Genomic DNA, 57,106 nt, shown 5'->3' on the forward strand with positions numbered 1-57,106 from the left:
GCAGCTCGGCGGGAATCGCCGGCAGATCGCCCGGCTTGGTCTTTGGTTTGCGAGGCATAAACCCTCCTTGAGGGCATGTTATGCCTTGAACACGAAATTACTGACAGGCCCAGCTGAATGTCTCGCGACTGCAGGTTGTTCAGCGCATCCACGGCGCGTCGGCCATGGTCGCGTGTTTGCCGTAGCGTGCAGCCGCCTCACGCACCACGGCGTGATCCAGTTCACCGTCGTCGGCGAGCGCCTTCAGTGCGGCGATGACGATGGACGCGCGGTCCACTTCGAAGAACGCACGCAGCGCCCGGCGCGAATCGCTGCGGCCGAAGCCGTCGGTGCCGAGCGTGACGTAGCGGCGCGGCACGTGCGCACGGATCAGCTCCGGCACGGCGCGCACATAGTCGGTGGCCGCGACGACGGGGCCGCGCGATGCGCGCAAGACGGTTTCCACGTACGAAGGCGCGGCTTCCCCGCCCACGCGGGCAACGCGTTCCGCAGCGATGGCCTCGCGGTGCAGCTCGGAAAAGCTCGTCACGCTCCAGGTGGCCGCGTCGATGTTCCAGTCGTCCTGGAGCATCTGCGCGGCGGCCATGACTTCGCCCAGGATGGCGCCGGAGCCGAGCAGCTGCACGCGCGCGGTCGGCAGACTTTGCGGGGCCAGCGGATACATCCCTTTGAGAATGCCATCGCGCACGTCACGATCCGGCATCGACGGCTGCGCGTAGTTCTCGTTCGTCACCGTGAGGTAGTAGAACGTGTCTTCCTGGCGCTCCAGCATCGCGCGCATGCCTTCGTCGAGGATGACGGCCACCTCGTAGGCAAAGGCCGGGTCCCACGCGCGGCAGTTGGGCACGGTGGATGCGGCAAGGTGGCTCGCGCCGTCCTGATGCTGGAGGCCCTCACCGCCGAGCGTTGTCTTGCCCGCCGTGGCGCCGATCAGGAAGCCGCGCGCACGCTGGTCCGCCGCTGCCCAGATGAGATCGCCGATGCGCTGGAAGCCGAACATCGAGTAGTAGATGTAGAACGGCAGCATCGGCAGATCGTGCGTGCTGTAGGCGGTGGCGGCGGCAATCCACGACGAGATGGCGCCGGCTTCCGAGATGCCTTCCTCCAGTATCTGCCCGCCCGTGTCTTCGCGGTAATACAGCATCGAACCCAGATCTTCCGGTTCGTATTGCTGGCCCAGCGGCGAATAGATGCCGACCTGGCGGAACATGCTCGCCATGCCGAACGTGCGCGCCTCGTCCGCCACCACCGGCACCATGCGCGGGCCCAGCGTGTCGTCTTTCAGCAGGTTGCCGAACATGCGCACGATCGCCATCGTGGTCGACATCTCGCGGCCTTCGGCCTGCAGCGCGAATTGTCCCCAGGATGGCAACCCAGGCACGGTCAGCGCCTGTGTTGCCGCCTTCCGCCGTCTGGGCAGATAGCCTCCGAGGGCAGCCCGGCGCGCATGCAGGTATTGCATCTCCGGGCTGTTTGGCGCTGGCTTGTAAAACTTCAATTGCTCGACATCGGTGTCGGACAGCGGCAGGCGGAAGCGGTCGCGAAACGCCTTGAGCTGATCGACATCGAGCTTCTTCTGCTGGTGCGTCGTCATCCGGCCCTGCCCAACGCTGCCCATGCCGAAGCCCTTCATCGTCTTGGCGAGGATCACCGTGGGCTGGCCGGTGTGCTGCAGCGCGCGGGCGTAGGCGGCGTGGAGCTTGCGCACGTCGTGGCCGCCGCGGCGCAGGCGGTCGATGTCTTCGTTGCTGAAATGCGAGACGAGCGCGGCAAGCTCGGGGTTCTGGCCAAAGAAGCGCTCCCGGTTGTAGGCGCCGTCGTTGGCGGAGAAGGTCTGGAACTGGCCGTCGACCGTCTGCGCGAATGCACGCAGCAAGGCGCCCGAATGGTCGCGGGCGAAGAGGGCATCCCAGTCCGAGCCCCACAGCACCTTGATGACGTTCCAGCCCGCACCCGTGAACTGCGCTTCCAGTTCGTCGACGATGCGGCCGTTGCCGCGCACAGGGCCGTCGAGCCGCTGCAGGTTGCAGTTGATGACGAACACGATGTTGTCGAGGCGCTCGCGCGCCGCCAGCGACAGCGCGCCGATCGATTCCGGCTCGTCCATTTCACCGTCGCCAAAGAAGCCCCACACCTTGCGTTCGGTGGTTTGCAGCAGGGCGCGGTTGTGCAGGTAGCGCATGAAGCGCGCCTGGTAGATCGCATTGATTGGCCCGATGCCCATCGACCCGGTCGGGAACTGCCAGAACTCGGGCATCAACCACGGATGCGGATACGAGCACAGCCCGGGTCCCGTGATTTCGCGCCGATAGTGTTCGAGATGTGTCTCGTCGAGAAACCCTTCGAGATACGCGCGTGCGTAGACGCCGGGCGACGCGTGCGGCTGGAAGTAGACGAGATCGCCGCCGTGCGCTGCGTTGTCCGCCCGGAAGAAATGATTGAAGCCGACTTCGAACAGATCGGCCGCCGATGCGTAGCTGGCGATGTGGCCGCCCAGCTCGCCGTAGGCCTGGTTGGCGCGCACGACCATGGCGAGCGCGTTCCAGCGCAGCGCGGCGGCCAGTCGCTCTTCGGTGTCGATATCACCGGGATACGGCGGCTGCGCCTCAACGGGGATCGTGTTGGCGTAGGGCGTAACGCGGGCGAGGGCAGTGCCGACGCCCAGCTTTGCGGCGCGCTCCGCCAGGCGGTCGAACAGGAACTGCGCGCGCGAGGTGCCGGCATGCTGGACGACGGCCTCCAGCGCGTCGAGCCACTCGGCGGTTTCCCCTGGATCGCTGTCTTGGATGCGGTGCGCGAGGGAGCGCATCGACGCGGCGCCGGTCGATAAATCCGTCATGACGGGTCCTGCCTGAAGGAAGGATGGGAAGGCGGGCCGTGATCATGCGATGCACGCCCGCGCCCGGATGCGCCGCCGCAGCGGCGCCGCATCAACCGTTGCGGAAGATGAAGCTGTATGCGTTGAGCGCCGGCACGCCGCCCAGGTGGGCGTAGAGCACGCGCGAGCCTTCGGGAAATTCACCGTTGCGCACCATGTCGATCATGCCGTGCATGGATTTCCCTTCGTACACGGGGTCCGTCAGCATGGCTTCCTGGCGTGCGCACAGGCGAATGGCTTCCAGCGTGCCTTCATTGGGCAAGCCGTATTCCGGGCCGCCGTAGCGCGTGTCGAGCACCACGTCCTTCTCTGTGATGTTTCGGCCGAGGTCGACCAGTTCGGCGGTGTGCTGCGCGATGCGGAGGATCTGCGCGCGCGTCTGTTCCGGCTTGGCGGAGGCATCGATGCCGATCACCTTGTCGGCCCGGCCATCCGCCGCAAAGCCGACGACCATGCCGGCTTGCGTACTTCCCGTGACCGAGCAGACGACGATGTAGTCGAACTTGAAGCCCAGCTGCGCTTCCTGCTGCCGCACTTCTTCGGCAAAACCGACAAAGCCCAAGCCGCCGAGCGGGTGTTCGGAGCAGCCGGCCGGAATCGGGAACGGCTTGCCGCCGCGCTTGCGGACGTCTTCCATGGCCTGTTCCCAGCTGGGCCGGATGCCGATGTCGAAGCCTGCGGCATCGAGGCGCACGTCGGCGCCCATGATGCGCGACATCTCGATATTGCCGACGCGGTCGTACACGGCATCGGAGTAGTTCACCCAGTTTTCCTGCACCAGCACGCACTTGAGGCCAAGGTGCGCGGCCACGGCGGCTACTTGGCGCGTCTGGTTCGACTGAATCCCGCCAATGGACACCAGCGTGTCATATCCGCCTTCCAGCGCTTCCGGGATCAGGTATTCCAGCTTGCGCGTCTTGTTGCCGCCGAAGGCCAGGCCGCTGTTGCAGTCTTCGCGCTTGGCAAACAGCTCCACCTTGCCGCCCAGATGCGCGCTCAATCGTTTCAGCGGTTGGATGGGCGTCGGGCCGAACGTCAGGGGATAACGGGGAAATCGCTGCAGGTTCATGAGGTGGCTCCTTCAGTGCCGCAAATGGCGGGATGTCGGAAACCAATGGTACGCAGAACGCCGCGAAATGAGGTTGCAAAGATCGTCTACTATCCGGAACGTAGCTTGCCGTAAATCAGATGGCGGATCTCTTTATTTCTTGAAAATGAAAAAGAGCGAAACAAAATTGCAGGAAGATTCTGACGCGTCGGCAGCTTCGACGCGCCACGCCTTGGATCGCACCGATCGCGCGATTCTCCGGGCGCTCCAGCGCGATGCGTCCATCTCGAACGTGGCCCTGGCGGCCAAGGTGAACCTCAGCCCGCCGGCCTGCCTGCGCCGCGTGGAACGGCTGAAGGAGCTGGGGCTGATCAAGGGGATTGTTGCGCTGCTCGATCCGCGGGCGCTGGATCTGGGGTCGCTGGTGATGATCGGCGTCGTGCTGGATCGCTCGACGCCGGAATCATTCACGGCTTTCGAGAAGGCGGTGCAGAAGGTGCCCGGTTGCCTGGAGTGCCACGTCGTGACGGGCGAATTCGATTACTTCATGCTCGTGCGCACGAAAGACAACGAAGGCTACAACCGGCTCCACGCCGAACAGCTGCTCTATCTGCCGGGCGTGCGGCAGATCCGGACGTTCATGGTGCTCAAGCAGGTGCTGTCGACGACGGAGCTGCCGGTGGCGTAGCCGGGCGGGGCTGAGGCTCAGCCCTTGCGCTGTTCCATCAGGCGGTCCCACAACATGCCGGCCCGGTTGCCGCTCCTGCAATACGCGAGGATGGGCTTGGGCAGCGTGTCGACCAAGGTGCCGAATGCGGCAACGTCAGCATCGCCAATGCCATTCGGCTCGACGGGCATGTAGCGCGCTTCCAGGCCCAGTTCGCGCGCGGCAGCGGCAATGTCCTCGAAGGCGGGCTGGTCGCTGCTTTCGCCATCGGGGCGGTTGCAGATGACCGAGCGGAAGCCTGCATTGCGGATGGCCTTCAGGTCGGCCGGCATGATTTGCCGCGATGCAGTCAACCCGCTCGATGCCGTGGCGCGGCATTGCTCGATCGCGCGCTGGAAGCATGCAGCGGCAAAGTCGACGTCCTGTTCGGCCGCAAAGCGGCCCAGGCTGATGCGGACGGTGCGGCCTGCGGCATCGGCATCCAGGCCGATGGCCGTCAGCACGTGCGAGGGCGTGCCCGCTGCAGAGTTGCACGCCGATGTGGACGACACGGCAAGGTCGTCGCCAAGCATCATCGGCATGAAGCCGGGAGCGTTGACCGTCAGGCTGAGGGTGTGCGGAATGCGTCGTGCCACATCGGCGTTCTGCACCACGTCGCCGAGGGCGAGCACCGCTGCCTTCAGCCGCTCGCTCAGCGCGGCAATGCGGGCGGTTTCGTGCTCCAGTTCTGCCGCAGCCAACTCGCACGCCACGCCCATCCCGACAATCTGATGCGTCGCCAGCGTGCCCGAGCGCAGACCACGCTCGTGGCCGCCGCCGTGGATTTGCGGCGCAATGCGCGAGGCGATGTCGCGGCGGACATACAACGCGCCGATCCCCTTGGGGCCATAGACCTTGTGGGCGGACATCGAGAGCATGTCGATGCCGAGCGCGCGCACATCGATCGGCGTCTTGCCGAGTGCCTGTGCAGCGTCGACGTGGAACAGCGCGCCGGCGGCATGCACGATCTGCGCGATCGCGCCAACGTCGGTCAGCGTGCCCAGCTCGTTGTTCACCAGCATGAGAGAGACGAGGCCGGTGTCGGGCGTCATCGCAGCGGCGACAGCCTCGGGCGTTATTTCGCCGTCGCGTGTCGGCGAGAGATACGTGATCGAACAGCCGCGCGCCGCCAGGTTCGCCATCGTGTCCAGAATGGCCTTGTGTTCGATGCGGCTGGTGATGAGGTGGCGCTTGCCGGTGGCGGCGTCTGCGTAGCCCTTCAGCGCGAGGTTGTTGGATTCGGTGGCGCCCGACGTCCAGATGATCTCGTCGGCATCGGCGCCGATGAGCGCGGCAACTTGCTCGCGCGCTTGCTCGACCTTGTTCCGCGCGACGCGGCCGGTCGCATGCGAACTCGACGCTGGGTTGCCGAAGGCGCCTTCCATGCCAAGGCAGGCGGTCATGGCTGCAATCACGCGCGGGTCGGCCGGCGTGGTGGCTGCGTAGTCGAGGTAGTGGAGGGTATTGCTGTCGCTCATTTCGTTTCTGTGCTGCGGTGGATGCTGGGAAAATGATACGGCGGACAGCCCAGAAAAATAATTCAAAGTTTCCTGCGAATTCCTCGATATGGCGGGGAATATTCCCTAAAATTAGGCTTCCATAGAAGAAAATTTCTCTACCGAAATGGACGCCATTGACCGCGAACTACTGAGGCTGTTGCAGGCCGATGCGACGCTGCCCATCGCAGAGCTGGCGCAGCGCGTGAATCTCTCGCAAACGCCGTGCTGGAAGCGGGTGCAGCGGCTCAAGGACACGGGCGTCATCCGGGCCCAGGTGGCGCTGTGCGACGCGCGCAAGCTGGGCGTCGGCACCACGGTGTTCGTGGCCGTGCGCACCGATCAACACACCGAGAAATGGGCGCAGCGTTTCACGCAGGTGGTGCGCGATATGCCCGAGGTGGTGGAGGTCTACCGGATGAGCGGCGAGATGGACTATCTGCTGCGCGTTGCGGTGGCCGGCATCGAAGACTACGACCGCGTGTACAAGCACCTCATCAAGTCCGTGCCGCTGTCGGATGTGAGTTCATCGTTCTCGATGGAGCAGATCAAGTATTCGACGGCGCTGCCGGTGCGGGATGGGGGGCAGGGGGAGTGAGGGCTTGGGTGGCGTGCCAGTCGGGTGGTTGTATCGCGGCTGAACGGGGGCTCGTCAGTGCTCCCGCATCCAGCGTTCAACAAGCTCCGCCGGAATCGCCTGAAACACTTCATCAAAGCGCTTGCCGGTCAGCCGTTCGGCTTGCTTGAGCAGAAGCGCCACAGGGCTACTCGGTTCATGCGCCTCAAACCAGATCCGGGCAGCTTGAATGGAGGCGAGGGCGGTATTACGGTCCATGACGGGCTCAGGCGGGTTGTTCTCAAGCGGCGTAACTACCGGGCCCTCGATGGTGATGCCCATCAGGCCTGGTGAGGTGGCCGGCGAGCGTTCCGAGACCGGAAGCGCAATCACAGTAGGTGCGGCCGGTGGTGACGCGCCAGTCACCGTATCCAGCAGTCGCAACAAGGTGCCCAGGTCAGGATAGTCGTCCGGAAGGTGATGTCGCGCCCAAGAGTCGATCGATGACGCAAGGGCTTGGGCCTCGTCCAGCGCGGACAGTGCCGCGTCGCTTTGATTGCGCAGTTCGCGGAGCTGATGCTGCACTGCCTCGGGTGCCAACGCATCTGCTGCGCGTGGAATGCTCAATGATCGCTCGACGTCGCGCACTCGCAGGCGCAGCGCGCCGTTGGTTGAGATCACTAGATCCCGCACGTCCTGCATCAGCCCCTGCGGGTCGGCCAAGGCGGCCAGCGCGTTGGCACGCACGGCCGGGTCGGGCTCACCGTCCACCACCACTTGCGGGTAGATGGCATCCGGCCATGTCTCAAGCAACCGAGACAGAATGCACAGCCCGTCCCGCAATCCAATTGCCTCGTCCAACCGGACCCGGCAGCGCACCAGCAATATGAGGATACGAATATCCCGCGTGCGCAGCAGCAAGCGACGGCAGTCTCGCTCCACTTCCGTCCAGTTGATTGCCTCGGGAGGGCTGACAAAATCACCATACTGAGCATCTTGCTTAGGCGTGACCTTGCCTTGCAGAAGAACGAAATCGGGGTCGTATTCCAGATCGTTTCCGCACGGGTGCGCCTCGGAGATGGGCTCCAACAGCTCGGGGAAGATCAAGGCACGGAGCGCGGGCTGCGCATCTTTGGTTTTCTTGCTGAAGAACATGTGATGGGTGATCGGTGGCTATTGCGCCACCGCCATGTGGTCATTTCGAGGGGCGGAGGGTTGTTGATGGAGCGTCTCAGTGCTTCGCGTACTGCTCCGGCTCGAACACCATGCCGGTAATGGCACGGCTGCGGTCGGGCTCGCCCAGCCAGGTCGACCATCCCAGGCGTTCCGATGAGCCGAGCACGGCTGGCGGAGCGGCGTCAGGCATCACCTGCAACTCAACCTCCCACACGAACTCGTAGCCAACGAACGAGCGCACCCATTCGATCAGCACAGGAAAGTCCCGGCCATTGGGCGTGAAGCACAGATACTGCTGCAGGTTCAACGGCCCGATGACGAGCCGAAATTTGTGCTGTCGATCTGGCACCATCTCGCCGAGCATGGCGCCTTGCCCCATCATGCTGGGCGGGCCCGGGTGCCCTAGCTGAGAAAGCTCATCGGGGTCAACCGCGATCCAATGCAGCACGAACTCATCAAGGCGCACCGGCACGCCAAAGAAGTGTGCCAATGTGGCTGCAATGCCGTCCGGGCTGCGCGATTCGCGCACGTGGTGCGCGCTGGCCGCCAACCGCGCGTGCGGTGGCAGTGGGCTTTCCGCAATCTCGGCTGCATCGGACCCAGCCAGCCACCCAACATAGCGCGAGAACGCTTCGTCATCCGGGCGATCCAGCCCCGCCGTTGACTGTGAATGCGCCCACGCTTGATAGAACTGCGTCAGCGCCCGGTGGTGGAACAGGTCCAGGAAATCCGCCGTGGTGGTGTCGCGATGTGCCTCCGTGCGCTCCCGCACGATTTCTGTGAAGTGAAGCGGCAGGGCACCATTCGGCCCCAGCATGCCCAGCCCGAATAGCTGGATCTTGAGCTTGCCCTGCACTTGCTGCAGCTGTGCGATTTCGCGCGGTGCGAACGTCAGGGAGGCCTGTTGACCAATCCGGAAATGCTCGTCCTGTGGACGGCGTGCTTGACCGATCGGCGGCAAATCGGGGCGATGCGCTGCGAGTTGACGTAACAGGCCCAAGAAACTCAACCGCCAGGGCTCGCTTTGCGCTGCAGGGATCGCTTGTGTGCTCGGTGAACCAGTTGTCGGCGGCGTGCTGTCGTCAAAGCCTCGATACATGGCTACACCGTACTCCGCGTGCCCATGCGCACTGGCCACCGATGCACGCGCCCACGCTGAATCGAATGCAACTCCGTCTCTGTGAACGAGTTGACCGACACATGCCGGGTCAGGAACTGCTCGAGCACCATCCCAAAGAGATACGGGCTGATACCCGAGAACCCCGTCTCGTCCACTGTCAACTGGCACTGCACACCACGGCCGTAGATGATGGGGCCGCTGCCCGGTAGCCGTCGGGTGACCGGTTTGACCTTCGAGCCAATCAGGCTGTCGACCTGGCGCAACTGGGCTGCGTCATCACTGGCCACGAACAGGCGCAGCATGTCGCGCAGGCCCTGTCCGCCTTCGCGGTGATCCAGGTCGGTCAGCGAGAGATAGTTGAATCCCAGCTGGCGGATCAACCGCCAAGCCATTTCGCCTTCAGCAAATGGCGCGCGCGGCGCAGACGGTGGCCGAATCAACCCGACACCTGTCACCGGAATCGAATCCGGCGAGCGCAAATCGTTGAAGCCATTGCGCGGCACCAGATTCGATAAGTCCCGATTGGTGGCCATCGCGGCGACCGAGAGGTATCGCAAATCGTTCGGGTAGGGCGCTTCCCTTTGATCCACGAGAGAAACGAAGACCTCTGTGCCGGTATACGCCGTCCGGGTTCCGTACTTGCGAGCATGGTTAGAGGCCAGCCGCCTCTCGCGCCGCACCGAAAAATATCGCCCGTGGTTGCCTTCATCCCGATTGAGGGTCGCGAAGAGCGGCCGGAATTCGACCGCAGTAGCATGTTCATGCGCTTGCCCCGACAGCGTTTGGACCGAAAAGATCTCGTAGTCCAGCGGGCGACGGCGGCTTGCCACCAAGTGAAATTCCGTGCGCCCGGGCTGAATCTCCATCCGGTCGGTACGCATCGGAAAGAGGTTGACGACGGGGGTGCAGAAGAGCGCAAACTGCCCTGCATCCACTTGGTTGACCAGTGCTTGTGGAGATTTCGAGAGCAGCACAACCAGCTCGGCTTCTCGGCTGTTGATTCTGCGCAAGCCTGGCGCGAGGTCATTGAGCCCGAAGAAATAGAAGCGCTGCGGGCATGCAAAGTACTCGTGCACTACGTTATGGCCGTGGAATTTGTTCCAATCCAGCGGCAATGCACTTTCTTCGGGAGCCATGCCGACACGGCTCACCGCGTTGGTTGTTACGGCATGCAAGCGCTCGCCCATGGCTCCCGGCTTGCCAATCAGTACGGCACAGCCCGCGCTGTGCAGCAGCTCGAACAGGTGGGATGCAATTTGATCATTGCCGCACAGGTGGATTGGCAACGTATCCAACCCATCCAACTGAGAAAACGTGCCTTCGCCATGAAGTCGCAGCCGAAGGCGTAGCGCACCCTGGAGGGTCACATGGGGCGGCACGTAGCGCTCCAGCCCCTGGATGTCGGGCGGAATGCCAGTAAGGCGTGCCTCGGCAATCTCGATGGGCCACAGCGACAGTGGTTGTGTCGTGCGGAATTCGCATTCCGTGGCCTCACCTGCGGGTGCCCGCGCAAGCAGCATTGTGCCGCGCGGCACCGCCATGCCGCGCATCAAGCCGCCTTCCTGATAGCTCGGGTGGAACTGCGCCACGGCAATGGCTGGGGTCGGCGCGACGTAGTTCGGATAGATGACTTCCAACAAACGCTGTGTAAAGCGCGGAAACTCTGCGTCCAGCTTGATCTGCGTGCGTGCGGTCTGAAAGCAGAACGCCTCGATCAGCCGCTCCACATAAGGGTCGGCCACCTCGATGCCATGCATGCCCAGGCGCTTGGCTACCTTGGGGTGCTGCTTGGCGAATTCTCCCGCCAGCTCGCGCATGTAGACGAGCTCGCGGTTGTAGTAATCCAGCAGTTGCGGGTCCATGGCGTCAGTTGGCGTGAATAGAGCGGACGTTTATCCGGCCGGTTTCCAGGTCCAGCGAACTCTGTGCGCTAAATGCCATCGGATACGGGTCCATGTGGATCAGCCCGCTGATCTCGAACACCAGCATGTTGTAGCGCATCGGGGCGTCTTCCTTGCGCAGCGGATTGACCTCCAGCGAGCCCGGAATAAGCCGCGGCTCAAAGTCCAGAATCGCCCGCCGCACAATCTTGACGATGTCGGCCCACTTGTGTCCCGACATGTAGGAGCCTGCAACCGGTGGCACCCCATAGTTGATGGCCGATGCGGCCGCCTCCGGGTATTGAACCCGTTCGATCTCATCTTCGCGATTGGTGGTGTTCAGCAGGTAGGTCAGATCGCGCTGAATGATCTCGCGCATCTGCGTGCGCTTCATGGTGTATTCCTCCGGGCCTTCGGTCTGGCGGGGCGGCGCATCATCACGCAATCGATCAAACAGCGTCGGCAGGAGTTGTGCATTGGGGCGCCGGGGCGCGCGGTACTCACTCATCGGCGTCGCCCAAGATCAGCGTCGACACGTCCAGCAGCCCAGCGTCACCCGCGCTCGTCATCCACGTCTTCTGGCCAAGCGCGATGATGCCGGTCTCGCCGACCTCCGACCAATGTGTCTCGCGCGACAATCGCAGCGCATCGCCACCGCGCTGGGAACCCGGATAGCGCACCGGCGTGAAGCCACGGTGGATAGAACCATCCGGCAGAGTGACCGTTGCTGAGCGCCAGACCAGATCGAGTATGCCTGTCACCGGCCCCATCTCCAGCTTGCGCATCTGCGCAAATGGCAGCCAGGCATAACGCCCGCCCAACACAATTTCGCAGGTCGGGCCATACCGGGTGTCGCTATCGGCAATCCAGTCAAAGGAGGTGCCATTGAAAGCGCCGCCAGAGTCTGACACTTCGGATAACGCTTGCTGCCGGCAATGATCCGCACCGTTCATGTCACCCGCCTCAGCGAGCGCAAGGGCATTGCGCAGCGGCGTCACCCAGTCAGGCGAGGGCAACAACCCCCCCGGCTCACGCTTGCCCTTGACGACATCGACTCGAAGCACCTCGACCCGAATCAAGTCTCGGGAAACATGCGCAGTCTGTGCAAGGTCCGGCATCAACTGCGTTGCCACCTGCAATTGCTTGAGCGCACGCAGCCAATCTTCCATCACGCACAGCCATTGGAATAGCTGCCAACGCTCCGCAAACGCGCCAGGCCGCTGACGCACGCGTACCTCCGCATTCTGCAGCGCCTGGGTAACCGAACCACTGTGCTGCAAAGCCGCTGCCAGACTGGATTTCGAGGCAGGCTCCAAGGGCGGGGTATCAGTCGTCATGGGAATTCGGCTCCTGTGGTTGTGCCGGGGCAGGGTGATAGGCGCTGTCCATCGACACGAGGTGATGCTCGCGCTTTGTCAGCGCCGCCTTGATGCCACGCCGGTCGGGTACAAGGATGTCACCCGCAAAGAGGTGCAGCACGTCCGGCATGGCGGGCGCCGCAAACAAGGGGGCACCGAGCGAATCGGGTCCGCCGATCAGGCTTTCGATGCGTGTTGGACCTGCCAGTAGATCCAACAGGCTCGCGTCCTTGGCGGAGGCGTCTGCTGGCATCGGGTCGTCCGTGTGGCCAGCAGGCTGCACAAGCTCTCCCTTGGGCGAGGCCAGATACCAGTTGACCTTTGCCAGCTCGGGGTTGCGCAGTACGGCGGCGGCTTCACGGCTGAGTACCGCCAGAACATCAGTGGATTCAGCCGCTGCATCCGGCACAGCGGGGAGGGGCGTCGCGCTATTGGTGCGCAAGATCGAGAACGGGTCGTCCACACAGCCCTTCCAAGGGGAAGCCTCACTTGTTGGCACCAAGTCGTCGAGGTTTCCACCCGTTGAAGAATGGCGTTGCTGGTTGCTCATGATATCCGCGCCCACTTTTTCTCAGAAAAACGGCGCCGATCATAGACGCAAACCACCGAATAGAGGAATGCGCCACAAAAAATATGATTTTATGATTTTGAAAATCAGAATTAAATGTAATTGGTCGTTTGGTGTGCTTTTTTTTATTGTATTGGATTGGTTGTTATGAACGTTCCTGATTTAGTCAATGGCCTCGGTATTTGTATCTGTAAAAGCTTGTGCTATTGGTGTCTGTGGGGTGGGGATTAGTCAAATTTTCACGGGCGTTATGGGCTGATGCGACTACCGTTTCCACTGGGTGTGTGGCGAATCATTGATTGTAAATAGTTGTGCCTATTTTTAGAGAATTAATTCGGTTGCTTTATTTTGTTTTCATCCAATAACATAAATAAAGGGAGTGATTTTATCGGCTGCATTGCGATGCGGGCTGGACCTATAAATAAGAAAACATGGACATTTCACGTCAGGCCCTGTTTGGTCGGTTAAATCCGACGCTTTTCAAGGCGATTGAGAGCGCTACCGCTTTCTGCAAGCTGCGCGGCAACCCGTATGTCGAACTCGTACACTGGCTGCATCAGCTGGTGCACGCCCCGGACGGAGACATGCAGCGTTTGTTGCGGCACGCCGGAGCAGACCTCCAGGCACTGGAGTCCGATCTTGCACGCGCACTGTCGGCGTTGCCCGCCGGCGCCACGTCTATCAGCGACTTCTCCTTCCACATCGAATCCGCTGTCGAGCGCGCCTGGGTCTACGCCACTTTGGCGTTCGCAGACGACCGCGTGCGCGGTGCCTATCTGCTGACCGCACTGCTCAAGACCCCAGAACTTCGCCGCACGGTGCTGGGCATCTCGCTCCAGTTTGCGAAAGTGCGTGTGGACGATCTAGTAGGGACCATTCCCGCCCTGGTCGCGCAGTCCCCCGAAAGTACCGAAGCCGCCTACGACCGCAGCGGCCTGGCACCGGCGGTCCCAGGTGAGGCCAACAAAGCCATGTCTCCTGGCACTTCCGGCAAAAGCGCCCTGGCCCAGTACTGCCGAGACCTAACCGAAGACGCTCGCGCAGGCCGTCTCGATCCCGTTATTGGCCGCGAGCACGAAATCCGCACCATGACGGACATCCTGCTGCGCCGCCGTCAGAACAATCCACTGATCACAGGCGAAGCTGGTGTCGGCAAGACCGCCGTGGTCGAGGGCCTGGCGCAAGCCATCGCTTCCGGCGAAGTCCCACCGAGCCTCGCCGATGTGCGCCTGTTGAGTCTGGATGTCGGTGCATTGCTGGCCGGCGCCAGCATGAAGGGCGAATTCGAAGCGCGCCTCAAAGGTGTGCTCGAAGAAGCTGCCAAGTCGCCCAAGTCGATCGTTCTGTTCGTTGACGAAGTGCACACGCTGGTTGGTGCCGGTGGCCAAGCCGGCACGGGCGATGCCGCCAACCTGCTCAAGCCGGCTCTCGCACGCGGCGCGCTACGCACGATCGGGGTCACGACGTGGAGCGAGTACAAGCGCCATATTGAGAAAGATCCCGCCCTCACGCGTCGCTTCCAGGTTCTGCAAGTCATGGAGCCGCAGGAAGCCAGCGCCGTGACCATGGTGCGTGGCCTGGTGGAGACCTTTGAGGCGCACCACGGTGTGCTGATCCGCGATGAAGCCGTGCGCGCCGCCGTCAAGCTCTCGCACCGCTACATCCCCTCGCGCCAGTTGCCGGACAAGGCCATCAGCCTGCTCGACACAGCCTGCGCGCGCGTGGCCCTCTCGTTACACGCACCGCCCGCCGCCGTTCAGCTGCCACGCCAGCGCCTGGCTGCCGTCGAGGCCGAGGCCGCGCTGCTGGCCAAGGAAGCCGCCTTCGGCAGACAGGACAACCGCCGCGTCGCCGACGTGGAGAACACGGTTTGCGAGATCAAGACGGAACTCACCCAAGCCGAAGCACGCTGGCAGCAGGAGGCCGCGCTCGCAACCGGCGTGCTTGCGCAACGTCGGGCCGTTGTCGAATCGACGGAAGCGGGCGCGGAAGCGTCAGCTCGTACAGCGCTGCTGGCGTTGGAATCGGAACTGGCATCCGCGCAAGGCGAAACACCGCTTCTGTATACCGAGGTGGATGAAGCCGTTGTTGCCGCTATCGTGGCCGACTGGACGGGCATCCCCGTCACCCGCATGGTGGCCGACGAAGTCGTGACCGTGATGGCGCTGCCGCAGACGCTGGGGGCCCGCGTTATTGGCCAGGATCACGCCTTGGTCCAACTGGGCGAACGCATCCAGACCGCCCGCGCCCAATTGACTGACCCGAACAAACCAGTGGGTGTGTTCCTGCTGGTCGGGCCCTCTGGTGTCGGCAAGACCGAGACTGCGCTGGCACTGGCCGATGCGCTCTACGGTGGCGAGCAGAACCTCATCACCATCAACCTCTCCGAATTCCAGGAGTCGCACACGGTCTCCACGCTCAAGGGCGCGCCGCCGGGCTACGTGGGCTACGGCGAGGGCGGTGTGCTGACGGAAGCAGTGCGCCGCCGCCCCTACAGCGTCGTGCTGCTCGATGAGGTCGAGAAAGCCCACCCCGACGTGCACGAAGTCTTCTACCAAGTCTTCGACAAGGGCTATATGGAAGACGGGGAAGGGCGCCACATCGACTTCAAGAACACCATCCTGCTGCTGACGAGCAATGCCGGTTCGGACCTGCTGAGCAGCCTCTTCGATGACGCAACGTTGATGCCCGAGCCCGCCGCGCTGCGCGATGCGTTGATGCCCGAGCTGCGCAAGGTGTTTCCGGCAGCGTTTTTGGGCCGCCTGGTGGTGGTGCCGTATCTGCCGCTTGCGGCAGAGAACCTCGGCCGGATCGTACGCCTGCACCTCGACCGCGTGGTCACCCGCATGCGTGAGCAGCACGATATTGCGCTCACTTATGGCGACGCCGTGGTGTCACACATCGTCGAGCGCTGCCCGGTAGGGGAGACCGGTGCCCGCCAGCTCATCAGCTTCATCGAGCAAGTCATTCAGCCGCAACTGGCCAAGCTCTGGCTGGGGGCGCTCGCCGAGAAGCGCCAACTGCTGGCCATCGACATCCACTTAGCCGAGGGTGACAGCGCTGAATTGCTCTACCACCCCGAATACCTTCCCGGCCGTACCACCACGCCGGCGATTCCCGCAGCCGAACCGGCCTGAGGCCGTGCGGCACCTCAACCCTTCCATGTAACCCACTGGGGAGAATCATGTCTGTTGTGAACAGCTCGCAGAAATTCATCGCACGTAACCGCGCGCCGCGTGTGCAGATCGAGTACGACGTCGAAGTGTATGGCTCGGAAAAGCGCATCGAGTTGCCCTTCGTCATGGGCGTGCTGGCCGACCTCTCGGGCAAGCCCGCCGAGCCGTTGCCGCCGGTGGCCGACCGCAAGTTCCTCGAAATCGACATTGACAACTTCGACGAGCGCATGAAGGCCATGAAGCCGCGTGTGGCGTTTGCCGTGAACAACACGCTCACGGGCGAAGGCCAACTGATGGTCGACATGACCTTCGAGAGCATCGAAGACTTCTCGCCCGCTGCCGTGGCCGGCAAGGTCGATGCGCTCAAGCAACTGCTCGAGGCCCGCACGCAACTGGCGAACCTGCAGACCTACATGGATGGAAAGTCCGGCGCCGAGTCGCTCATCAACCAACTTCTGCAAGACCCGGCCCTGCTGCAAGCGCTGGCCAAGGCGCCGAAGTCCGAACCAGCCCAAGTCCCAGCGGGCGCTGACTCGGCCGAGTCCTGAATTACGCGGTTTCGCGCCTTCCTGAATTCCACCTTTGAGCGAACAATCCATGGCTTCCGCACAACAACGTCAACAACAGACCGTCGCAACGGTTGATCAGTCGGACTTCGCGTCGCTAATCAACCGCGAGTTCTCCCCAAAGACCGACCAGGCACGCGAGGCTGTCGACCTGGCCGTCCGCACGCTGGCCGAGCAGGCACTGGCCAGCACCTTTACGATGAGCGACGATGCCTACAAGAGCATCGAAGCCATCATCGGCGCGATCGATAAGAAGCTCTCCGAGCAGATCAACCTGATCCTGAACCATGAAGACTTCCAGAAGCTGGAATCCGCTTGGCGTGGCCTGCATCACCTGGTGTCGAACACCGAGACGGATGAGAAGCTGCGCATCCGCGTGATGGACGTGTCCAAGGAAGAACTGCGCCGCACGCTGCGCCGCTACAAGGGCATCGGTTGGGACCAAAGCCCGCTCTTCAAGCGCCTCTACGAAGAAGAATACGGTCAGCTGGGCGGCGAGCCCTACGGCTGCCTAGTCGCCGATTACTACTTCGACCACACCCCGCCCGATGTGGAACTGCTGAGCTCGATGGCCAAGATCTCGGCTGCAGCGCACGCGCCGTTCATCGCAGGCGCATCGCCTTCCGTGCTGCAGATGAATTCGTGGCAAGAGCTGGCCAACCCGCGCGATCTGTCCAAGATCTTCCAGAACTTGGAATACGCACCGTGGAACGCGCTGCGCAACTCGGAAGACGCCCGCTACGTCGGCCTGGCCATGCCGCGCTTCCTGTCGCGCCTGCCGTATGGCATCAACACCAACCCGGTCGATGCCTTCGACTTTGAAGAAGACACGGATGGCGCTGACCACCGCAAGTACGTGTGGAGCAACGCGGCCTACGCCATGGCGGTCAACATCAACCGCTCGTTCAAGCAATATGGCTGGTGCACGCTGATCCGCGGCGTGGAGAGCGGCGGCGTGGTTGAGAACCTGCCCTGCCATACCTTCCCGACGGACGACGGCGGCATCGACATGAAGTGCCCGACCGAGATCGCCATCTCGGACCGCCGTGAGGCCGAACTGTCGAAGAACGGTTTCATCTCGCTGGTGCATCGCAAGAACACCAACTACGCCGCGTTCATCGGTGCGCAGTCGCTGCAAAAGCCGGCCGAGTACTACGACGCCGATGCCACGGCCAACGCCAACCTGTCGGCACGCCTGCCGTATCTGTTCGCTTGCTCGCGGTTCGCGCACTACCTGAAGTGCATCGTGCGCGACAAGATCGGCGCGTTCAAGGAGCGCGAAGACATGCAGCGCTGGTTGAATGAATGGATCATGAACTACGTGGATGCCGATCCGGCCAACTCCTCGCAAGACACCAAGGCCCGCCGCCCGCTGGCTGCCGCTGAAGTGGTGGTGGAAGAGCAGGAAGGCAACCCGGGCTTCTACAGCGCCAAGTTCTTCCTGCGTCCGCACTTCCAACTGGAAGGCTTGACCGTCTCGCTGCGCCTGGTGGCGCGCCTGCCATCGGTCAAGGAAGCTGCGTAAGCCAAGACCCCCTCAATTTCAACCAAAACCGTATCTCTCTGGCCTGTATCCGCAGGCCCGTGGGGGACTGTTTCGGCTTTTTGCTGTACCGCTAACAATCAAGGAGCTTTGCAATGGCACAGGACATCTTCCTGAAGATCAATGGCATCGATGGCGAATCGCAAGACGCGTCGCACAAGAACGAAGTGGAAGTGCTCAACTGGAGCTGGAAGATCGAGCAGCTCTCGACCATGCACTCGGGCAGTGGCGGCGGCGCTGGTAAGGCCACCGTGTCGGATCTCACCTTCGAGCATCACATCGACCGCGCCTCGCCCAACCTGATGAAGTACTGCCTGACCGGCAAGCACATCGACCAAGCCACGCTAGTGGTGCGCGAGGCTGGCGGCAACCCGCTGGAGTTCCTGAAGATCACGATGAGCGATGTGCTCGTAACACAAGTGGCGCCGGGTGGCTCCACTGACGACAAGGTGCGTTCACGCGAAATCGTGTCGCTGTCGTTTGCCAAGGTCAAGCAAGAGTACGTCGTGCAGAACGCCCAAGGTGGCAGCGGCGGCGCTGTGACGGCTGGGTACGACATCAAGGGTAATAAGGAAGCTTGATGAACCTCGCCCGTCTGTCGTCATCGATGGATGGGCGATCCAAACGCAGCAGAAAACCACCGCACGTCAATGTGCTGTTGATGTGTTCGAAAGAGGGTAGGAAACAATGGGTGCAGCAGAGCAAGTCGCCAACCTGATGGGCAGCCACCGCACAGTCAAAGCCACGAGCGCCGCAATCCCCGAGTTGCTGGGACAGCCGCAACTGGAGTTCGTGCGCGTGAGTGGCCGCGAAGCCCTGAGCGAGTTGTTCACCTACACGGTCGACCTGCGCCCAGTCTCCCTGGCGGCCGAGCAAGCCATGCTCGAAGCCGACCTCGACGACGCCATTGGCCTGGAGATGACGCTGACGATTGAGTTGGACGGCATCGGCACTGGCTTGATGGGCGGCGTGGGCTCGGGCGAGCGCCAAATCACCGGCCTCATCACCGCCGTCGAACAAATCGGTGGTGTGGCCGACAACCGCCTCTACCGGTTCACCCTGCGCCCCTGGCTCTGGCTCGCCACCCAAACCGCCGACTACAAAGCCTTCCAGAACAAAAGCGTCATCGACATCCTCGACGAAGTCCTGGCCGACTACACCTTCAGCGTCGACAAACGCCTGGACGAGAGCGCCTTCCCCAAACTCGAATGGGAAGTCCAGCACGGCGAAACGGATTTCGCCTTCCTCCAACGCCTCACCGAAGAATGGGGCATCACCTACTTCTTCGAACATGACGGCGCTCACCACCGGCTCGTCCTCGTCTCCGAATCCGGCGCCTGGCGCAAATTCCCCAGCGCCGCATACCACACCCTGCCGATCTACCCGCAAGGCTTCAAGGTTGACGAAGAACACCTCACACGCTTCGAACCCATCAACCGCCTGCGCACCGGCAAGATCACCCTCAAAGACTACGACCCGCGCCAACCCAAGGCCGATCTCACCACCGGCGACAGCCTCCCGCGCGACACACGGTTCTCCGAGTTTGAACGCTACGAATACGAACCCGGCAGCTACACGAACCGAGACCTCGGCAACCAGCGCGCCCGCATCCGCATGGAAGAGCGCCGCGCCAAAGGCCGTCGCGTGCGTGGAGCAGGCGCCCTGCGCGGCATCGCAGCCGGCTGCACCTACCAGATCGCCAACCACGACAAGGACGACCTCAACCGGGAAATCCTCATCGTCAGCACCGAATTCCAACTCGAAGACGTCGCCATCCAATCTGGCAGCACCCAGCGCTACGCCTGCCACGTCCGCTTTGAAGCCCACCCCACGGATGAAGTCTTCCGTCCACCGCTGACCACCGCCAAACCGCGCGTCAGGGGCATCCAGCGTGCCGTCGTCACCGGCCCCGAGAACCAAGAGGTCTGGACCAACGACTTCGGTTGCGTCAAAGTTCAGTTCGAGTGGGACCGCTACGGCCAGTACAACGAAAACTCTTCCCCCTGGATCCGAGTCGCCAACGGTTGGTCAGGCGACCAGTTCGGTGCAATGCACGTGCCGCGTATCGGGCAGGAAGTGCTTGTGGATTACCTCAACGGTGATCCGAACACGCCCATCATCATCGGGCGGGTGCCGAACCAGTTGAACCTGCCCCCATGGGCACTGCCCGGCCAGCACGCCCTCAGTGGCATCGCCAGCAAGGAACTGTTTGGCAAACGGCGCAATCATCTGGTGATGGATGACACCCAAGGCCAGATTCAGGCCCAACTGTCGTCTGACCACCAGACCAGCCAACTCAACCTCGGCTATCTGACGGGCGTACCCGGCAACCCGGGGCGCAAAGACCCACGTGGTGAAGGCTTTGACCTGCGCACCGATGGGCAGGGTGCTATCCGTGGTGCCAAGGGCTTGTTCCTCACCACGGAAGGGCAGGTTGCAGCGGTGGGCGGTCACCTCGACCGGCAAGAGTTCATCCGCTGCATGGAGGCCGCGCTTGAAGCCGCCAAATCCCTGGGCGACTACAGCAGCCAGCACGAGGCCCTGAAAACCGACGCAGACCCGCAATCCACTCTCACGAAAGCCATTGAGGAATGGGATGCGGGGGCAAACAACCATCAGGACAAGCCAGGCCAAGGTGGCCAGCCCGTGCTAGGCGCCTACGCGCCGGCCGGTATCGCCTTGGCTACACCCAAAAGCTTGACTAGCTATGCAGGCCAGCACATCGACACCGTATCCAAGCTGAACCAGCAACAGACTGCAGGGCAGCAATACCTCGTCAACGCCGGCACTGGCATTAGCTTGTTTGCGCATAGCGGTGAGTGGAAGGGGATTGCCCATCAAGGGCAACTCGTGCTGCAAGCCCAGCAGAAGAGCATCACCGCCAATGCCAGGCAGGACGTGGTGGTTACCGCCACGGACGGTTCCATTCTGCTCAACAGCAAGACCGGCATCACGCTCATGAGCGGCAACGCGGGGATTCGGATTGCGGATGGAAAGGTTGAGGCCTTTGGGCCCACGCTGATCCACCTACATACGGGGAACTTTGATGTGCCAGGGCCGGAGGGCGTCAATGGGGCGCTGCCGCAGTTTGATTCGGCCAAGGCCGAACGTGGTTTCGAACTGGTTCGGGCACACGACAAACAGCCCATTCCTAACGCTCCCTACACCCTGGCCAAAGCGGACGGTGGCGTCGAACAGGGCATCGCTTCCAACGGGACGACAGAGCAATCTGTGACGCAGACCATTGAACAAATGACGGCGGCATTTAATGCGCCCAAACTGTACTAAGGCAAGACCCCATGAGCGAAACCAGCTTCCACAATCCTGAAGCCAGCGTCATTGCTCGGGCCACCGACATCACGCTGCCCAGCGGCGGCGTTCGCAAGGTGCCCTGCATACCGCTGCCCGGCATCATCATCTTCGTGCACGGCGTGAACTCGATGGGCGAATGGTTCAACGCGGCAGAGGAAGGCCTGTGCGATGGACTGAACGAGCGCCTGAACCGAAAAGAGTTTGGCAAACCAGTAGACGACACGATCGAGGGCTTGTTGCGCGCCGCGCAATACAGCCCCGAGTTGACACCCTCGGGCTATCTCGTGCGTACCAAGTCTGAGAACGCTGTTGAGGGCCAGGACTTCGTACAGGGCGCCGAGGCCAGCCCCATCATCCGCTTCCGTTGGGGTTACGTCGCCAACAAGGAAGACTTGGCTGTCGTCGGCCCGAACATCTTGCTCGACGAAGACAATGCCTGGGGCGGTGGCCCGTTTGCCAACGGCTGCACGGCGCTGCCTGATTTGTGGAGCAACGGCACTGTGACGGACTTGTTTCTGGGCCTGCAAGTCGAATACATGAACACCGAGACGAGTCGTCTCGTCTACAACTGCCCGGCTCGACACTACGGCGCGCATGCCGCGTGGCGGCTTGCTGCGCTTGTTGCGCAGGCGCGCGAGCGGCATCAGAAGCACTATGGCAAGGAATGCCCGGTCACCATCGTCTGCCACAGCCAGGGCAACATGGTGGGCTTGGCCTCCGCGTTCATCGGTGACAAGAAGTTTGGAGGCAAAGGTGTGGCGGATACCTACATTCTTGCCAATCCGCCTTACTCGGTACTGCCCAACTTTGCTGACAACTTTGTGCAGTACGACAGCGTCAACGATCTCGGCCGAGTCACTACGCTTTCGCGGCGCAAAACGCTGGATGCCTTCTTCGGCATCGTCAAGAACCGCAATGATGATCTTGCTAGCGACGATTGCGTGAATGCGTGGATCGGCAATCAGCGCAAGCCATGGGAACGAGGGAGTGACCAGGAAACGTATCCCTCGCACAAACGCGTCTTCCTGTATGCCAACCCGCATGATCAGGTGATCGCTGTTTCCACCGTCATGGGCATGGGCTGGATGGGGCTGCCGCAGAATGTGCTGGCAGGCCGTGACGACGACATGAAGAGCGCCAAACAACCCTATGCCTTCAAGAACGCGGACGGCGTGCTGTACCAACGTATCTGGGCACAGGGTAACCCCGCGAAATACAGCAAAGACACCCCATTCATGGTGGGTGTCGCGCCGGGCAAAGCCTTTGTGTACTACGACAAGAGCAATCCCGCCAATGCAGATGGCATTCAGGGGGGGAAGGGTCAGTTCTGGCTGCGCAAGCCGCTGGAATTGCGTTTCCACTTCCGGCGCGTTTGGGAAGACGAGAGAAAGGGGCTTGGTGGAAAGGTCGGCGCCACCATGCTCGGTGGGCTCTACGAGATCGCCATTGGCCTTGTCCGGATTGTGACTTTGGACAAAGTGCAGCCCTACCCTCCAGTCAATGCCACGCCTCCAGATGGCTGGACCATTCATGTCAACGCTCACAAGGTGCCCAATCCGATTGAGCCGGTGTCGATCCACTTGTATCACCCGCAAACCGACAAGACGGGGCAACAGCCCAAGGATGACGGGCAGCAGCGGCTCGATGGCAAGGGCGGCGCACCCGTGGGCAAGGTCAGTGGCGTCTTCAACCAGGGGCCGCAATCGCACACCGATGAGTTGAACCCTAGCGGCGGGAAAACGGGCGACATCTATGACAAGTACCGCGCGAAAGGGCAGGGCAGCGCCGACGATGAGGCCGCGCTGCGCTACGAGCACAACGCTAGCGTGCGGCAATTGGCTCGACGTAAGGAAGGTGATCCCTATCGGGACGCCGTTGATCTGATGAGCGAGAAGGGCCGCGGCGCGCTGTCAGGGGATGAATACAAGGACTTCCTCGCATTCGATCAGGAAAAGCGCGAGTACTTCCTCAGGAAGGCCGTCGACCTTAACGCAACCAATCACTCGACGATTCTGACCAACCCGGCACACAGCCGGCAGGTCATGGCGTACGACGTGAACGTGGGGCTGAATATTCTGCCGTTTGATCAGATGCAGTGGCTGCGCAAGTTTGCGGATTGGAGGTATCAGGACGAAAAAGATCCAGTCATGCAGCGATGGCGTGAGTACTACATGGAAGGCCGGTTTCGTGGTGGTGTGAGGTTGGACGAATATGAGGACTATCAACCAGAGGTTCCAGAGCAACTCGGGATCGACACCGAACGCAGCAACAGTGGGGTGTTCTCCCAAACACACCGAGAACTGCCGCTCGATCCAGTTCAACGTCGAGAGTTGTCTGCCTGGGAGCAGCAGCGAGAAGACTGGCGCGTACAGCAACCACAGTACCGCCGACCAACTGACACCGATGATGTTCTTGGAGGAGGCCCCAATGGCTGAGTTCTTCCCTCAACACCGCGAACGATCGCATGGACTTGCCCGCCTTGTTACCGCAGCCGTTTTGACCATTGCCTGTACCGGAACTGCCATGTCTCAGCCCCAATATTCTCGCAAGCCGACACCGTATCCGTTGGCTGCTCAAACTCCGGCTGCGGCCGGTCCGAATGCTCCCGCTGCCTACGTAATGGGTGTCGTCTGGCGCAGTCCGCTGATGTGGATCGACTACCCAACGCAGTGGAACCTGCTGTGGACACAGGGCATGGCGGATCGTAATCCGAGCGATACAGATAGTCCTGACCTCAAGCTGGGCGATGCGACAGGAAAGCTGGTGAGTCCAGTACGAGTTGTTTGGCCGGATGACAACCCGAACCCAGTCTATTGGCACCCCCTACGCACGCTGATTCGCGATCCACTGTATTCGATGGGGTATCACTATGCCGTGGACAAGGACTACTTCTATTCCGTCAGCAACGGCACGAATCGTCCGGATTTCGGAGACATTCGTGTGTTTGCCGGTATGCCGCGCGAATGGATCAATACACCGACCTACATCGAAGAGAAATGGCGGTACATGAATGGTGGTGACGACTTGGCTGAACATATTCGCCTCGGTATGCCAGCTCCATCCTTCTTGGCCGAAAACGAAGATCACGCCGAAGCACGCATGCCTTGGCTGTTCACGAAGATGTACGACAACCGAGGCAGGCCACAGCGTGGTTTGGGCCGCATCACAGAAATGGTCATTGGCCTGCCCACCTTGACCTTGAAGGCTGTCCGTCGCCTGTTCACCAGCGAGATTTACGGTGAAGCTGAGGCGATGAGCTTGAAGCTCTACCCGCAAACTAAGGTGCCTGACGTCACGGTGATGGCGGGCACCGAAACCGTAGGCTTCTATGACCTAAAAGAAGCCATTGCCTACCTGAATGCAAATCCACGCAAGACTGTGTGGGTCTACACGATGGACGCCCCCGGCTACCCCAAGGGTGGCCGCACGGACGAAAACTCAGTTTTGCTGATTCTCAGCCATCCCAGCGCAGATTGGGGTTACACCCCGCTGTCAGCCATCTACTTGCCTCAACAGCACGAAGGCGGGATCGGCAACAAAGCCGCCAATCCGGGCGGTGCCTGGAGCGGGCTCCTGCAGACCATGCAAACGCAGGCGCCGCAGGAGCATCCGGTCGGCCGCGTCTATCACGACGTGTTTAAGCACGACCCCAACGTCAACAAGTTGATGCAGCCGCTGCGCGCCGCTGTACACCAACAGTGGCCCGACTTGGACCAGATCAAGGATGTGCAAAGCGTTGCGGAGCACGCCATCGGCGGGCTGCGTGCTGCAAGTGCTGGCCTGAACATCGCTCGCGCTACGGCCTACGTAGACCAGACCGGCAACAGCGCTGTAGTCACCAGCGCTGCCAATCCGAATGATGCGTGGAGCGTATTGATTGCGCCGCCACCCGGCTGGGTCAAGCAAGAGCCGCGCAAGGTCTGGCCGCGCGCAGCAGGTCGGACCAATGCGTATTTGCCATGGTTTGGCAAGCAGACCAGCGGAAAGTAACCGGGGTGGGTGATAGCGTGATGCGCGGATTGTCAATTTCGGAGTGTTGTGCGGCAGCGTGGCGGAAATTCGCCGTGCTGGCGGTTGCCTGCACGCTGGTCTCTGCTGGCTCCGGAACTGCCATGTCTCAGCCCCAATATTCTCGCAAGCCGACACCGTATCCGTTGGCTGCTCAAACTCCGGCTGCGGCCGGTCCGAACGCCCCTGCCGCCTATGTGATGGGTGTCGTCTGGCGCAGTCCGCTGATGTGGATCGATTACCCGACGCATTGGAACCTGCTGTGGACCCAAGGCATGGCGGATCGCAATCCGAGTGACACCGATAGTCCTGACCTCAAGCTGGGCGATGCGACAGGAAAGCTGGTGAGTCCAGTGCGAGTGGTTTGGCCGGATGACAACCCGAATCCGGTGTATTGGCATCCTCTTGAAACGCTGATTCGCGATCCGTTGTATTCAATGGGGTATCACTACGCAGTGGATAAGGACTATTTCTATTCGGTTAGCAACGGCACTAACCGTCCCGATTTTGGGGACATCCGTGTGTTTGCTGGAATGCCGCAGGAGTGGATCAATACGCCAACTTACATTCAAGAAAAATGGCGCTATCTAAATGGGGGGGATGCATTGAGAGAGCACTTTAGGCAAGGCATGCCAGCGCCATCCATTCTTGCTGAGAACGAAGACCATGCGGAGGCTCGCATGTCGTGGCTGTATACGAGAATGTACACGGATGAGAATGGCAAGCCATACCGAGGCTTGGGACACTCGACTTGGATGGTCATCGGCCTGCCAACCTTCACTTTGAAGGCGGCTCGCCGCTTGTTCACCAGCGAAATCTACGGAGAGGCTGAGGGGCGGAGCCTGAAGTTCTACCCTCAAACCAAGGTGCCCGACGTCACTGTCATGGCCGGAACGGAAACCGTAGGCTTCTATGACCTAAAAGAAGCCATCGCCTACCTGAACGCCAACCCACGCAAGACTGTTTGGGTCTACACGATGGACGCCCCTGGCTACCCCAAGGGCGGTCGCACGGACGAAAACTCAGTTCTGCTGATCCTCGCTCACCCTAGCGCAGATTGGGGCTACGCCCCGCTGTCATCCATCTACTTGCCTCAACAGCACGAAGGCGGGATCGGCAACAAAGCCGCCAATCCGGGCGGTGCCTGGAGCGGGCTCCTGCAGACCATGCAAACACAGGCACCGCAGGAGCATCCGGTCGGCCGCGTCTATCACGACGTGTTCAAGCACGATCCCAACGTCAACAAATTGACGCAGCCGCTGCGTGCGGCCATCCACCAGCAATGGCCTGATCTCGACCAAGTCAAGGACGTACAAAGTGTGGCAGAGCACGCCATCGGCGGCCTGCGTGCCGCGAGTGCTGGCCTGAACATCGCTCGCGCTACGGCCTACGTAGACCAGACAGGCAACAGCGCTGTAGTCACCAGCGTTGCCAATCCGAATGATGCGTGGAGCGTATTGATTGCTCCGCCGCCGGGCTGGGTCCAGCAAGAGCCGCGCAAGGTGTGGCCGCGTGCGGCTGGACGGACCAACGCGTACTTGCCATGGTTTGGCAAGCAGACCAGCGGAAAGTAACGCCAGATGCGAGAGAGAAATTTATGCGAAGTGAATTACCTAGTCGAGGCTGGCAAGGGTGGCGAGCCATGGCGGCGTGCTCCCTGGTTGGATTGCTTGTCACCGGCTGCGCGAGCGACGGGCGCTCCTCCGGAGGACAACCGGGTTGCAAGTTCCAAATCGTCAGAGGATTCGACCAAGTGCCGATTCCGAACGTGCCCTACGACATCGTCGACAAGAACGGTGTTGTTGTGATGAGCGGCGTGTCTAACGCTCAAGGTGAAACGGTTTCGAAACAAGCTTTCTGCTCTGTCGACTTGCGGGCTATTCCCAAGCCCAAGCTTTATTGATCATGCCGATACCGCTCTGCGGCACTGAATTGCATAAAGAGGATTTGATATGTCCGCACCAATCATCACCGTAGGCGACGTAGGCGCCCACGGCTCCGTTGTCACCACGGGCTCGCCCACCAGCAAAATCCGCGGCCGTCCCATCGCCCGCCTCGGCGACCTCGTCACCTGCCCAATCCACGGCGTCAACCGCATCGTCAACGTGAGCGGCAGCGCCAAAGTCGGCGGCGAAGTCATGGCCCGTGCAGGTGACGGCACGGAGTGCGGCGACATCCTGATCGGCAGTCAGCCAGGCAAAGCATGATTTTCCGTTTGCTGATGCCGTGGGCGCTGTCGCTGGCGCTCGCAGCCTGCTCCACCGCCCCCGCCCAACCTGAGCAACTGAAGCTCGACCTGGCCATCCAGGCTGGCGACTCCCTCAACCCTGACGACAAGGGCAGGGCGTCCCCTGTACTGGTGCGCCTGTACGAGCTCAAGACCTCCAGCACCTTCGAGCAAGCCGATTACTACTCGCTCGAATCCACCGACCGCACTGTGCTGATGCAGGACTTGCTCGCCCGCGACGAGTTCATCCTGCGCCCTGGCGAGTTCCAGGACATCGAGCGCAAGCTCAACCCGGACGCGCAAGCGCTCGGCATCCTCGTCGGCTACCGCGATTTGGGCAAAGCCACCTGGCGCACCGTCTACAAGCTGCCACCTGCGCCCGCAGCCGCGTGGTACCGCGCCGCCATCCCAGCCCGCAAGGTCAAACTGCAGATCGCGCTCGATCAGCAAGCCATCACCGTATCCAAACCTGATTGAAGTCATGAGCTGGTACAACAAAGTCGTCTGGAGGGAAGGGCTCTTCTTGCGCCCTCAGCTTTTCCAGCAGCAGGAACGCTACTTGGAGCACTTTGCTCACAAGCGCGCCGCTGCCTTGAGCCCATTCTTTTGGGGCTTCCACCACTTCGTGATCGATACTGAATCGCTTGCGCTCGGCAAACTGGTCGTCTCCGGCGCCGCCGGTATTTTTCAGGACGGCACACCGTTCGAAGCGCCGGCCCACGCCAAGCTGCCGGCGCCGCTGGCATTGCGTCACGAGCACCTGAACCAGACCATCTACCTGGCCGTCCCCATTCGCACGCCGAACACCGAAGAAACCACCTTCGATCAGGATGCCCAGGATTCGCTGGCCCGCTATCGCAGCTTCGAGCAGGACTTGCTGGACGCTAACTCCATCGGCCAAGGTCCCAAGCTTGTCCAACTGGGCGATCTGCGCCTACGTCTGTTGCCCGAGAAGGAATTGACTGAGTCCTGGCTCGGCATGCCGCTGGCCAAGGTCACGGAAATCCGGGCCGACGGCAGCGCCCGCTTGGACCCGGCGCTCGTCCCGCCCGTCAACGTCTACACCGCGAGCGCCTTGCTGCACACGTGGCTTGCTGAGGTGCATGGCCTGCTGCGTCTGCGCGCTTGCGCGATGGCCGAACGCCTGACCGCCTCCAGCACGCGCGGCGGAGATGCCGCAGAAATCTCCGAATACCTCATCCTGCAACTGTTCAACCGCGTTGAGCCGGTGCTCACCCATATGCTCAACGCCAAGAGCGCCTCGCCCGAAGCGCTCTATGTGGAGCTGACCGCGTTCGCCGGAGAACTCTCCACCTTCGTGCGTGCCGCAACCCGCCGGCCGGTGGAATATGACGCCTATCGGCACGACGAGCCGCACACCTGCATCAAGCCCGTCGTGGATGACTTGCGTGTCCTGCTCAACGTCGTCCTGGAGCGCAGCGCGCAGCGGATCGAACTGCGCAACCAAGGCAACGGCATACAACTGGCCGTGTTGGAGCCGTCCGAGTTCGACCGCTTCAGCACCTTTGTGCTGGCCGTGGGTGCGCAATTGCCGTCAGACACGCTGCAACAGCAATTCCCTGCCCAAGCCAAGGTCGGCCCGGCCGAGCGCTTGGCCGAACTCGTTCGCTCGCACTTGCCGGGGTTGCCCCTGCAAGCCATGCCAGTGCCACCGCGCCAGATTCCATTCAACGCAGGTCAGGTGTATTTCGAGTTGGACCAGGATCACCCGCTTTGGGCGCAGGTCCAGCGCTATGGTGGGCTCGCCCTGCACGTCGCCGGCCAGTTCCCGGAATTGCGGCTTGAATTGTGGGGGGTACGGCAATGAATAGTCCCGCAACAATTGGCGGCATCAATCCGCACGTCCCAGCGCCCGACGTGGCCCAACAGGGCGGCAAGGCACACGATACGGCCGCACAAGCCGCCAACGAGCCGCGCCAAAGCAAGCGCAAACCAATCGAGCAACGCGTCGAGAAAGCACTGAATCAGGTCAATCCATTGCTCTCGGCTGCTCGCCCCTTGCTGCGTGCACTGGCGGACATGCCCGCCGAATTGCGCGTTGATCAGGCCGACCTGCTGAAGAAGGTCCTGGTGCAGGAGTTGCACGACTTTCAGACCGTCTGCGAACGTGCTGGCATCCGCACAGAACACATCCTGGCGGCACGCTATAGCCTGTGTACAGCGCTGGACGAGGCTGCCCTCAGCGCTCCGTGGGGTAGCCGGAGTAACTGGGCGAGTGAGAGCCTGCTGATCAAACTGCATGGTGAGCACGAAGGCGGCGAGAAAGTCTTCCACGTGCTGGGCCGGCTGGTGAACAACCCGGAAGAACATATCGACGTCATCGAGGTGATCTACTACCTGCTCGCATTGGGCTTCCAAGGCCGCTACGGCAACATGACCGATGGCGACCGCCAGCATCTGGCCATCCGCCAGCGCCTCTACGATTTGATCCGCAAGCATCGTGGCGCTGTCCCCAGAGAGCTTGCCGCGAACCTGAACGTTGCGCCCGCCGGGCGGTTCTCCATGGTCCGCACCATCCCCATTTGGCTGAGTGCCACCGTGCTGGGACTGGCCGCATTTGGCCTATTCGCCTGGTACAAGTACCAGCTCGCACTGCGTACGCACGATCTGGAGCAGCAGATCCAGGCCATCGGCCAGATCACGCCTCCACCGCCGCCCAAGGCCGCACCATTGCGCCTGGCCGAGTTGCTCAAAGACGAGATTGCCCGTGGCGTGGTGACGGTCAACGAAGACGCCAAACACAGCGCCGTCATTTTCCGTGGCGACGACATGTTTGCCGCTGGCCATGCCGACGTCAACGCCAAAGTTCAGCCGTTGCTGGACAAGGTGGCCGCCGAGATCGCCAAGGTGCCGGGCAAGGTCACTGTCACTGGCCATAGTGACAACCAACCTATCCGCACCGCCCGATTCCCCTCGAACCAAGTGCTGTCGGAAGAACGTGCTGCGCACGTCTCGGAATACCTCGCCAGCAAGGGCGTCGCGCAGGGGCGGTTGGAAGCCATCGGCAAGGGCGATACCGAACCTGTCGCAGATAACACCACGTCGGACGGCCGGGCAAAGAATCGCCGGGTCGAGATCGACGTCACGCAGCAGTGAGATTGCAGACATGAAATTTCTGAAACAGGTGGGCACCGCCATGGTGTCCTGGCAGGTGCTGGCCCTCACGGCGATCGTGCTGCTTTCTACCGCTGTCTGGTGGATTGGCCCGCTACTGAGTTTCGATGGCATGGTGCCGCTAGCCGGTGTTGGCACGCGCGTCGCTGTCATAGCATTGCTGCTGGCGCTGTACTTCTTCCTGGTGTTCGGGCTGCCGCTGTTCTTTGTCGCGGCCACCGCGTTGTGCCTGCTTATTTGGCATGCCGGTCCGTTGCTGGCATTCAATGGGCAGCACCCGCTGCAGGATACGAGGCCGCGTCTGCTGCTGATTGCCGTCATTGCACTCGTATCGGCGGCCTATCTCGTTTACCTGCTGTGGCACCGCTTCCGGACGGACGAGGGATTTCGCAACTGGGTGATAGGTACGCAGACCAAGAATGATGAACCCGTCGCAGGCGCGGACACTAAGGCCGTCGCAGCCAGCGTGGAAGCTGCCATGCGCGAGCTGAAGGCGCTGCGCACCGGGAGCGGCTTGTCGAAACTGCTCGATGGCCGCCGCTATCTATACGAGTTGCCGTGGTACCTCACCCTGGGTCCAGCCAACGCGGGCAAGACCAGTATGCTGACCAACGCGGGCCTGGGTTTTCCGCTCACCGGTGGCGTCGGTTCGCCATCGCAAGCCAATGAGGATCGCAAAGCCCCGATATGGCGATTCACCAATGAGGCCGTCTTGATCGACACCGTTGGTAATTTCACCAGCCAGAACAATGCATCGGACGCCCTGCGGGCAGAATGGGAGAAGTTCCTAAGCCTGCTACGCAAGTACCGAGGGCGAGCCCCCGTCAACGGCGTGGTGGTCACCGTCAGTGTGCGGGATCTCGTTGGGCGAACTGCGCAACAACGTTCGGACGAGGCACAGAAGATCCGCACACGCTTGGCGGAACTGCGGCAGGAGCTGCGCATCCAGTTCCCCGTCTATGTCGTGGTGACCAAGCTCGATCTGTTGAGCGGTTTCGCGCAGTACTTCCAATACCTGGGTAGTGAAGGGCGTGCGCAGCCGTGGGGCTTTGGCCTGCCCACCGATCGGAAGGCCAAACGCAACCAAGTTCTGCCGCCGTTGAGCGAGCTCTGCCGCACCGAGATGGCTGCGCTGGAAAAACGTCTGGTCGCTGGCGAAGCCGATCGCTTCAACGAAGAATTCGACGCCGGCCGGCGCAAGGTCCTGCTCGGCCTGGTTGAGGAGTTCGATGGCCTGACCGAACCCCTTGCGGACCTCGTCGAGCACATCTTTGCCGATTCGCGCTACGACAACACGCAGAACAAGGCGATGCTCCGTGGCGTGTACTTCACCAGTGCCGCACAGACCGGCGAGTCGGTGGTCGCTGCCAGTGACACGGTGGCCTCGCAAGTCCTGGATGGCAAGACACCGTCTGAAGCGCAGTCAGCCCGTTCCACGGTGGGCTCCGACAGCTACTTCCTGTCGGACCTGTTCAAGCGCGGTATCTTTGCCGAATCACACCTAGTGCGGCCCAATCTGCGTTGGGAATTCCGCTTCCGCTTGATGCGGCTGCTGGCCCATACCGCAGTGCTGGCATTCGTTCTGTGGTTGGTGCTTGGGTTCTATACGAGTTTTGGCTACAACACCAACTACCTCGACGTGGTTCAGGAGAAGGCCAAGGCCCTGACCGTCAAGGTGACTCGCTTCTATAAGAAGCCCGAAGCCGACGGTGTGCCGGACCTGCTGGCCGCGGCGCATGACCTGCCAGAATTCACGAACCTGAACCTGCTGGACCCGTCACTGAGCTGGCGCTACGGGCTGTATGTCGTAGCGCCCGTGCTCGCAGTGTCCACGGCCACCCACGTCAAACTGCAGGACAACCTTTTGGTGCCGTATCTGGTCCGTCGCGTGGAAGCGGTGCTCTCCGCCGCCATCGTCGACAAGGGTGCCAAGCTGACCTACGACACCCTGCGCGTCTACCTCATGCTGTACGACAAGGAGCAGTTCCGTGCTTCCGACGTACGGAGTTGGGTGCAAAACGATTGGGCAACGGGTGGCGCGGATGCCTTTGGCGGCCGGATCACTGTGGTCGAGCAGCTCGACAGCCTGCTCGATGGCAGGCGAGCGATCCAATCGCCCTATGCCAAGAATGAGGCGTTGATTCGCTCCGCACGAGACTTCCTGGACGGCAACACCTCCACGGAACGCCTATACGAGCGTGCCAAAGCCGCCATGATGGAAGAGGCCCCGGCCGATTTCACGCTTGTGCGTGCGATCGGCCCGCAGGCCGGTACGGTCTTCTCGCGCGCCAGTGGGGAGCCGTTGGAGCGCGGTATTCCCGGCCTGTTCACCTACGCGGGTTATCACAATCTGTTCAATGCCCGCCTGCCGGAGTTTGTCAACAAGGCCCAGGCGATTGACGTTTGGGTGATGGGGCGTGCAGGCGGCGCTCAAAAAAAAACGCTTGAGAGCGCCGCTGGCAAGCTGACCGGCGACGACCCCGTCACGCGAGAAATCCGCCGCCTGTACCTGACGGAATACGCGCAGAGGTGGACGGAATTCTTGCGCGATATTCGCGCGCTCACCGGCAACAACCTCACCTTCGACCTAGAGGTGCTGCGCAACTTCGCTGCCCCGGACTCGCCGCTCGCGCGTCTAGGGCGTGTCGTCGTCAAGGAAACGACCCTCAGCCAACCGGCAGAACAAGAGGACAAGTCCCTGGCCGACAAGGCGCTCGCCGCTCTGGACAACAAAGCCGACAAAATCACGGGGTTCGCATCCCGCGCCGAAGCTCGCCAAGAGCGTGCGTTGGTCGACAACCGCTTCGCCGCGCTGCGCGAAATTGTCACAGGACAGGCCGACGTTATCGCCCCCAACGCGCAAGCCGCCAACAACAAGCCGCGATTGGATGCCATTGCCGGTATGGTCAACGCGTACTACACCTCGTTGATGGTCGCCAGCAACGCGTTGGAGACGCGCAATTTGCCACCGCCTTCCGAAGCCGGTGCACAGTTGCGCATGGAAGCCGCCAAGCTGCCGGCGCCGCTCAAGGAGGTGCTGGCAGATTTGGTGATCCAGGGCACGCGTGACGTCAACAAGGGAATCGGCGACATCCTGATCGCGCAGATGAACGCAGTCATCGGCGAGAGCTGCCGCAGCGCTATCGACGGCAAGTACCCCTTCACGCCGACATCCAAGCAGGACGTGGATACGGAAGACTTTGCGCGGGTTTTCGCCAGCGGCGGTGTGCTGGATGACTTCTTTCAGAAAGTCCTGGCGCCACATGTGGACACGACGATTTCGCCATGGCGCTACAAGCTGGCTGCCCCGGATGTACCACCGGTTGCCGGCCCCAGTCTTGTTCCGTTCCAGCGGGCCAGAGAAATCCGCGAAGTGTTCTTTCGCGACCCTGGTGCCAAGAAGATAGCCTGGAAAGTCGACTTGAAGGTGGTAGAACTGGACCCGGAAATCGTTGAGCTGACGATGGACTTCGATGGCCAGAGCCAGCGCTACGTCCACGGGCCGGTGATTCCGCTCAAGGTGACGTGGCCTGGGCCGCGTGGCGGGCAGGGCGCGGAAATCACGGCCAACCCGCGTGTTCGGCCCGAGACGTCCTCGCTCATCGCCAACGGCCCCTGGGCCATGATGCGCGTGATTGCCAAGGGCAAGCTGGACAACTCGGCGTCGCCCAGCCATTTTGTGGCTGAGTACGATTTCGACGGACGTAAGGCGAAACTCGATGTCAACACCGGCAGTCAGGCCAATCCGTGGACGACTGGGTTGCTGCAGGGCTTTCAGTGTCCGGGGAGGTCGGGTTGATGGATCACCGGTCACAGTCGAAGAACCACATCCTTCGCCTCGCCCAACCGCTGTTCTGGTTGCTGGCTGAGCTGTCGCCAGAGCTGGAGTCGGCGGCGCGGCTCGATACCCTCCGATCGGAGGCCCGCACACGGTTGAGGACCTTCAAGAAGGCCTCCCTGGCAGCCGCACTCAATGCCGACAGCATCGAGGCGGTGCATTACTGCTTCTGCGCCGCCATCGACCAGGCGGGGAGCCAAGTGCGCGGACGTGCGAACAGCCTGCGTGGCGTCTGGCTCCAACATGGGTTGCTCGCGGAGTTCTACTACGAAAACGCCTGCGGTCAACGCTGCCGTGGATGGATCGAAAAACTCCAGCAAACACCGAACGCCAGCGCAAACGCGCTGGAAGTGATCGCAGAACTGACCGCGCGCGGCCTTCGTGACGAGCGTGGTTTGCCATTGCCGAACATCGCACTGCCAGCGCGCCAGCAACTCGCATCCACGACGGCGAGCATTCCCCACATCCCCCATGAACGTTGGATACCGGAGTGGCTCGGGCCGGTCAACAAGCCTCCACCGGAAGTGGTACTTCTGCGGGAAGCCCCTGCGGAACGGTCTTGGCTGCCCATCGTTGTCGTCACCGGGCTCATCGTGACAGGGATCGTGCTCGGTATGACGTTCATGCTCCGCCGTCAGCATCAGGACAATCAAGCGCTGGTTGCGAAGGTGGAGGCACTGTCCGCGCAATTGGCCCAGCAGCGTGAATCGTTAGCGGATCGCATTGCGCGCGGGCTGGCGTCCGAAGCCGGCGCGGCCCCAGTCGGCATCAGCACAAAAGACGATCGAGTTTATCTCGCCTTCAATAGCGACGAGGGTTTCGCCTCCGGGCGGGCCGACCTTATGCCGATGCTCGCGCGCCAGCTCGATCGACTTGCCACCGTGCTTGCCGACACGCACGGCAAGGTCATCGTTCTTGGGCATACCGACGATGCCCCTGGCCCGCGAGATCGCATGGAGTCGAACCTCGCGCTGTCAACCGCACGTGCCACGGCGGTCGCGCGGCATCTGCAAGAGCGCGGGATCGCTTCGGACCGCTTGTCCATCATCGGTCGCGGCGTGAAAGATCCCGTTGGAGATAACCGCACCGCCGCGGGCAGGGCGTTGAACCGACGCGTCGAGGTCGTTCTTGAAAGCGTGCCAAATTCACAGCCAACAGGCCTTCAGCGATAGTGGGGCAACGAGGCAAACTTGCGTGGCGAGTGAAGGGGAAGCAGTGGCGTTGACGGCCAGTCGAGACCAAGCGATACGTCCCCAGGATGAGATCTGGTCACACTTTCCCGCGCTCACTTGTTAAACCGTCGCAGTGACGCTTAACGCAGGTGCTTGATCCACAAAGGTTTTTTTGGCCTGCCCAGAGGGATTCGAACCCCCGACCGTCGGCTTAGAAGGCCGATGCTCTATCCAACTGAGCTATGGGCAGATATGCAGATGTGCAGGCTGCCCAGGCATACCAAAAACGCGCGGCCTCCGGGTGCCTGGGAGGCCGCGATTCTAACAGATGGGATGTTGCGCCGCGCTAATGCTGGGGCGGGATTTCCGGCGGTAGCTCCCCGGGTGGCAGTTCGATTGGGGGCGTTTGTGGTTCGGGGTCGTGCACCGGGTCGTGGGCCGGTTCATCGGGCGGCGGCCATTCCGGCGGCGGGTGCGGGGGCTGTTCGGGCGGCTGCGGCGGCGTGATATGGGCGCGCTTGGTCAGATCGGGCGAAGCGGGCATGGACTGCCTCCATACATGGGTTGGATTCGGGGTTTGCCCTAATCGCGCCCGCAAGCGTCGTTCCTGCGCATCATCCGAAAGGTCATATACCCAAAATGCGTACCCCCCAATTGGGGGGATTTTTGATACATTTCGTGGCGTCGGGTAGTGCCACACAACAATAACGTTTCATTCGAAATTCCGCGCAATGACGCGGAACGCCGTGCCTACGCACGCCAACCGGGCGTGACGAAGCCTTTTCGGTTCCGACCAGACGGGAAATCAGGGAGTCTTGTTTGGGCAGCCATGGAGCGATCCATGGGGCTGCTGTGTTTCGCCATGGCTGCAGGGAGCCAGGCGAGGCGCTAGCCATGGGGCAGGGAGGAAACAATGAACACGCGTCATGCACGACGCCCGGCTGGGTCGTCACGCACCACTTACATTCGTAGCGCCCAGAGCGGGCGCATCGGCGATCGTTCCAACGCCAGCGATCATCGTCTGCCGCCCAGCGGCGTGCCGCGCATGCTGCTGTGGCTGCTGGCGGCGACGGTCCTCTTCGCGGTGGCGAACTACACGTTCAAGCTGTTCGGCTGAAGCAAGGCCGGATTGCCCTACAACACCTTGCCCGGATTCATCAGGCCGCGCGGGTCCAGCGCCTGCTTGATCGCGCGCATCGCCGTCAGTTCAACGGGGCTCTTGTAGCGCGCGTTGTCTTCGCGCTTGAGCTGGCCGATGCCGTGTTCGGCTGAGATGGAGCCGCCGTGCGCATGCACGCTGTCGTGCACGATGCGGTTGATGCCGTCTTGGTTGGCGAGGAATGCGTCGTGCGCATGGCCTTCCGGCGGCGACACGTTGTAGTGCAGGTTGCCGTCGCCAAGGTGGCCGAACGTCACCATGCGGATGTCGGGGTAGGCTGCCGCCAGCGCGCGGTCCGTTACGTCAATGAAGTCGGCAATGCGCGAGATGGGCACGCCAATATCGTGCTTGATGTTCTTGCCTTCGTCGGCCTGCGCCAGCGGAATGTGTTCGCGCAGGCTCCAGAAGTCGCGCGACTGGGCCACCGATTCCGCCACCGCCGCATCGTCGATCACGCCGCGCGTGAGCGCGTCTTCCATGAGCGATTCGAACAGGGTGCGCGCATGTTCTTCGCTTTCCAGATCGGACAATTCCAGCAGCACGTATTGCGGATATGCCTGCGTGAACGGCACGCGCAACTGCGGGTAATGCTTGCGCACCAGTTCCAGGCAAAACGCCGACATCAGCTCGAAGCCCGTCAGCAGCGTCCCTGCATGGCCTTGCGCCAGCGATAGAAACTCAAGCGCCTGACGTGGCGATTGCAGCGCCGCCAGCGCCGTCACTTTGGCGCGCGGTTGCGGAAACAGCTTTAGCATCGCGCCGGTGATGATGCCGAGCGTGCCTTCCGCGCCGATCAGCAGGTCACGCAGGTCGTAGCCGGTGTTGTCCTTGCGCAGGCCGCGCAGGCCGTTCCACAGTTCGCCGTTGGGCAGGACCGCTTCGATGCCCAGACACAGCTCGCGCGCATTGCCGTAGCGCAGGACGGCGGTGCCGCCGGCGTTGGTGGCAAGGTTGCCGCCTATCGTGCAACTGCCCTCTGCAGCGAGGCTCAGCGGGAAGAGGCGATCCGCATCGGCAGCGGCCTGTTGCACGTTGGCCAGGATGCAGCCGGCATCCACGGTGATGGTGTTGTTGATGGGGTCGACGGCGCGCACGCGCTGCATGCGCTGCAACGAGATCACCACCGCGTTGCCTTCCATGTCGGGCGTGGCGCCGCCGCACAAGCCGGTGTTGCCGCCTTGCGGAACGATCGGCACGCCATGTTCGCCGCACAGGCGCACGAGCGCTGCCACCTCATCAGGGCTGGCGGGGCGCAATACTGCCCGTGCGCGGCCCGAGAAACGCTTGCGCCAATCGGTGAGGTAAGGCGCCTGGTCTTCCGGTGCAGTTAGGACGTGCGTTGCCCCGATGGCGTCAACGCAGGCTTGCAGGAAGGCATCGTGAGTCATGGCGGGTCAAGTGCTCTGGCTGGCGCGGGCTTTGGCCGCACGCTTGAATGGACGCAGGTAGAAGATGGTCGCCGAGAAAAACACCACGCTGAGCGCCACTTCTCCCCATGCCAGCGATCGCGAGAGCCCAACGTCCGATGTTGCCCGCACGATGCCTTCGGTAAAGAACAGCAGGATGAACATCGACGCCCATTGCATCGTGTAGCGGTTCCTGCGCAGCACGCCGGGCAGCGGCCACGCCAGCAGCAGCGTCTTGAGCGCCAGCCACGAGCCGCCTGGGCGCACGGGAGCGAGCCACAGCTCCCATGCGGCACACAGGATGATCAATGCGATGAGGCTGCCTGCGCTCGTCAGCGCCAGCGCCCGGGATCCGGTGACGACGTTGGTGTCGGGAGTCATGCGGCGAGCTTGAGAGCGGTCTGCGCCAGCCGCCGGCCCATGGCTGTGGCGAGTGTGCGTTCGTGTGCGGTCAGCGGTGCGGTATCGCCGCGGTGCGCAACGTGCGACGGCCCGTATGGCGTGCCGCCGGCGTCGGTGGAAAGCAGTTCGCTGTGCTGATACGGCAGGCCCAGGACGACCATGCCGTGGTGCAGCAGCGGCAGCATCATCGAAAGCAGGGTGGTTTCCTGCCCGCCGTGCATGCTGCCCGTGGAGGTGAACACACATGCCGGCTTGCCGGCCAGCGCGCCCGCTAGCCATTGCGGCGTGGTGCCATCCAGGAAGTACTTTAGCGGTGCGGCCATGTTGCCAAAGCGCGTGGGCGAGCCCAGCGCGAGGCCCACACATTCTTCAAGGTCGCGTACCTCCACGTAAGGTGGGCCACCATCAGGTACGTCGGGCTGTGTGGCCTCGCAAACGGTGGAGACCGCCGGCACGGTGCGCACCCGCGCCTGGGCGCCGTCGACACTTTCAATGCCTTGCGCAATGGCTTCGGCCAATGCGCGCGTGCTGCCGTGACGGCTGTAGTACAGGACCAGGATATCTTTCATAACAAAGCGTGGAGAGCGTCGCGGTATTATAGTTGCGCCCCCCAACCCCGCGTCCCGCCTCATTTTTCATGCTTTTTGACACCCGCGCGCTTCGTCAATGGAATGCCGCCAAGCTGCGTGCGCTGGCGCGCTACGCCTTGCGCCGCGCCGGTGAAGACCGCCTGCCGCAAGTGGCCGGCAGCCTGACCTTCACGACCGTGCTGTCGCTGGTTCCGATCCTGACGGTGGCGTTTGCGCTGTTCACGGCCTTCCCGATGTTCAAGAGCTTCCGGGCGGACATCGAAGGCTACATGTTCAGCAACCTCGTGCCGGGCAGCATCAGCCGGCCGATTCTGACGTATCTGAACCAGTTTTCCAGCAACGCCAAGGGGCTGACGGCCGCAGGCCTGATCGGCTTGGTCGTGACCTCGGTGATGACCATGCTCACCGTCGAAAACGCATTGAACGCCATCTGGCGCGTGCGTCATCGTCGGCCGCTGGCGCAGCGCGTTCTGGTGTTCTGGGCGCTGATGACATTCGCGCCGGTGCTGATTGGCGCGAGCCTGTCGGTCAGTTCGTATCTCGTGTCGATCTCGGCGGGCTATGTGCACAAGCTGCCGTTCGGCCTGGGCGTGATCGTGAGCCTGATCCCGATTCTGCTCTCGGCGATTGCGTTCGCGATGCTTTACGTGTTTGTGCCGAATACCAACGTGGAGCGGCGCGATGCGTTCATTGCTGGCCTGATTGCGGCCGGGGCATTCGAAATCGCTAAGCGCGTCTTTGGCGCTTACGTCGCGCATATCCCCACCTACACGGCCGTCTACGGCGCATTTGCCACGCTGCCGATCTTCCTCACGTGGATCTACGTGAGCTGGTTGGTGACGCTGCTTGGCGCGACCATCGCGTCGACGCTGCCGATCATCCGCCAGGGCTACTGGCAACGCCGGACGTTTCCGGGCAGCGAGTTCTTTGATGCGCTGGGTGTTCTGTTGCTGCTGTATCGCGCACGCGAACAGGCGCCGCGTACGGTGGCCGAACGCGATATCGGCCGGCGCCTGCAATTGGAAGCCGATTACCTCGTCGACCTGCTGACCAAGCTGAAGGCGCTGCATCTGATCGGCAAGCTGCAGCAGGATCGCGGTGAGGCTCACTGGGCGTTGCTGTGCGATGCGCACACGACCACGCTGCGGCCACTGTATGAAAAGCTGGTACTGAATCTGCCGCGCTTGCCGCGCACCGCGCTGGCTCGCCATCTGGGTGACACGCACGCGCTGGTCAGCCAGTTGCAGAATCCGTCCCTCGATGCCACGCTCGAGAGCATTTTTACGAGTGGCGAACGCGGCGTGGCGGCGGCCGCGCACGCGGCTACGGCGACCGCCCCGGCTTCGGCAATGCCCGCCGCTGCCAACGCCAGCGCCTGACGTTTCAGAACGGGATCTTGCCCGTCCAGATATCGCGGTACATCACCCAGTCGCCCATCAGGCTGTAGAAGGGGTGGCGGAAGGTGGCGGGGCGGTTCTTCTCGAACCCGAAGTGCCCGACCCACGCGAACGCGTAACCGCTCACGGCCGCCCCCAGCAACCACCACAGGTCGCCCGTGAAGACCAGCAGGAACAGGCATACCAACGCTACCGTCGAGCCGGCAAAGTGCAGGCGCCGGCAGGTGCGGTCCTGGTGCTCGCTCAGGTAGTACGGATAGAACTCGGCGAAGCTGCCGAAGCGGTGGGTCTCGGTGGTGGCCATGATGCGTCTCCGGGAGGCGACTTATGCGGCGACCGGGTCTCGTTCGCGCGCAAACGCAATCAGCGCGTCGAGTGTGCCGTCGGGGCATTCTCCCATGATCGCGTGCCCGCCCGGCAGGCCCACGACACGGCTGCCGGCCAGTCCTGCCGCAACCTGACGACCGGCTTTCGCTGGGGTCATCTGGTCTTTCTCTCCGACGATCACGAGTGACGGGCACTTCACGGCGGCCATGGCTTCGGCGCCGCGCGCATAGGCGTTGCAGGCGGCAAAGTCGGTGTGGAAGACGGGTGCGTCGGTACCGCGCGCGACACGCTCCATCAGCCGCTGGCTGCCACCGTGCATCCAGAAGCCCGGGCCCGGCGATGACGGCTTGTTCGCCAGACTGGAATGCGACCACGCATTCACCATGTCGATGGCGCCCGGTGTGTTGTTGAGCGCGGAGTCGAGCAGCGCATCCGACACCTTCATCGGCCAGGCCGTCGCGACCAGCGCGATGCGGCGCACGCGACTCGCATATCTGGACGCGCACTCCAGCGCAATCAGCGAACCCATGCTGTGCCCGACCACAATCACCGGCCGCGTGACGCCTGCCGCGTGCACCAGCGCCATCACCCAATCGGCCATGGCTTCCACGGTCTGCAGCGGGGTGCCGGCGCTGCGGCCGTGCCCGGGCAAATCGACCGCAAGCACGCTGAAACCGTGGTGCGCAAACCAGCGCGTCTGCAGGCCCCAGACGGAATGATCGTTCTGCGCGCCATGCACAAATACGACGCACGGCAATTCGGCGTTGAACGGCTTGCCGCCGGTGTAGGCGTAGGCGCGCACGCCCTGTACGGTCCATTCCATCAGCGGGCTCCCGTTGCGTTGGCGGCTTTGCCGGGCGCGGCGGACATCGCGCGCTCGGCGGCTTTCAGGCCGCGTTTGAGATCGTCGATCAGGTCGTCGGCGTCTTCCAGGCCGATGGAAAGGCGGATCGTGCCTTCGCTGATGCCGGCTGCAGCCAGCGCGTCGGCGTCCATGCGGAAGTGGGTCGTCGATGCGGGGTGGATGACCAGCGAGCGTGCATCGCCTACGTTGGCAAGGTGCGAGAACAGGCCGAGCGATTCGATGAACTGCTGGCCGGCACGCCGGTCGCCGCGCAGATCAAAGCTGAACACCGCACCGCAGCCGCGTGGAAGCAGGCGCTTGGCCAAGGCGTGATCTGGGTGCGATTCCAGCTCCGGATAGGCGACCGAGGCCACCATCGGATGGCTTGCCAGGAAGGCGACGATGCGGCGGGCGTTGTCCACGTGCCGCGCCATGCGCAGCGGCAGGGTCTCGATGCCTTGCAGCAGTTGCCACGCGGCCATCGGGTTCATGCAGGCACCAAAGTCGCGCAGGCCTTCACGGCGCGCGCGCAGCAGGAAGGGCGCGACGGTGCTTTCCTCGGCAAACACCATGTCGTGGAAACCCGCGTACGGCTCGGTCAGCTCGGGGTGCTTGCCGGCGGCCACGTAGTCGAACGTGCCGCCGTCGACCAGCGCGCCGCCGATGGTCGTGCCATGCCCGCCCAGGAACTTGGTGGCCGAGTGATAGACGAGATCTGCGCCGTGCGCGAACGGCTGCAGCAGCCAAGGCGTGGTGAAGGTCGAATCGACCAGCAGCGGCACGCCTGCGTCATGCGCGATCGATGCGATGGTCGGAATGTCCAGCACATCCAGCCCCGGGTTGCCGAGCGTCTCGCCAAAAAGCAGCCGGGTGTTCGGGCGGATGGCAGCGCGCCAGCCATCGATGTCGCCGGGCTTGACGAAGGTCGTCTCGATACCGAAGCGGCGTAGCGTGTAGTGCAGCAAGTTGTGCGAGCCGCCATACAGCGCCGAAGAGGCGACGATGTGCGAGCCGGCACCCATGAGCGTGACGATGGCCAGATGCAGCGCCGCCTGCCCCGAAGCGGTGGCGATGGCGCCTACGCCGTTTTCCAGCGCCGCCATGCGCTCTTCGAACACGGCGACGGTCGGGTTGGAGATGCGCGAGTAGACGTGGCCCGCGCGTTCCATATTGAACAATGACGCCGCATGTTCGCTGTCGCGGAACACAAAGGACGTGCTCAGGTGAATGGGCGTGGCGCGCGCGCCGGTGGCCGGGTCGGGCGCGGCACCGGCATGCAGGGCCAGCGTGTCGAAGCGGGCTTTGGACATGGATTCAGGCACCCGGACAGGGCGCGGGAACAAGTTTGGACGGGGGATGCTAGCACTGCTCCCTGCTGCAGCGCATTCCGGGCAAACGCCGAGCGGGCGCGGTTTTTGACGGGTTTTTTCTGCGCTGCATGCTTGTCGAAGCGATCCGGTTTGGGCTAGGATCGAAGCACAACCATAACCACAACCCGCGCGCGGTCGCTCCCCCGGCAGACCGGCACCCCGAACTCTGGGAGACGCAATATGAAAGTCAGCGACATCCTCCACGTGAAGGGCAACACGCTCTACACCGTGGCGCCTGAAACGAAGCTCCAGGTGGCCGTGCAGACGATGGCGGAAAAAGACATCGGCTCGCTCGTTGTCATGGAGTACGGCGAACTGGTCGGCATGCTGACCTTCCGGGAAATCATCAAGGTGGTCGCCAAAAACCACGGTTCCGTGGGCGATGGCACGACCATCCGCAAGGTGATGGACGATCATCCCGTCACCTGCACGCCCGAAACCGAAGTCAACGAAGTGCGCCGCATCATGCTGGAGCACCATGTGCGCTATCTGCCAGTGCTCGACAGCCGCACGCTGATGGGCGTGATTTCCTTCTACGACGTGGCCAAGGCCGTGCTGGAAGACCAAAGTTTCGAAAACAAGATGCTCAAGGCGTACATTCGCGACTGGCCCGAAGAAAAGGCCAACGAAGACTGACCTGCGCGACCTCTCTACCGCATTCCTGAAACCCGCCCGCCATTGCGAGCGGGTTTTTTGTTGAACCCAGAACCGCCTGCCGATGAGCCAATCGAGCCAGTTTTCGCTGCTGAAGCAGCGTCGCTTTGCACCGTTCTTCTGGACCCAGTTCCTGGGCGCGATGAACGACAACGTTTTCAAGGTGGCGTTTTCCTCGTTGGTCACCTACCACGCTGCGCTGTTCGGCAATGCGGACCCGGCGTCGGCGGCATTCCTGATTTCTGCGATCTTCATCGCGCCGTTTGTGCTGCTGTCTGCCACCAGCGGGCAGATTGCCGACCGCATGGACAAGGCGCGGCTGATCCGTCTGGTGAAGACGTTGGAAATCGCCATCATGGCGATCGGCTGTGCGGGTTTCGCGCTGCGCCATGTTGAACTGCTGTACCTGTGCACGTTCTTGATGGGCGTGCACTCGACGCTGTTCGGGCCCGTGAAGTACGCCTATCTGCCGCAGCACCTGCAATCGGCGGAGCTGGTCGGCGGTAACGGGCTGGTGGAAATGGGCACCTTCGTCGCTATCCTGATCGGCACCATTGGTGGCGGCGAACTGGCCAATTACACCCGCAACGGCGAGCTGATCGGCCCGCTGTTCACCGGTATTGCGTGCATTGTCATTGCCGTGGCCGGGTGGCTGACCGCGCGCGGTGTGCCCGTCTCGCCGGCGTCGCAGCCGGACCTGCGCATCAACTGGAACCCCATTTCCGAGACCTGGCGGAACCTGAAGCTGGCGAGCAACCAGCGCGCGGTCTTCCTGAGCCTGCTGGGCATCTCATGGCTGTGGTTTGTGGGGGCGACGTTCCTGACGTCGTTCTTCGCGTTCGCGCGCAACGTGCTCGGCGGCGACCAGAATGTCGTGACGCTGCTGCTGGCGGTGTTTTCGGTCGGCATCGGCTTGGGCTCGGTGCTCTGCGAAAAGCTGTCGGGCCGCACGGTGGAGATCGGCCTGGTGCCGTTTGGCTCGATCGGCATGACGGTGTTTGCGGTGGACTTGTACTTTGCTTCGCATGCCGAGGCATTGGTCGCGCACGACGTGCTGACGGGCATTTCAGGTTTCCTGCAGAACCACCGCCACTGGCGCGTGCTGGCCGATCTGTTCCTGCTGGCGATGTTCGGCGGCTTCTACAGCGTGCCGTTATATGCGTTGATCCAGAGCCGCTGCGAGCCGACGCACCGCGCGCGCATCATTGCCGCCAACAACATCCTGAACGCGCTGTTCATGATCGCTTCTGCCGTGCTGGCGATGGTGCTTACCCGTGCCGGGTTCACGATCCCGCAGCTGTTTCTGGTAACCGGCATCCTCAACGCCGTGGTGGCGATCTACATCTACACCCTGGTGCCGGAATTCCTGATCCGGTTCGTGATGTGGCTGCTGATCCATACCGTTTACCGCGTGAAGGTGGAGGGCTCGGAGCAGATTCCCGATGAAGGCCCATGCCTGCTGGTCTGCAACCACGTGAGCTTCGTCGATGCCGTGGTGGTGGGCGCGTTCGTGCGCCGCCCCGTGCGTTTCGTGATGGACCACCGCATCTTCAAGGTGCCGCTGCTGTCGTGGTTTTTCCGCACGGTCAAGGCGATTCCGATTGCGCCGATGCATGAAGACCCGGAGATGCTCAAGCGCGCCTACGACACGATTGCCGCGGCGCTGGCGGAAGGCGAGGTCGTCTGCATCTTCCCCGAAGGCAAGATCACTGCCACGGGCGAGATGAACCCGTTCAAGGACGGCATGCGCCGCATCATCGAACGCACGCCCGTACCCGTGGTGCCGATGGCGCTACGTGGCCTCTGGGGCAGCTTTTTCTCGCGCAAGGGCGGGGCGGCGATGTCGCGCCCGTTCCGTCGCGGTTTCCTCAACAAGCTGGAGCTGTGCATCGGCACGCCTGTGCCGGCGCATGCCGTGTCGCCGGAGACGATGCAGGCCGCCGTGCTGGCGCTGCGCGGCGAGCGGCTCTAGCGCGTGGGGGGCCTCCGGACTTCGATACACTGCCGGTCGGCCCGCAATCGGCCTTCATGTATTTTTCTGACCTCCAACTCTCCCGTGACCTGCCATGAAACACGTTTCCCCGCTGCTGTGTGCTTCGTTGCTTGCCCTGGCTGCCGTTAGTGCGCAAGCCGCATCGCCGGCCTCCGAGACGCTGCCCTCCGGTGTGATCGTCCAGACGCTGACCAAGGGCACCGGCCCGTCGCCGAAGGCCAGCGACACGGTCAAGGTGCACTACCGCGGCACGCTGACCGACGGCAAAGAATTCGACAGCTCCTACAAGCGCGGCCAGCCGATCTCGTTCCCGCTGAATCGCGTGATTCCGTGCTGGACCGAAGGCGTGCAGAAGATGCAGGTGGGTGGCAAGGCCAAGCTGACCTGCCCGGCGGCCACCGCTTACGGCGAGCGCGGCGTTCCCGGCACCATTCCGCCCAATTCGACGCTGAACTTCGAGGTCGAGCTGCTGGGTATCGGCGGCTGACCAAGGGGCCGATAGATCGGCCTTACAATAGCGTTTTCCTGAAGTTTCGCGCCGCGGCCGTCGCGGCGCTTTCCCGAGCACGATCATGTCTGGCAATACCCTGGGCCTGCTGTTTTCCGTCACCACCTTCGGCGAGTCGCATGGCCCGGCCATCGGCGCAGTCATCGATGGCTGCCCGCCCGGCATGACGCTATCGGCAGAAGACATCCAGCCCGATCTGGACCGCCGCAAGCCCGGCACCTCGCGCCACGTTACGCAGCGCAAGGAGGAGGACCTCGTCGAGATCCTCTCCGGCGTCTACGAAGGCAAGACCACGGGCACGCCGATCTGCCTGCTGATCCGCAATACCGATCAGCGCAGCAAGGATTACAGCAACATCGCCGAGACTTTCCGTCCCGGCCACGCCGATTACACCTATTGGCACAAATACGGCATCCGCGATCCGCGCGGCGGCGGCCGTTCTTCCGCACGTTTGACGGCACCGACGGTGGCTGCAGGCGCCGTCGCCAAGAAGTGGCTGCGTGAGAAGTTCGGCGTTGAAATCCACGGCTTCATGTCGCAACTGGGCGATATCCAGATTCCGTTCGTTGACTGGAGCGAGGTGCCGAACAACCCGTTCTTCGCGCCCAATGCCGAGATCGTTCCCGAGCTGGAAAGCTATATGGATGCACTGCGCAAGGACGGCGATTCCGTCGGCGCGCGCATTGAAGTGGTGGCCACCGGCGTGCCCGTCGGCTGGGGCGAGCCGCTCTTCGATCGCCTGGATGCAGACATCGCCCACGCCATGATGGGCCTGAATGCGGTGAAGGGCGTTGAGATCGGCGCAGGCTTCCACGCGGTCAGCCAGCGCGGCTCCGAGCATGGTGATGAGCTGACGCCGGAGGGCTTTGTCGGCAACAACGCGGGCGGCATCCTGGGCGGGATTTCGACGGGGCAGGACATCTCTGTGTCGCTCGCGATTAAGCCGACGTCGAGCATCCGTACGCCGCGCCGTTCGATCGACAAGGCGGGTGATCCGGCGGTGGTCGAAACGTTCGGCCGCCATGATCCGTGCGTTGGCATCCGTGCCACGCCGATCGCCGAGGCGCTGCTGGCGCTGGTGCTGATCGATCACGCGCTGCGCCATCGTGCGCAATGCGGCGATGTGTCGGTCGAGACGCCGGCGATTTCGGCAAAAGCTCCCTGAATCGATTCGCTCAGGCAACAAAAAAGACGGCTTCAAGCCGTCTTTTTTGTTGGGCGGTCGCCCGCTGCTTACATGCCGACGTAGTTCGGTCCGCCACCGCCTTCCGGCGTGACCCACACGATGTTCTGCGTCGGGTCCTTGATGTCGCAGGTCTTGCAGTGCACGCAGTTCTGCGCGTTGATCTGCAGGCGTTCGGTGCCTTCGTCGTTCTTGACGAACTCATACACGCCTGCCGGGCAGTAGCGCTGCTCGGGGCCGGCAAACTGCGTCAGGTTGATGCGCGTCGGAACGGTCGGATCCTTCAGCGTCAGGTGCGCCGGCTGATTCTCTTCGTGGTTCGTGTTCGAAATGAACACCGACGACAGGCGATCGAACGTGATCTTGCCGTCCGGCTTCGGATACTCGATCTTCGGGCATTCCGATGCCGGCTTGAGCGACTGGTTATCCGACTTCGTGCCGTGCAGCGTCCAGGGCGGGTTGCTCACGCCAATCTTGGGCAGCAGCCACTGTTCGATGCCGGTCATGATCTTGCCCAGGGTCGGGCTCTTCTTGAACCACAGCTTGAAGTTGCGCGACTGGTCCAGCTCTTCCTTCAGCCAGCTCTGTTCGAAGGCGGCGGGGTAGGCGGACAGCTCGTCAGCGGAACGGCCGGCCGTCACGGCTTCGAACACAGCCTCACCGCACATCATGCCGCTCTTGATGGCCGCGTGGCTGCCCTTGATACGCGCCGCGTTTAGGTAGCCAGCATCGCAACCGACCAGTGCACCCCCCGGGAACACCGTTTTCGGCAGCGCTTGCGGCGTACCGTTGTTGATGGCGCGCGCGCCATAGCCGATGCGCTTGCCGCCTTCGATGTGCGCGCGGATGGCAGGGTGGGCCTTCCAGCGCTGCATCTCTTCGAACGGGCTCATCCACGGGTTTTTGTAGTCCAGCCCAATGACGAAGCCGAGCGTGACCTTGTTGTCTTCCAGGTGATACAGGAAGCCGCCCCCGAAGGTGTCATCTTCCATCGGCCAACCAGCGGTATGAACCACGAGGCCAGGCTTGGCCTTGGCCGGATCGATTTCCCAGAGTTCCTTGATGCCGATGGCGAAGGTCTGCGGGTCTTTGCCGGCGTTGAGCTTGAATTTCTCCAGCAACTGGCGGCCCAGATGGCCGCGCGCGCCTTCCGCGAAGATGGTGTACTTGCCGAGCAGTTCCATGCCGAGCTGGAAGTTCTCGGTGGGCTCGCCGTCCTTGCCGATGCCCATGTTGCCGGTAGCAACGCCGCGCACGGCGCCCTTGTCGTCGTACAGCACTTCGGCTGCGGCAAAGCCCGGGAAAATTTCCACGCCCAGCGCTTCGGCCTGCGTGGCCATCCACTTCACCACGTTCGACAGCGAGATGACGTAGCAGCCGTCGTTGTGGAAATTGCGCGGCACGAGCCAATCGGGCGTGCGCTTCGCATCGGTTGCGCTCAGGAAGAGCACGTCGTCGCCGGTGACCGGCTGGTTGAGCGGGGCGCCGTCGGCCTTCCAGTTGGGGAGCAGTTCGGTGATTGCGCGGGGGTCCATCACCGCGCCCGACAGAATGTGGGCACCGGGTTCGGAGCCCTTTTCCAGCACGACGACGGACACGTCTTTGCCCGTCTCGGCAGCCAGTTGCTTGATGCGAATCGCTGTCGCCAGGCCGGCGGGGCCACCGCCGACGATCACGACGTCATACTCCATGGACTCTCGCGGGCCGTATTGTTCGAGGAGCTGCTGCTGGTTCATAAGTGTCTCTTCGCTGCTTTGGGGACAGTTAGGGGCGTTTGCTTATTGGTATGACGGATTGCTGCATTAGAATTTTCCGCATTGTCCGGGACACGCCCGGATGCGGCAAGGGAAATTTCTGAACGATCGTTCGATTTTTTGTTAAGCTGCGCTCAAATCACATGCCGATGTTGCTTCCGAGCAGCCGGGCGCCTGCCAAACCAACACACGGGGAACACGCATCATGGGTCTGTCGATCAATCTGGAAGGCAAAGTCGCGCTCATCACCGGCGCATCAAGCGGTCTGGGCGCCCGGTTCGCCCACACACTGGCCGCCGCGGGCGCGAAGGTTGTCCTGGCCTCGCGCCGTGTGGAGCGCCTGAAGGAGCTGCGCGCCGACATCGAATCCAAAGGCGGCAGCGCCCACGTGGTCCGCCTGGACGTGACGGATCCCGACAGCATTCGCGCGGCCGTCGCACACGCTGAAACCGAGGCCGGCACCATCGACATCCTCGTCAACAACTCGGGGGTTTCGACCACGCAACGCATGGTGGACGTCACGCCCGATGATTTCGATTTCGTGTTCGATACCAACACGCGTGGCGCCTTCTTCGTGGCGCAGGAAACGGCCAAGCGCATGATTGCCCGGGCCAAGGGCGCGGAGAAGAACGGCTCGCCGCTGCCGCAATCGCGCATCGTCAACATCGCGTCGGTGGCGGGGCTGAAGGTGCTGTCGCAGATTGGCGTGTATTGCATGAGCAAGGCGGCCGTGGTGCACATGACCAAGGCCATGGCGCTGGAGTGGGGCCGTTACGGCATCAATACGAACGCGATCTGCCCGGGATATATCGATACCGAGATCAACCATCACCATTGGGAAACCGAGCCCGGCCAGAAGCTGGTGCAGATGCTGCCGCGCAAGCGCGTGGGCAAGCCGGAAGATTTGGATGGGCTGATTCTGCTGCTGGCGTCGGATCAGTCCGATTTCATCAATGGCGCGGTCATCAACGCCGACGACGGCATGGTGTAAGACTTTCGGGCTTAATGCCCCATCAGCCGCTGCACAAGTTCGAGTGAGGTGTTGGCGGCGTACTTCTTCATCAGTCGCGCGCGGTAGATTTCAACCGTGCGCGGACTGATTTCCAGCTGTTTGCCGATCTGCTTGCTCGTCTTGCCCTCGACCAACTGGGCAGCGATGTCGCGTTCGCGCGGTGTGAGCGCTGCCGTGACCGGGCGGTGCGCTGACAGATCTTCGAACGTCCAGATACCTTCGCCCAGCGGTTTCGCGCGGTCCAGTGCGCGGCCCGTGACGTGGCACCAGAACAGTTCGCCGTTGGCGCGCTTCATGATGCGTTCGTCGGAGTAGCTGCCGCGTGCATTCATGACGGGGATGATGCGCGCACCGGTGCGTTCGTATTCGTCATGCGTTGGATAGAGCAGCTCGAACGATTGCCCCATCATGGTCGTGCGTGGGTGACCGAAGATGCGGGCGGCTTCGTCGTTGACGTCGAGCATCACCCGCTCGCGGGACATCACCATGCCGACAGGGGCAAGCTGGAACGCAGTCTGGTAGTCGAGGGCGGGCATATGTATTCGTACGTATTGCTGCGTCGCGCGACGCTTGCGTATTCTCGCCAGATTGTATCGTTACTATTTTCCGGCGCTGCACCGCACAAACCCCAAGTGTGCGTGCGGTCAAAACCCGGCCGGATTCGTTGGACCACCAAGGAAGGAGCACGCATGAACAAAATCTTCGCCAGCGCCAGCGAGGCGCTCGCGGGCGTCGTCAAGGACGGCCAGACCATCGCCGTGGGCGGCTTCGGCCTGTGCGGCATTCCGGAAGCGCTGATCGCCGCGCTGCGCGATTCGGGCGTCAAGAATCTCACCTGCATTTCCAACAACGCCGGCGTCGACGGTTTCGGCCTGGGCCTGCTGCTGGAAACGCGCCAAATCAAGAAGATGATTTCGTCCTACGTGGGCGAAAACAAGGAGTTCGAGCGCCAGTATCTGGCCGGTGAACTCGAGTTGGAATTCACCCCGCAAGGCACGTTGGCTGAAAAGCTGCGCGCTGGCGGCGCCGGCATCCCGGCATTCTTCACCAAGACCGGCGTCGGCACGCTGGTTGCCGAAGGCAAGGAGCTGCGCGAGTTTGACGGCGAGACGTACGTCATGGAGCGCTCGCTGGTGCCCGATGTGGCGCTGGTGAAAGCGCAGGTGGCCGACAAGTCGGGCAACCTGCGCTTCAACCTGACGGCACGCAACTTCAACCCGGCTGCGGCCACCGCCGGCAAGATCTGCATCGTCGAGGTCGAAGAGATCGTCGAGGTGGGCGAGCTTGCGCCGGACGACATCCATCTGCCCGGCATCTACGTGCACCGCATCGTGCTGAATGCCACGCCCGAAAAGCGCATCGAAAAGCGCACCATCCGAGCAGCCAACTAAGGAGACCGACATGGCCTGGACACAAGACCAAATGGCGGCGCGCGCTGCCCAGGAGTTGCAAGACGGTTTCTACGTCAACCTTGGCATCGGCATTCCGACGCTGGTTGCCAACCATACCGGCGACAAGGAAGTCTGGCTGCAAAGCGAAAACGGCATGCTTGGCATCGGCCCGTTCCCCACGGAAGACGAAGTGGATGCCGACCTGATCAACGCAGGCAAGCAGACGGTGACCACGCTGCCCGGCAGCGCCATCTTCGGCAGCGACCAGAGCTTTGCGATGATTCGCGGCGGCAAGATCAACCTGTCGATTCTCGGCGCGATGCAAGTGAGCGAGACGGGCGACCTGGCCAACTGGATGATTCCCGGCAAGATGGTCAAGGGCATGGGCGGCGCGATGGACCTCGTGGCCGGCGTCAAGCGCGTGATCGTGCTGATGGAGCACACCGCCAAGAAGAAGGACGGCACCGAAGACCTGAAGATCCTGCCCAAGTGCACATTGCCGCTGACGGGCGTGGGCGTGGTGGATCGCATCATTACGGACCTCGGCGTGATCGACGTGACCGAGCAGGGCCTGAAGCTGATCGAAACCGCGCCGGGCGTTTCGCGCGAAGAGGTCCAGGCCAAGACTGGCGTCAACCTGCTGTAATCGTCGACATCCGGAGACACGCATGCTGCAAGGAAAAACCGCCCTCGTCACGGGCTCGACCAGCGGGATCGGTCTGGGTATCGCCTGCTCGCTGGCCGCGCAGGGCGCCAACATCATCATGAACGGCTTTGGCGATGTGGAAGCGCCCAAGGCGCAGATCGCGGCCGCAGGCAAGAATGCCATCCGCATCGGATACCACGGTGCCGACATGAGCAAGCCGGCCGAGATCGAAGCGATGTTTGCCTACGCCGATGCAGAATTCGGCGGCGTGGACATCCTCGTCAACAACGCCGGCATCCAGTACGTGGCCAACGTGGAGGATTTCCCGACCGAGCGCTGGGACGCCATCATCGCCATCAACCTCACCTCGGCTTTCCACACGACGCGGCTTGCCGTGCCGGGCATGAAGCGCAAGAACTGGGGCCGCATCATCAACGTCGCTTCGGCGCATGGGCTGGTGGCGTCGGCGCAGAAGTCGGCGTACGTGGCAGCCAAGCACGGTATCGTCGGGTTCACCAAATCGGTGGCGCTGGAGACCGCGCAGACAGGCATCACGTCCAACGCGATTTGCCCGGGTTGGGTGCTGACGCCGCTGGTGCAGAAGCAGATCGATGCGCGCGCCGAGAAGGACGGCCTGTCCGCGCTCGAAGCCAAGAAGGATCTGCTGATGGAAAAGCAGCCCTCGGGCGAGTTCGTCACGCCCGACCAGCTCGGGGCGCTGGCTGTGTTCCTGTGCAGCGATGCGGCTGAGCAGGTGCGTGGCGTGGCCTGGAACATGGATGGTGGCTGGGTCGCGCAGTAACGCACACGCGTCCGAGTCAAGCCCCGCAGCTGCGGGGCTTTTCTTTTGCTGGCGTTCACGCCTGAGCGGTGTGAGCCGGTGCCGTGTCGATGATGGGTGACATGGCGGCCTCGACCACGCCCTGGTCGTGCAGCGCTTGCAGAATGCCTTGCAGCTTTTGCGTATCACAATGGATGCGCAGGGAGACTACGCGTCCCCAACGCAGCCTGAGCACATGCACGCCCTGGTTGCTGCAGCGCTGTCCATCGCGCAGCGAGAACCGGTCCCTCCATTCGACCACGGCGATGGTGTCCCACGGCCAGCCGCGCACGACGACGGAATCGACGTCGAAATGTAGATCGGGCAAGAGCTTTAGCAACCTGGCGTACCACTGGCGCAGGCTGTCGGGCGCATGCCGTGTGCCGCCCAGCGCGTGCTGTCCATAGAACGTGTGTTCGACCCGGTTGGCAAACGCCGCCAGCACCACGGAGCAGTCGCCATCATTGAGTGCGGCGAACGCGCGCCGCAATTTCCATTCGACAATCGCGCGATAGATCATGGTGTGCCTTCCTCTGTAGCGTGTCGGCGTAGGTCGTGCTCGAGGTAGTGGTGCAGGTGCTGGATTGCGGCCTGCAGCGGTTCTGGGTCGTCATAGAGATGGCTCAGCATCACGCCACCCTCCAATCCGCCAATGAGGATGGCGCTCACATTCGCGGGGATGAGGTCTTCACGCAATTCACCGCGGCGCATGCCATCAAGCACGATCTGTTCGATCAGGCCCCGCCATCGGGACATGGCTTCTACGGCGCGCTGTCGCAGGCCCGGATGGGCGTGATCGGACTCGATGGCGACGTTCATGATCGGGCAGCCGCCAGGCAGCGGCACGGGCTCATCTTGCGGCCGATAGGCGTGGATCAGGGCGAGCAGCTGTTCTGGCGCGGTCTCGCATCCTTCAAGGCAGCCCAGCAGGCGTTCCCGGACGCGTGCAACGGCATGATCGAACGCGGCATACGCGAGCGCTTCGCGGCTTTCGAAGTGCCGATACAAACCGCCTTTCTGCAAGCCGCTGACCGCCATGACCTGCGAGATGGGCACACCGAGCCAACCCTGCTCGTTCATTAGGTCGGCGGTCAGGGCAATCACCTGGCTGCGTGTGCGTTCACCCTTGCTGGTCATGATTTCTCCGGAAAATACCGATCGGTCTCTTTTTTGCAAAGTATAGGTGGCGCTTTTCAAGCTCGCAATGTTTCGCGATTGTCTTGCTGGGTGATACCGGATTGCGGGGCCAGCTTGCCTGCTGCGCCGCCGCATGCTCGAAGGCCCGCGTACAATCAGGCTTTGCCCTCTCGCCGTCATTCACGTGTAGGAGTTGTTCATGCCAGTTTCGCCGCGCCTTGCCTTCGTGCAGTGCCTGAGTCCGTCCGGCTTGCACCGGATGGCGTATCACGAGTGGGGCGACTCGCAGAATCCGCGCGTGCTCGTTTGCGTGCATGGCCTCTCGCGCACGGGGCGTGATTTCGACGTGCTGGCGCAGGCGCTGTGCAACGACTATCGCGTCATCTGCCCGGATGTGGTGGGCCGCGGGCGGTCCGATTGGCTGGCCGATCCGAAGGGCTATGTGCTGCCGCAGTACGCGTCCGACATGGTGACGTTGCTCGCGCGCGTGAATGCCGAGTCCGTCGACTGGTTCGGTACCTCGATGGGTGGCCTGATCGGCATTGGCCTGGCAGGCTTGCCGAAATCGCCGATCCGCAAGCTGCTGCTCAACGATGTGGGCCCGCGCGTCACGGAATCGTCGTTGACGCGCATCGGTGCTTATCTCGGACTGAACGTCCGCTTCAAGACGTTCGATGAAGGGCTTGCCTACCTCAAGACGATCAGTGCTTCATTCGGCCCGCACACGCCGGAGCAATGGCGTGAGTTGAACACGGCGATCCTGAAGCCGCAGGGCGGCGAGTGGATCCTGCATTACGATCCGCGCCTGGCCGAGCCGTTCAAGAACACCACGCCCGAAATGGTCGCGGCCGGTGAGGCGATGCTCTGGAAGCTGTTCGAGGCGATTCCCGGCGAGGTGCTGGTGGTGCGCGGCGCGCATTCCGATTTGCTCACGCGCGAGACCGTCGAAGCCATGATGCAGCGCGGCCAACATGTGAACACGGTGGAAATTCCCGATGTGGGCCACGCGCCGACCTTCATCCAGCCGGATCAGGTGGCGATCGCCCGCAAGTTCTTCCTCGGTCAATGACCGTTTGTCCGACCCCATTCGATTTGCAAGATGAGCACTGAACTGAAGCGTTACAACGTCGAACATCGTTATTCCGACGCGGCCGTCTACAACGGCGTCGTGTATGTGGCCGGCCAAGTGCCCGAGACCACGCTGGACGCCGGCATTGCCGAGCAGACGGCGGAGGTGCTCGCCATCATTGATCGCGTGCTGGCCGCCAACGACAGCGACAAGACGCGCATCCTGATGTGCCAGATCTTCCTCAAAGACATCAGCGAGATTGGCGAGATGAACAAGGTGTGGGACCAGTGGGTCGCCGCCGATTCTGGGAACTCGCCGCCGCGCGCCACCGTTGAAGCCGCGCTGGCCAATCCGAAGTACCGCATCGAAATCGTCGTGACGGCCGCACAGAAAAGCTGAGCCCGTCACGCAACAGGCCAGACGCAAGCAGGACGCATCATGGAGAACAAGACCGAACGGCCGGCCGAGGGGTCCGGATCGACGGCAGAGCAGGTCGCTCGGGCGATCGAATACCTCGTGGCGAATGCCGCGGACAGCGTCACGCTGACCGGCGAGCCGCTGGAGTCGCACGCGCGCGGCACGATCGCCATCCTTGAAGGGCTGCGCGTCGATACGCCGTCGTTGCAGGCGGCCGCGCTGTTTCTGTTGCCGACGCTGGCAATGGACAACGAAAAGGCGCTTGAGCCCGCGTTCGGGGCCGAGGTCGTCAAGCTCGTGCACGATGTGCGGCAACTGCTGCGCATCGGGGCCATTGCCGGCCTCGTCAGCCCGACCGATGCCAGCGTCACGCGCAAGAACGAAGCCGAAGCACGCCGCGCGCAAGTCGAGGCGTTGCGCAAGATGTTGCTCGCGTTCGCGCAGGACATTCGCGTGGTGCTGATCCGGCTGGCGTCGCGGTTGCAGTCGCTGCGCTGGCTGGCGCAGACGAAGCGCTCGGCGCCGGAAGGCATGGCGCGCGAGACGCTGGATATCTACGCGCCGCTCGCAAACCGCCTGGGCATCTGGCAGCTGAAGTGGGAGCTTGAAGACCTCGGCTTCCGCTTTGAGGACCCCGATACCTACAAGCGCATCGCCCGCCTGCTGGATGAAAAGCGCATCGAGCGCGAGAAGTTCATCGGCCAGGCCATCGAGCAACTCCAAAAGACCTTGCACGACGCCGGCATTCAGGCGGAGGTCAGCGGCCGGCCCAAGCACATCTACAGCATCTGGAAGAAGATGCGCGGCAAGGAACTCGACTTTGCCGATCTGTACGACGTGCGCGCCTTCCGCGTCATCGTCGACGACATCAAGGATTGCTACACGGTGCTCGGTTTCGTGCACCACATGTGGCAGCCGATCCCGAAGGAATTCGACGACTACATCTCGCGTCCGAAGGCCAATGGCTACATGTCGCTGCACACGGTGGTGATCGGCGACGACGGCCGCGCGCTCGAGGTGCAGATTCGCACGCGCGAGATGCACCACTTTGCCGAATACGGCGTGGCGGCGCACTGGCGCTACAAGGAGGCCGGCAGCAAAGGCTACGCCGGGCAGTTCTCCGCCAGCGAACGCTACGACGAGAAGATCGCTTGGCTGCGCCAATTGCTCGCCTGGAAAGATGACGCCGAGCACACCGTCGCGCACGAGGATTCCCCATGGGAACAGCTCAAGCACACCGAGCTGGATGATCACATTTACGTGC

The 57,106-nt window shown here is 62.5% G+C and carries 49 protein-coding genes and 1 tRNA gene (1 of these 50 cut by a window edge); 30 read left to right on the forward strand and 20 right to left on the reverse strand.

Annotated features, from left to right (window positions below; translation table 11 throughout):
* Positions 1-139 precede the first annotated feature (139 nt).
* Entirely contained in the window at positions 140-2,839 is a 2,700-nt protein-coding gene (gene mdeB, locus R2676_RS20310) for an alpha-ketoglutarate dehydrogenase (RefSeq protein WP_206273801.1), read from the reverse strand.
* Positions 2,840-2,930: 91 nt separating this feature from the next.
* Positions 2,931-3,947 (reverse strand): 1-aminocyclopropane-1-carboxylate deaminase, encoded by a 1,017-nt coding sequence (locus R2676_RS20315; protein WP_027681185.1) that lies wholly within the window; start codon positions 3,945-3,947, stop codon positions 2,931-2,933.
* A gap of 145 nt (positions 3,948-4,092) precedes the next feature.
* Here R2676_RS20315 and R2676_RS20320 point away from each other — a divergent pair, with 145 nt between their 5' ends.
* A complete protein-coding gene (locus tag R2676_RS20320; RefSeq protein WP_206273812.1) occupies positions 4,093-4,614 on the forward strand; it encodes an Lrp/AsnC family transcriptional regulator in 522 nt (173 codons plus the stop codon).
* A 17-nt stretch (positions 4,615-4,631) separates the two neighbouring features.
* On the opposite strand, the gene R2676_RS20325 is transcribed toward R2676_RS20320, so the two are convergent.
* Positions 4,632-6,110 carry an aminotransferase class V-fold PLP-dependent enzyme gene (locus R2676_RS20325; protein WP_206273800.1) on the reverse strand — a complete coding sequence of 493 codons (1,479 nt, stop codon included), beginning with the start codon at positions 6,108-6,110 and terminating at the stop codon, positions 4,632-4,634.
* 145 nt (positions 6,111-6,255) lie between these two features.
* Here R2676_RS20325 and R2676_RS20330 point away from each other — a divergent pair, with 145 nt between their 5' ends.
* Complete coding sequence (locus tag R2676_RS20330) at positions 6,256-6,726, forward strand: Lrp/AsnC family transcriptional regulator (RefSeq protein WP_147214506.1); 471 nt, start codon at positions 6,256-6,258, stop codon at positions 6,724-6,726.
* Between the two features lie 54 nt (positions 6,727-6,780).
* Here the strand turns inward: R2676_RS20330 and R2676_RS20335 are convergent, their stop codons facing one another.
* From R2676_RS20335 to R2676_RS20360, 6 genes are all read right to left on the reverse strand, one after another.
* The gene (locus R2676_RS20335; protein ID WP_206273799.1) at positions 6,781-7,839 is read right to left on the reverse strand and encodes a type VI secretion system protein TssA; all 1,059 of its coding nucleotides are present in this window, start codon (positions 7,837-7,839) and stop codon (positions 6,781-6,783) included.
* Between the two features lie 76 nt (positions 7,840-7,915).
* A complete protein-coding gene (gene tssG / locus R2676_RS20340) occupies positions 7,916-8,959 on the reverse strand; it encodes a type VI secretion system baseplate subunit TssG (protein WP_206273798.1) in 1,044 nt (347 codons plus the stop codon).
* A 2-nt stretch (positions 8,960-8,961) separates the two neighbouring features.
* Positions 8,962-10,842 (reverse strand): type VI secretion system baseplate subunit TssF, encoded by a 1,881-nt coding sequence (gene tssF, locus R2676_RS20345; protein ID WP_206273797.1) that lies wholly within the window; start codon positions 10,840-10,842, stop codon positions 8,962-8,964.
* A gap of 4 nt (positions 10,843-10,846) precedes the next feature.
* A complete protein-coding gene (gene tssE / locus R2676_RS20350; RefSeq protein ID WP_206273796.1) occupies positions 10,847-11,368 on the reverse strand; it encodes a type VI secretion system baseplate subunit TssE in 522 nt (173 codons plus the stop codon).
* A complete protein-coding gene (locus R2676_RS20355; protein WP_206273795.1) occupies positions 11,361-12,197 on the reverse strand; it encodes a type VI secretion system accessory protein TagJ in 837 nt (278 codons plus the stop codon). Before R2676_RS20355 ends, tssE begins: the two co-directional genes overlap by 8 nt.
* Positions 12,187-12,768 (reverse strand): TagK domain-containing protein, encoded by a 582-nt coding sequence (locus R2676_RS20360; RefSeq protein WP_316857582.1) that lies wholly within the window; start codon positions 12,766-12,768, stop codon positions 12,187-12,189. Before R2676_RS20360 ends, R2676_RS20355 begins: the two co-directional genes overlap by 11 nt.
* 449 nt (positions 12,769-13,217) lie before the next feature.
* Here R2676_RS20360 and tssH point away from each other — a divergent pair, with 449 nt between their 5' ends.
* From tssH to R2676_RS20435, 15 genes are all read left to right on the forward strand, one after another.
* Entirely contained in the window at positions 13,218-15,923 is a 2,706-nt protein-coding gene (gene tssH, locus R2676_RS20365) for a type VI secretion system ATPase TssH (protein WP_206273793.1), read from the forward strand.
* A gap of 47 nt (positions 15,924-15,970) precedes the next feature.
* Positions 15,971-16,510, forward strand: a complete 540-nt coding sequence (tssB, locus tag R2676_RS20370) for a type VI secretion system contractile sheath small subunit (RefSeq protein WP_027681195.1) — start codon at positions 15,971-15,973, stop codon at positions 16,508-16,510.
* A gap of 49 nt (positions 16,511-16,559) precedes the next feature.
* The gene (gene tssC, locus R2676_RS20375) at positions 16,560-18,053 is read left to right on the forward strand and encodes a type VI secretion system contractile sheath large subunit (protein WP_206273792.1); all 1,494 of its coding nucleotides are present in this window, start codon (positions 16,560-16,562) and stop codon (positions 18,051-18,053) included.
* Between the two features lie 113 nt (positions 18,054-18,166).
* Positions 18,167-18,652, forward strand: coding sequence for an Hcp family type VI secretion system effector (locus R2676_RS20380; protein WP_027681197.1), 486 nt, complete (start codon positions 18,167-18,169; stop codon positions 18,650-18,652).
* A gap of 106 nt (positions 18,653-18,758) precedes the next feature.
* Positions 18,759-21,359, forward strand: coding sequence for a type VI secretion system Vgr family protein (locus tag R2676_RS20385; protein WP_206273791.1), 2,601 nt, complete (start codon positions 18,759-18,761; stop codon positions 21,357-21,359).
* 11 nt (positions 21,360-21,370) lie between these two features.
* The gene (locus R2676_RS20390) at positions 21,371-23,818 is read left to right on the forward strand and encodes a T6SS effector phospholipase Tle3 domain-containing protein (RefSeq protein WP_206273790.1); all 2,448 of its coding nucleotides are present in this window, start codon (positions 21,371-21,373) and stop codon (positions 23,816-23,818) included.
* Positions 23,811-25,373, forward strand: coding sequence for a hypothetical protein (locus R2676_RS20395; protein ID WP_316857586.1), 1,563 nt, complete (start codon positions 23,811-23,813; stop codon positions 25,371-25,373). The genes R2676_RS20390 and R2676_RS20395 overlap by 8 nt, the downstream gene beginning before the upstream one ends.
* A gap of 122 nt (positions 25,374-25,495) precedes the next feature.
* Entirely contained in the window at positions 25,496-26,965 is a 1,470-nt protein-coding gene (locus R2676_RS20400) for a hypothetical protein (RefSeq protein WP_316857587.1), read from the forward strand.
* Between the two features lie 179 nt (positions 26,966-27,144).
* On the forward strand, positions 27,145-27,294 hold the full coding sequence (locus R2676_RS20405; protein ID WP_316857588.1) for a hypothetical protein: 150 nt from the start codon (positions 27,145-27,147) through the stop codon (positions 27,292-27,294).
* A gap of 49 nt (positions 27,295-27,343) precedes the next feature.
* Positions 27,344-27,598: a PAAR domain-containing protein gene (locus R2676_RS20410; RefSeq protein ID WP_206273788.1), complete on the forward strand. Its 255-nt coding sequence runs from the start codon at positions 27,344-27,346 to the stop codon at positions 27,596-27,598.
* Positions 27,595-28,095, forward strand: a complete 501-nt coding sequence (gene tssJ / locus R2676_RS20415; RefSeq protein ID WP_206273787.1) for a type VI secretion system lipoprotein TssJ — start codon at positions 27,595-27,597, stop codon at positions 28,093-28,095. The genes R2676_RS20410 and tssJ overlap by 4 nt, the downstream gene beginning before the upstream one ends.
* 4 nt (positions 28,096-28,099) lie before the next feature.
* Positions 28,100-29,446 carry a type VI secretion system baseplate subunit TssK gene (tssK, locus tag R2676_RS20420; protein ID WP_206273786.1) on the forward strand — a complete coding sequence of 449 codons (1,347 nt, stop codon included), beginning with the start codon at positions 28,100-28,102 and terminating at the stop codon, positions 29,444-29,446.
* Positions 29,443-30,735, forward strand: coding sequence for a type VI secretion system protein TssL, long form (tssL, locus tag R2676_RS20425; protein WP_206273785.1), 1,293 nt, complete (start codon positions 29,443-29,445; stop codon positions 30,733-30,735). Before tssK ends, tssL begins: the two co-directional genes overlap by 4 nt.
* A gap of 40 nt (positions 30,736-30,775) precedes the next feature.
* Positions 30,776-34,552 (forward strand): type VI secretion system membrane subunit TssM, encoded by a 3,777-nt coding sequence (gene tssM, locus R2676_RS20430; RefSeq protein WP_316887447.1) that lies wholly within the window; start codon positions 30,776-30,778, stop codon positions 34,550-34,552.
* Complete coding sequence (locus tag R2676_RS20435; RefSeq protein WP_206273783.1) at positions 34,501-35,763, forward strand: DotU family type IV/VI secretion system protein; 1,263 nt, start codon at positions 34,501-34,503, stop codon at positions 35,761-35,763. The genes tssM and R2676_RS20435 overlap by 52 nt, the downstream gene beginning before the upstream one ends.
* Positions 35,764-35,936: 173 nt before the next feature.
* On the opposite strand, the gene R2676_RS20440 is transcribed toward R2676_RS20435, so the two are convergent.
* Positions 35,937-36,013: transfer RNA gene (locus tag R2676_RS20440), tRNA-Arg, on the reverse strand.
* 663 nt (positions 36,014-36,676) lie between these two features.
* On the opposite strand from R2676_RS20440, the gene R2676_RS20445 reads away from it, so the two are divergent.
* Positions 36,677-36,880 carry a hypothetical protein gene (locus tag R2676_RS20445; protein WP_027681208.1) on the forward strand — a complete coding sequence of 68 codons (204 nt, stop codon included), beginning with the start codon at positions 36,677-36,679 and terminating at the stop codon, positions 36,878-36,880.
* 17 nt (positions 36,881-36,897) lie between these two features.
* Here the strand turns inward: R2676_RS20445 and R2676_RS20450 are convergent, their stop codons facing one another.
* From R2676_RS20450 to wrbA, 3 genes are read right to left on the reverse strand one after another with little or no spacing between them, the layout of a single operon-like run.
* A complete protein-coding gene (locus R2676_RS20450; RefSeq protein WP_206273782.1) occupies positions 36,898-38,310 on the reverse strand; it encodes an FAD-binding oxidoreductase in 1,413 nt (470 codons plus the stop codon).
* 6 nt (positions 38,311-38,316) lie between these two features.
* Positions 38,317-38,709, reverse strand: coding sequence for a DUF2069 domain-containing protein (locus R2676_RS20455; protein WP_206273781.1), 393 nt, complete (start codon positions 38,707-38,709; stop codon positions 38,317-38,319).
* On the reverse strand, positions 38,706-39,299 hold the full coding sequence (wrbA, locus tag R2676_RS20460) for an NAD(P)H:quinone oxidoreductase (protein ID WP_206273780.1): 594 nt from the start codon (positions 39,297-39,299) through the stop codon (positions 38,706-38,708). The genes R2676_RS20455 and wrbA overlap by 4 nt, the downstream gene beginning before the upstream one ends.
* 68 nt (positions 39,300-39,367) lie before the next feature.
* On the opposite strand from wrbA, the gene R2676_RS20465 reads away from it, so the two are divergent.
* Entirely contained in the window at positions 39,368-40,699 is a 1,332-nt protein-coding gene (locus R2676_RS20465; RefSeq protein WP_206273779.1) for a YihY family inner membrane protein, read from the forward strand.
* 4 nt (positions 40,700-40,703) lie between these two features.
* On the opposite strand, the gene R2676_RS20470 is transcribed toward R2676_RS20465, so the two are convergent.
* From R2676_RS20470 to R2676_RS20480, 3 genes are read right to left on the reverse strand one after another with little or no spacing between them, the layout of a single operon-like run.
* Entirely contained in the window at positions 40,704-41,021 is a 318-nt protein-coding gene (locus R2676_RS20470; protein ID WP_206273778.1) for an Mpo1-like protein, read from the reverse strand.
* A gap of 21 nt (positions 41,022-41,042) precedes the next feature.
* Positions 41,043-41,867, reverse strand: a complete 825-nt coding sequence (locus R2676_RS20475) for an alpha/beta fold hydrolase (protein WP_206273777.1) — start codon at positions 41,865-41,867, stop codon at positions 41,043-41,045.
* Complete coding sequence (locus R2676_RS20480) at positions 41,867-43,198, reverse strand: O-acetylhomoserine aminocarboxypropyltransferase (RefSeq protein WP_206273776.1); 1,332 nt, start codon at positions 43,196-43,198, stop codon at positions 41,867-41,869. The genes R2676_RS20475 and R2676_RS20480 overlap by 1 nt, the downstream gene beginning before the upstream one ends.
* Before the next feature lie 240 nt (positions 43,199-43,438).
* On the opposite strand from R2676_RS20480, the gene R2676_RS20485 reads away from it, so the two are divergent.
* From R2676_RS20485 to aroC, 4 genes are all read left to right on the forward strand, one after another.
* Positions 43,439-43,894, forward strand: a complete 456-nt coding sequence (locus R2676_RS20485) for a CBS domain-containing protein (protein ID WP_009240853.1) — start codon at positions 43,439-43,441, stop codon at positions 43,892-43,894.
* An 82-nt stretch (positions 43,895-43,976) separates the two neighbouring features.
* Complete coding sequence (locus R2676_RS20490; protein ID WP_102067371.1) at positions 43,977-45,884, forward strand: MFS transporter; 1,908 nt, start codon at positions 43,977-43,979, stop codon at positions 45,882-45,884.
* Positions 45,885-45,978: 94 nt separating this feature from the next.
* On the forward strand, positions 45,979-46,392 hold the full coding sequence (locus R2676_RS20495; RefSeq protein WP_027681217.1) for an FKBP-type peptidyl-prolyl cis-trans isomerase: 414 nt from the start codon (positions 45,979-45,981) through the stop codon (positions 46,390-46,392).
* An 85-nt stretch (positions 46,393-46,477) separates the two neighbouring features.
* The gene (gene aroC / locus R2676_RS20500) at positions 46,478-47,578 is read left to right on the forward strand and encodes a chorismate synthase (RefSeq protein ID WP_206273775.1); all 1,101 of its coding nucleotides are present in this window, start codon (positions 46,478-46,480) and stop codon (positions 47,576-47,578) included.
* 68 nt (positions 47,579-47,646) lie between these two features.
* Here the strand turns inward: aroC and R2676_RS20505 are convergent, their stop codons facing one another.
* Positions 47,647-49,332, reverse strand: coding sequence for an electron transfer flavoprotein-ubiquinone oxidoreductase (locus tag R2676_RS20505; RefSeq protein WP_206273774.1), 1,686 nt, complete (start codon positions 49,330-49,332; stop codon positions 47,647-47,649).
* A 223-nt stretch (positions 49,333-49,555) separates the two neighbouring features.
* Between R2676_RS20505 and R2676_RS20510 the strand changes: the two genes are divergently transcribed.
* A complete protein-coding gene (locus R2676_RS20510; protein WP_027681220.1) occupies positions 49,556-50,341 on the forward strand; it encodes an SDR family oxidoreductase in 786 nt (261 codons plus the stop codon).
* 11 nt (positions 50,342-50,352) lie between these two features.
* On the opposite strand, the gene R2676_RS20515 is transcribed toward R2676_RS20510, so the two are convergent.
* Entirely contained in the window at positions 50,353-50,898 is a 546-nt protein-coding gene (locus R2676_RS20515; RefSeq protein WP_009240848.1) for a LuxR C-terminal-related transcriptional regulator, read from the reverse strand.
* A gap of 153 nt (positions 50,899-51,051) precedes the next feature.
* On the opposite strand from R2676_RS20515, the gene R2676_RS20520 reads away from it, so the two are divergent.
* From R2676_RS20520 to R2676_RS20530, 3 genes are read left to right on the forward strand one after another with little or no spacing between them, the layout of a single operon-like run.
* Positions 51,052-51,753: a CoA transferase subunit A gene (locus tag R2676_RS20520; protein ID WP_009240847.1), complete on the forward strand. Its 702-nt coding sequence runs from the start codon at positions 51,052-51,054 to the stop codon at positions 51,751-51,753.
* A 10-nt stretch (positions 51,754-51,763) separates the two neighbouring features.
* Positions 51,764-52,399, forward strand: a complete 636-nt coding sequence (locus R2676_RS20525) for a CoA transferase subunit B (RefSeq protein ID WP_147214519.1) — start codon at positions 51,764-51,766, stop codon at positions 52,397-52,399.
* A 22-nt stretch (positions 52,400-52,421) separates the two neighbouring features.
* A complete protein-coding gene (locus R2676_RS20530) occupies positions 52,422-53,201 on the forward strand; it encodes a 3-hydroxybutyrate dehydrogenase (RefSeq protein ID WP_102067368.1) in 780 nt (259 codons plus the stop codon).
* 55 nt (positions 53,202-53,256) lie between these two features.
* Here R2676_RS20530 and R2676_RS20535 read toward each other — a convergent pair whose 3' ends face one another.
* Together R2676_RS20535 and R2676_RS20540 are read right to left on the reverse strand one after the other, a co-directional pair.
* Positions 53,257-53,739, reverse strand: coding sequence for a nuclear transport factor 2 family protein (locus R2676_RS20535; RefSeq protein ID WP_316857597.1), 483 nt, complete (start codon positions 53,737-53,739; stop codon positions 53,257-53,259).
* Complete coding sequence (locus R2676_RS20540) at positions 53,736-54,416, reverse strand: TetR/AcrR family transcriptional regulator (protein WP_316857598.1); 681 nt, start codon at positions 54,414-54,416, stop codon at positions 53,736-53,738. Before R2676_RS20540 ends, R2676_RS20535 begins: the two co-directional genes overlap by 4 nt.
* A gap of 139 nt (positions 54,417-54,555) precedes the next feature.
* Here R2676_RS20540 and R2676_RS20545 point away from each other — a divergent pair, with 139 nt between their 5' ends.
* The 3 genes in view from R2676_RS20545 to R2676_RS20555 are tightly spaced (at most 39 nt apart) and all read left to right on the forward strand, a layout consistent with a single transcriptional unit that may run on beyond the window.
* A complete protein-coding gene (locus R2676_RS20545) occupies positions 54,556-55,425 on the forward strand; it encodes an alpha/beta fold hydrolase (RefSeq protein WP_206273772.1) in 870 nt (289 codons plus the stop codon).
* 30 nt (positions 55,426-55,455) lie between these two features.
* The gene (locus R2676_RS20550) at positions 55,456-55,824 is read left to right on the forward strand and encodes a RidA family protein (protein WP_206273771.1); all 369 of its coding nucleotides are present in this window, start codon (positions 55,456-55,458) and stop codon (positions 55,822-55,824) included.
* A gap of 39 nt (positions 55,825-55,863) precedes the next feature.
* Positions 55,864-57,106, forward strand: the 5' portion of a protein-coding gene (locus R2676_RS20555) for a RelA/SpoT family protein (RefSeq protein ID WP_027681224.1). It continues 983 nt past the right edge of the window; 1,243 of the gene's 2,226 nt are visible here — the first part of the coding sequence; the start codon lies at positions 55,864-55,866; the stop codon falls past the right edge of the window.

It is taken from the genome of Ralstonia flatus, from assembly GCF_958439105.1.
GTDB lineage: Bacteria > Pseudomonadota > Gammaproteobacteria > Burkholderiales > Burkholderiaceae > Ralstonia > Ralstonia flatus.

What these genes read in the sequence shown, in the direction of transcription:
- mdeB (WP_206273801.1), bottom strand. Translation starts at nt 2,839, where the DNA reads ATGACGGATTTATCGACCGGCGCCGCGTCGATGCGCTCCCTCGCGCAC.
- R2676_RS20315 (WP_027681185.1), bottom strand. Translation starts at nt 3,947, where the DNA reads ATGAACCTGCAGCGATTTCCCCGTTATCCCCTGACGTTCGGCCCGACG.
- R2676_RS20320 (WP_206273812.1), top strand. Translation starts at nt 4,093, where the DNA reads ATGAAAAAGAGCGAAACAAAATTGCAGGAAGATTCTGACGCGTCGGCA.
- R2676_RS20325 (WP_206273800.1), bottom strand. Translation starts at nt 6,110, where the DNA reads ATGAGCGACAGCAATACCCTCCACTACCTCGACTACGCAGCCACCACG.
- R2676_RS20330 (WP_147214506.1), top strand. Translation starts at nt 6,256, where the DNA reads ATGGACGCCATTGACCGCGAACTACTGAGGCTGTTGCAGGCCGATGCG.
- R2676_RS20335 (WP_206273799.1), bottom strand. Translation starts at nt 7,839, where the DNA reads ATGTTCTTCAGCAAGAAAACCAAAGATGCGCAGCCCGCGCTCCGTGCC.
- tssG (WP_206273798.1), bottom strand. Translation starts at nt 8,959, where the DNA reads ATGTATCGAGGCTTTGACGACAGCACGCCGCCGACAACTGGTTCACCG.
- tssF (WP_206273797.1), bottom strand. Translation starts at nt 10,842, where the DNA reads ATGGACCCGCAACTGCTGGATTACTACAACCGCGAGCTCGTCTACATG.
- tssE (WP_206273796.1), bottom strand. Translation starts at nt 11,368, where the DNA reads ATGAGTGAGTACCGCGCGCCCCGGCGCCCCAATGCACAACTCCTGCCG.
- R2676_RS20355 (WP_206273795.1), bottom strand. Translation starts at nt 12,197, where the DNA reads ATGACGACTGATACCCCGCCCTTGGAGCCTGCCTCGAAATCCAGTCTG.
- R2676_RS20360 (WP_316857582.1), bottom strand. Translation starts at nt 12,768, where the DNA reads ATGAGCAACCAGCAACGCCATTCTTCAACGGGTGGAAACCTCGACGAC.
- tssH (WP_206273793.1), top strand. Translation starts at nt 13,218, where the DNA reads ATGGACATTTCACGTCAGGCCCTGTTTGGTCGGTTAAATCCGACGCTT.
- tssB (WP_027681195.1), top strand. Translation starts at nt 15,971, where the DNA reads ATGTCTGTTGTGAACAGCTCGCAGAAATTCATCGCACGTAACCGCGCG.
- tssC (WP_206273792.1), top strand. Translation starts at nt 16,560, where the DNA reads ATGGCTTCCGCACAACAACGTCAACAACAGACCGTCGCAACGGTTGAT.
- R2676_RS20380 (WP_027681197.1), top strand. Translation starts at nt 18,167, where the DNA reads ATGGCACAGGACATCTTCCTGAAGATCAATGGCATCGATGGCGAATCG.
- R2676_RS20385 (WP_206273791.1), top strand. Translation starts at nt 18,759, where the DNA reads ATGGGTGCAGCAGAGCAAGTCGCCAACCTGATGGGCAGCCACCGCACA.
- R2676_RS20390 (WP_206273790.1), top strand. Translation starts at nt 21,371, where the DNA reads ATGAGCGAAACCAGCTTCCACAATCCTGAAGCCAGCGTCATTGCTCGG.
- R2676_RS20395 (WP_316857586.1), top strand. Translation starts at nt 23,811, where the DNA reads ATGGCTGAGTTCTTCCCTCAACACCGCGAACGATCGCATGGACTTGCC.
- R2676_RS20400 (WP_316857587.1), top strand. Translation starts at nt 25,496, where the DNA reads ATGTCTCAGCCCCAATATTCTCGCAAGCCGACACCGTATCCGTTGGCT.
- R2676_RS20410 (WP_206273788.1), top strand. Translation starts at nt 27,344, where the DNA reads ATGTCCGCACCAATCATCACCGTAGGCGACGTAGGCGCCCACGGCTCC.
- tssJ (WP_206273787.1), top strand. Translation starts at nt 27,595, where the DNA reads ATGATTTTCCGTTTGCTGATGCCGTGGGCGCTGTCGCTGGCGCTCGCA.
- tssK (WP_206273786.1), top strand. Translation starts at nt 28,100, where the DNA reads ATGAGCTGGTACAACAAAGTCGTCTGGAGGGAAGGGCTCTTCTTGCGC.
- tssL (WP_206273785.1), top strand. Translation starts at nt 29,443, where the DNA reads ATGAATAGTCCCGCAACAATTGGCGGCATCAATCCGCACGTCCCAGCG.
- tssM (WP_316887447.1), top strand. Translation starts at nt 30,776, where the DNA reads ATGGTGTCCTGGCAGGTGCTGGCCCTCACGGCGATCGTGCTGCTTTCT.
- R2676_RS20445 (WP_027681208.1), top strand. Translation starts at nt 36,677, where the DNA reads ATGAACACGCGTCATGCACGACGCCCGGCTGGGTCGTCACGCACCACT.
- R2676_RS20450 (WP_206273782.1), bottom strand. Translation starts at nt 38,310, where the DNA reads ATGACTCACGATGCCTTCCTGCAAGCCTGCGTTGACGCCATCGGGGCA.
- R2676_RS20455 (WP_206273781.1), bottom strand. Translation starts at nt 38,709, where the DNA reads ATGACTCCCGACACCAACGTCGTCACCGGATCCCGGGCGCTGGCGCTG.
- wrbA (WP_206273780.1), bottom strand. Translation starts at nt 39,299, where the DNA reads ATGAAAGATATCCTGGTCCTGTACTACAGCCGTCACGGCAGCACGCGC.
- R2676_RS20465 (WP_206273779.1), top strand. Translation starts at nt 39,368, where the DNA reads ATGCTTTTTGACACCCGCGCGCTTCGTCAATGGAATGCCGCCAAGCTG.
- R2676_RS20470 (WP_206273778.1), bottom strand. Translation starts at nt 41,021, where the DNA reads ATGGCCACCACCGAGACCCACCGCTTCGGCAGCTTCGCCGAGTTCTAT.
- R2676_RS20475 (WP_206273777.1), bottom strand. Translation starts at nt 41,867, where the DNA reads ATGGAATGGACCGTACAGGGCGTGCGCGCCTACGCCTACACCGGCGGC.
- R2676_RS20480 (WP_206273776.1), bottom strand. Translation starts at nt 43,198, where the DNA reads ATGTCCAAAGCCCGCTTCGACACGCTGGCCCTGCATGCCGGTGCCGCG.
- R2676_RS20485 (WP_009240853.1), top strand. Translation starts at nt 43,439, where the DNA reads ATGAAAGTCAGCGACATCCTCCACGTGAAGGGCAACACGCTCTACACC.
- R2676_RS20490 (WP_102067371.1), top strand. Translation starts at nt 43,977, where the DNA reads ATGAGCCAATCGAGCCAGTTTTCGCTGCTGAAGCAGCGTCGCTTTGCA.
- R2676_RS20495 (WP_027681217.1), top strand. Translation starts at nt 45,979, where the DNA reads ATGAAACACGTTTCCCCGCTGCTGTGTGCTTCGTTGCTTGCCCTGGCT.
- aroC (WP_206273775.1), top strand. Translation starts at nt 46,478, where the DNA reads ATGTCTGGCAATACCCTGGGCCTGCTGTTTTCCGTCACCACCTTCGGC.
- R2676_RS20505 (WP_206273774.1), bottom strand. Translation starts at nt 49,332, where the DNA reads ATGAACCAGCAGCAGCTCCTCGAACAATACGGCCCGCGAGAGTCCATG.
- R2676_RS20510 (WP_027681220.1), top strand. Translation starts at nt 49,556, where the DNA reads ATGGGTCTGTCGATCAATCTGGAAGGCAAAGTCGCGCTCATCACCGGC.
- R2676_RS20515 (WP_009240848.1), bottom strand. Translation starts at nt 50,898, where the DNA reads ATGCCCGCCCTCGACTACCAGACTGCGTTCCAGCTTGCCCCTGTCGGC.
- R2676_RS20520 (WP_009240847.1), top strand. Translation starts at nt 51,052, where the DNA reads ATGAACAAAATCTTCGCCAGCGCCAGCGAGGCGCTCGCGGGCGTCGTC.
- R2676_RS20525 (WP_147214519.1), top strand. Translation starts at nt 51,764, where the DNA reads ATGGCCTGGACACAAGACCAAATGGCGGCGCGCGCTGCCCAGGAGTTG.
- R2676_RS20530 (WP_102067368.1), top strand. Translation starts at nt 52,422, where the DNA reads ATGCTGCAAGGAAAAACCGCCCTCGTCACGGGCTCGACCAGCGGGATC.
- R2676_RS20535 (WP_316857597.1), bottom strand. Translation starts at nt 53,739, where the DNA reads ATGATCTATCGCGCGATTGTCGAATGGAAATTGCGGCGCGCGTTCGCC.
- R2676_RS20545 (WP_206273772.1), top strand. Translation starts at nt 54,556, where the DNA reads ATGCCAGTTTCGCCGCGCCTTGCCTTCGTGCAGTGCCTGAGTCCGTCC.
- R2676_RS20550 (WP_206273771.1), top strand. Translation starts at nt 55,456, where the DNA reads ATGAGCACTGAACTGAAGCGTTACAACGTCGAACATCGTTATTCCGAC.